Consider the following 46,079-nt stretch of genomic DNA (forward strand, 5'->3'; position numbering starts at 1 on the left):
CTTTCCTTTGCCGGCTCCGCCGGCCGTGGCACGGTCTTGCGATCAAGACGGAAGCCGAGGGCCTTCAGCACATTGGAAAGCTCGTCGGGCGAACAGCCGAGGATCGACATCATCTCCGGCGTGACGACGAAGCCGCCATCGCCCGTCGATCCTTTGGGTTGGGTGGTGGCGCCGTCCGGGCTCGGCCGCCAGGCGAGCAGCGGGCGGATCAGGTCAGCGAGACGCTCCAGAATGTCGAGGCGAATGGCGCGCGGTCCGCAGACGTGGAACCCGTAGACGCGATAGAGCGCTTCCGGCGTCGTTTGCTGAACCGCCGCGGATGTGAGCCCGGCGCGCGGCAGCTCGGGAAGGGCTTCCAGGGCGAGGCCGTTGGCGGCGGCGTTCTTCAACGACCAGAGCGTCGCAGAAAGCTCGGCGGGCGCGGGCTTCAAAAGGGCAGGAAAATAGATGTTGAAGGCGCCGAAGCGGACGCCGTACTTGCGCAGTTGGGCGCGCGCCTCCTGATCGAGGCTCTTCATCATGTCGGTGATCAGCTCGCGCTTCAGCATGCCGAAGCTCTCGGTCAACCGGAACGCGATCCCCCGCGCCAGCCCCGTCACGTCCTCGGCCTTGGCGATGTCGACCAGCGGCTTCAGGCGATCGGCGATGAGTTCGTCGCGCCACGCCTCGAGGCGGGCCTGCACCTTCTCGCGATCGGGGCCGGTCAGATGCTCATCCGCCAGCAGAGCCACTTGCGGCTTCAAGGGATCGTCGGCGGGCTCGAAGGTCGCGATCTCCTCGTCGCGCCAAAGCACCCGACCGGAGCGCGACAGCTTGAAGGCGTCCGCCTTGGCGGCAGCGACACGGCGGGCCCGCATGCCCAGCTCACGCGAGAGGACGTGGGCGGCGGCGCTGCGTGCGGCCTTGCCGTGGATGCCTTCCGCCTGCGTCTCGGGCGAGAATTGAAACCCGCGCAGGCGGCCGACGAAGTGGTTCTCGACATGAATGGCGCCATCTTCGGCAATCTCCGCCGAGAGTTCCTCCTTGTCGCGCAGACCCTTCATCAAGGCACTGGTGCGCCGATCGACGAAGCGTTGCGTCAATTGCTCGTGGAGTGCGTCCGACAAGCTGTCCTCGATGGCGCGGGTGCGGGCCTGCCAGTGGGCCGGGTCCTTCAGCCAATCGGCGCGGTTGGAGACGAAGGTCCAGGTGCGGATGTGGGCGATGCGGTTGGCGAGCGTGTCGATGTCGCCATCGGTGCGATCGGCGAAGGCAACCTGCTTGGCGAACCAGTCCTCCGGCACGCGGCCCTCCGGACCCATCAAGTAGCCGTAGAGCGTGCCGATCATCTCGGCGTGGCTCTGGGAGGAGATCTTGCGATAGTCGGGAAGCTGGCAAACCTCCCACAGGCGCTGCACGGCGCCGGTGCTGGTCGCGAACCCCGCGATCTCGCGATCGTTGGCCAGCGTCTCGAGAGCGATCACGTCGTCAGCCATGCGGGCGCGGGCGAGGCGCGGCTCGTGCGGCAGCTCGCGCAGACTATCGCGGAGGCGATCGAGGGTCGCAAAGTCGAGACGGCGATTGCGCCACTGCAACACGCGCACGTTGTCGAAGGTGTGCGTCTCGAGGCGCTCGACGAGATCGGACTCGAACGGCTCGCAGTTGCCTGTAACTCCGAATGTGCCGTCGTTCATATGACGGCCGGCGCGACCGGCGATCTGGCCTACCTCGTTCGGCGTCAAATTACGAAAGTTCTGGCCATCGAACTTGCGCACGGCGGAAAATGCGACATGGTCGACGTCGAGGTTGAGGCCCATGCCAATGGCATCGGTGGCGACGAGAAAATCGACATCGCCCGACTGATAAAGCGCGACCTGCGCATTGCGGGTGCGGGGCGAAAGGGCGCCGAGCACGACGGCCGTGCCACCGCGTTGCCGGCGGATCAGCTCGGCAATGGCGTAGACCTCGTTGGCGGAGAACGCGACCACGGCCGACCGGCCGGGCAGGCGCGTGATCTTCTTCTCGCCCGCATAGGTGAGGCGCGACAGGCGCGGGCGTGAGATGAAGTTGGCGCCCGGGATCAGATCCTGAATGGCTTCGCGCATCGTCTGCGCACCGAGCAGCAACGTCTCGGCGCGGCCACGAGCGTGCAGCAGGCGATCGGTGAAGACGTGACCGCGCTCCGGATCGGCGCAGAGCTGAATCTCGTCGATGGCGAGAAAGTCCACGTCCACGTCGCGCGGCATGGCTTCCACCGTTGCCACCCAGAAGCGGGCGCGCTCCGGTTTGATCTTCTCCTCACCGGTAATGAGGGCGACCTTGTCAGCGCCGATACGGGCCGCGATCTTGTCGTAGACCTCGCGCGCCAGAAGCCGCAGCGGAAGACCGATCATACCGCTTTCGTGACCGAGCATGCGCTCGATGGCGAGATGCGTCTTTCCGGTGTTGGTGGGGCCGAGAACCGCGGTCACATTGCGGATGCGCGTTTCCAGATCGCTGGCCATACGCGAGATCTCCTACTGAAGAGCCCCTGGCATTGCATTGCGGGGGTTCGAGATCAAGCGTTTCGTTCAAGCGTTCCGCGTCTTTGCGTTGCTTGAGGCCCGGGTGGCACGGGAAAAATGGCCGCTCCGCCCATCCTACACAAACACAACGGGCACCGCGTGCGGCACGCGATGCCCGTTAAAGCAGATTGCTTTTTCGATGATCAGTCGGCCGACGCGACCTGGCCGCGCTCGGGCAGCTCGATATTGACGCGCTCGAGGTCGATACGGGCATTACCCGCCGCGGTCGGTACAGCCACCGATTGCGGAAGCATCAGCTTGGCGGCCGGCACCATGCGGAACGCGATCTCGATATCGTTCGAGTTGGCGAGATCCTGCGTCTCCGAGGTGGGGCGATAGCCGGCGATGGGGGTGTATTTGACGCGGCAGACGACGGCGGTCTCGTTCGGGATGCCGGTGACGGGCTCCTTGCGCGCATATCTCAGGGCCAGATCGAAGCGCTGCTTGCCGTCGAAGATCGCGAACTTGCGCCCGCAGGGGTTCGTCGCGTCGCTATGGGTGATGGCCAGGATGGCGCTCAAGGGGTCGAATACGCCCTTGAGGTGCTCCTGGGTGAGCGGCACCGTGTCGGCGGTTTCGAGGGTGACCGGGACGACCGACACGCGGTCGATGCGGTCGTCATGGAATCCCATCGCCACGGAGCCGTTGCGGATGGAGCTTTCGTAGTCGAAGCGGAAATCCGCGGGTTTCAGCGTTTTTGCTTCCAGCGATCCGGAGGTTTGGGTCACGCCCTTCCACTTGAATACGCCAAGCAGCGCCGAAATCTGGACGTCGGTCACCAACTTATAATGGGTGCGGCCGACGTCCGACTTAAAATGAAAGCTGCCGAGATTGAAACCGTTGAGGCTGATCTTGTAGCTGGCGTCGACCCTGACCGGCACTATTCCGGTCGGCGAGGGCGCGGCCGTGGCGCGGAGCGGGGCCAAAGATATGGCCGCCAGGGCCAAAGCGCCGAAACCGGCAACGCACGCGACAACGCGACGAGACGAGACTTGATACATGGTCACTACCCACCCACCCGTTTCTCGCGCGACTCTCTCGCGAGGAGGGCAAAAGACGATTTACGAAGGAGTTTCGACGCCGTGCATTTTGCCGCCCAACGTTTAACAATTCGCTCCACGATGCGCCGCCCTGGCACGGCCTTTTACCCAGCAAATCCACAAGCATTGTTTCGAGTTCCGCGCCGATTTCGCTGTCCGTGTGACCGCATTCCATCACGACTCGCGACGCGGCCGGCTTGACGCAAAGAACGCGGCTCGCGTATAGAGTGCGTCAACGGTCCCGCCGATCCAGGTCAGCGGGGCCATTCTCATTGATTTTCCTCGCGATTCTGGTCCGCTCCGAAGGCGGACGGTTGGTCGTGAGGCCGACCGAACAAGGATTTTAAGATGACCAGGCGCTGTGAGTTGACGGGCAAGCTGCCGCTTTCGGGCCAGCTCAGAAGCCATGCCGAGAACAAGACGAAGCGCAAGTTCCGTCCGAACCTCGTGAACGTGACGCTGATCAGCGAGACGCTGGACAAGCAGGTGAAGCTGCGCATCACCGCGCACGCGCTGAAGTCGGTCGAGCATCGCGGCGGCCTCGACGCTTTCCTCGCCAAGGCGAGCCTCGAGGATCTCTCGCCCGAGTGCCAGAAGCTCAAGCGCGAGATCGCCAAGGCGAAGGCCGAGAAGGCCGCTTAAAGGACTTTCGAGCCCACGGCTCGTTAAGAACATGCGCCCGCCGGAAACGGCGTGGCGCATGTTTCGTTTTGCGGGCGCTGTCGTGAGGGGGGCGCCTTACGCTGAGGCCAACGCTGCGAGGTCGAGAGGCGCGGTGGTCATGGCAATCGCACCGTCGGCCGTGCGCGGCCATTCGGCCTGCGGGCGGTCGCGATAGAGCTCGATGCCGTTGCCGTCGGGATCGCGCAGGTAGATGGCCTCGCTGACGCCGTGGTCGCTCGCGCCATCAATCGTGATGTGCGCCGCGATGAGGCGGCGGAGCGCATCGGCCAATGCGGCGCGAGAGGGATAGAGGATGGCAACATGGTAGAGCCCGGTCGTGCCGCGTGGGGGCGGGCTACCGCCCCGGCTCTCCCAGGTGTTGAGGCCGATGTGATGATGGTAGCCGCCGGCGGACAGGAATGCCGCCTGGCTGCCATAGCGCTGCGTCACCTCGAAGCCCAGAACGTCGCGATAGAACGCGAGCGCGCGCTCGATGTCGGACACCTTGAGGTGTACGTGTCCGATGCGTGTTCCGGAATCGATGGGCCCATTTGCTGTCATGCTTTCGCTCCAACGGCGGGGGCCGGCAGAAACAGACTTTTGTTTTCGGCGAGGAAATCCCGAAATGCCTGGGGCCGCTTTCCGGTCAGCTTCTCGACGTCGCCCGTCACTTTAGCGAACTTTCCAAACCGCGTAGCGGTATCGAACGATGCCCAGATCCGGGCCATGGGCTCGGGAAGGCCGGCTGCGACCATGCCGGCGACCAACGCCTCGTCCGAAACGTGGACGAGCTCGATCGGCCGGCCGAGGACATCGCTGACCGTGGCTGCGATTTCCGCCGTGGTGAGCGCGGCCGGGCCGGTGATGTCGTAGACCGTGCTTGCAGCCGAAGATGAGGCAAGCGCGGAGGCTGCCGCCCGAGCGCAGTCGTCGCGGGAGAGGTTGGCGATGCGGCCGTCGCCCGCGGATGTGACCCACTTGCCGGTTGCGAGCACGCCCGGAAGGGACATGGCGAGGTTCTCGAAGTACCAGGCGTTTCTCAAAACCGTCCAACCGAGGCCGCTCGCGGCAAGGGTCTCTTCGGTCTGGCGGTGATCGGGCGCGAAGGGGATGGGCGAGTCCGCCGGGTCCGGCATGGACGTGTAGACGATATGCTTCACGCCCGCGGCTTTGGCGGCGGCAATGGCGGAGCGATGCTGGGCGAGCCGTGCCCCGGGACGGTCCAGCGTGTCGGTGGAGATGAGCAGCAGGCGGCTCGCGCCGGCGAACGCGGAGGCAAGGGATGGCGGATCCTCGAAATCTCCGCGCCGAACCTCTACCCCGCGGGGCGACAGACCGGCGAGCTTCGCCGGGTCGCGGGTCACGGCTATGAGGCGTGCGGGGTCAATCCGGAGGGTATCGAGCAAATGGGCGAGCACGCTCCGCCCCAGGTGACCCGAGGCGCCCGTCACCAGCAAACGATCCGTGCTTGGGTTCGAAAATGACATTTGGTTATCTCCTGAGTGGTTGTCTCTTTTCGAGACCACTACTAAGGTGAGCCAGTTGGCCCCGTAAAGACGGCAGCTTTTCGGGAGATAGGCACCTGGAGGTAACCAGCCAATGGATACAAACTTGCTGGCCGAAGCGCGGGGAGACTTGGCGCTGTGCCCCGTGCGCGGCGTGCTCGATCGCATCGGCGACAAGTGGAGCACGCTGATCGTCTGCGTTCTCGGCGAGCGGCCTTACCGGTTTGGCGAGCTGCGCCGCGCGATCCCCGACATCTCGCAACGGATGCTGACGCAGACGCTGCGCGAGCTGCAGCGCGACGGCCTCGCCAGCCGGCATGTCTTTCCGACGCTGCCTCCGAGCGTCGAGTATCGCCTGACGCCGCTCGGCCAGTCACTGCTGGCACCGCTCTCGGAATTGATCCGCTGGGCGGATACGCACCACGGCGATATCAAATCGGCGCGCGAGGCCTACGATCGCCAAGGCCCTGGATCCGTGGATCCCGGCGCGGCGCCGGTGTCCGGCTGACGGTTGCAGAAGCGCGCTACAGGGCAATGGCGCCGCGGAGCTGCGCCAGCTCCGACGACATGCGGCCGGTCACCAGCTCGCCCTGGTCGGCAAGGCTCGTCATCTCCTGGGCGACAACCCCGAAACTGGAGCCATGCTCCGCCGCGCGCGCGGCCTCGATGCGCGCGTTGAGCGCGAGGAGGCGAAGCGTCTTCAACGTGGTGCGTATGTCGCTGGCAGCAACGTCGACCTTGTCGAGCGCGGCCGAGCCCTGGGTCAACCGCTCTGCCAGCCGCGAGAGGGCGCCGGCCTCCAGGATGATGCCGTCCAGATAGGCCGGGGTATTGGTCTCCGGGTTCATGGCCGCCGATGCCCCGCCGGTCTCGTGCACGTAAAGAACGCGCCCGTCGCGATGGCGGATGCGGTAGCTCACCTGCCAGTTGCCGCCCCGCGAGAGCGCATCGGCGACGGCCGCATCCACCTTCTGCAGATCCTCCTTGACGATGAGGGACGCAAAACCGGTGCGGCTGCGGATGAAGCTGTCGCCGTCGTATCCGGTCAGTCGCGCGAAGCCATCCGACAGCCAGATCATGGCGTAGTCGTTGCTGTTGTGGCCACGATACATGAAGCCATCGATGCGGACACCGATGCTCCTCAGAAAATCATCAGCAGAGAAGGCGGCCGTGTCTTGCGTCATGACCAGTGCGCGCTCCGAAGCATAAGTAAACATGCGGTTATTTGAACCGATTCGCCGTCAAATGGAGCGCGGTCGATTGCACAATAATGGTCAGTTTTATGCCTGACAATCAGCCATGCGTCGAAATACGCCGGCGGCGGATCACAGAGATCGCGCGGCCGAGCGGCGCACGGCCCAACCGGCGAGCACAATCGCCGATCCGTAGACGAGGTCGATGAGGAGCGCGGGGGAGGACACCACGTCCCAGCGCCCGTAGGAGGCGGCGTAGAAGACGAGCGCGAGCGTGAGGCAGAGCGCGACGGCGAGATAGACGATGCCGACGATCTTCACGGCATCGCCAAGGATGGCGAGCCACGGCTCGTCGCGGCGGCGGGGACGAGCGAGACGGGAGACGAGGGCCAGGATTCCGACGCCGAGAAATCCGCCCAGGATCGGGCTCAAGTAGTAGAGATCCGCGGCGAGAGAGGAATAGCGGGGTGCGAGGGTATCCAACGGTCCGACGATGCGCGGCAGGATGTGGCGGACGAAGGCGAGCCAAAGCGGCGTACCGACGTATCCACCGGCCGTGCCGGCCGCGATGTCGAGCATTGTCCTAAGCGTATCGTGACGGCGCACCAAAGCGGTGACGATCCCAACGAGAGATCCGCCGAAGACGAGAATGAAGATGAAAGTTGAATCGACCATGGGCGACGGAGTGCGCACTTGGCGCCTGCCGTCAATAGCAACGTCCATCGCCGACACGCCTGGTGCCGGGCATGGCGAAGGGCGCGACGCCATGCCCGCGCTTTGCGGTCGATCGTGACGTCGCCTTAGAGCGACGTCAGCGTGCGACCAATCTCAATATGAATATGACGACCAAAGCACCGATGGTGGCGTTGATGATGTCACCCAGCAAACCGCCTCCGATATAGAGACCGAGCCGAGGCAGCAGCCAGCCGGCCACAACCGCGCCGACGATACCGAGCACAATATTTCCGACCAAGCCGAAGCCGCCGCCCGCAATAATCTGACCAGCCAACCAGCCGGCGATGGCGCCGATAATGAGCCAAATGATGAGACCTTCCAAAGCCATGTTTCTTCCTTCCGTTTAGAGCTGAACGCCAGACGGACGCTTCAGTTGTTCAATCATCCCCGACCCTTCCGCGCTTCGTGACAGCGCGGCAGGCCCAACGACGTTACTTGAGTTCGCGCATGACTGAAACCTGTCCAGTGTGCAGGTGCTCAGTACCGCTTTCGGCCTACGCAGCGGGCGGCACCCTTCCGGCTTCCTCGGGATAAACCTTCAGAATGTCGAGCCGCCGCATCAGGTGCTTCTCGGCCTCCAGGATCACCATCGCGACCATGCCGACGGCGAGGATCAGAAGTCCGTCCGTTATGCTGACAGGCCGCGTTGCGAACAGGTCGTGCATCAGCGGTATGTACGTGAAGGCGAGCTGCGCGGCGACGACGGCCGCGATGGCAAGCAGGACGGGGGCCGTGCCGAGGGCGCCCTGCCAAGTGAACGATGTCATGTGCAGATAGCGCACGTTGAAGAGATAGAAGATCTCGAGAACCACGATCATGTTGACGACCATGGTGCGCGCCATGTCGACGCCGAGACCCTGTCCCAGCGCATAGAAGAAGATCCCGAGGGCAGCGCCGACGAAAATCAACGAGACGAAGGCGACCCGCCAGACGAGGAACGACGACAGCAGCCCGGCGTCGGCTTGGCGCGGCGGGCGGCGCATGACGTCGGCTTCCGGCGGCTCGAACGCCAGCACGAGGCCGAGCGTGATGGTGAGGATCATATTGATCCAAAGGATCTGCGCGGGTGTCATCGGCATGGTGAAGCCGAACAGGATGGCGGCAATGACGGTCAAAGCCTCACCGCCGTTGGTCGGAATGGTCCAGGCCGTAACTTTCTGGATGTTGTCGTAGACGGTGCGCCCCTCGTGCACCGCCGAGACGATGGATGCGAAGTTGTCGTCGAGAAGGACCATCTGCGAGGCTTCCTTGGCCGCCTCGGTGCCCTTGTTCCCCATGGCGATGCCGACGTCCGCCTGCTTCAGGGCCGGGGCATCGTTGACGCCGTCGCCGGTCATGGCGACGATGCCGCCTTTCGCCTGAAGCGCGCGGACGATCCGCAGCTTGTGCTCCGGGCTGGTGCGGGCGAACACGGCCGTTTCTCCCACGGCTTCACCGAGTGCCGCATCGGACAGACGATCGAGATCGGCTCCCGTCAGGACGCGCGGCGCCTCTCCGAGCCCAAGCTGCCGTGCAATGGCCGCGGCCGTCACCGCGTGATCGCCGGTGATCATTTTAACGTCGATACCGGCGGAATGACATTCGGCGATAGCTGCTACAGCCTCCGGGCGCGGCGGATCGATGAACCCCACGATGCCGAGAAAGATCAACCCGCCTTCGACGTCGGCGAAGGAGAGGCGGGTGTGCGTGTCCGGGACGGGTTTAATGGCGAAGCCGAGGACGCGCTCGCCCTTGGATGCGGCTGCCGCGATGCGCTCGGACCAATACGCACGATCGATCGCCTCCTCACGGTGGCCGCAGTCCTGAAGCGCGCACATTTCCAGCACGCGCTCGGGAGCGCCCTTGACGAAAATGGCGTGCTCTTCTCCCGATAGGCGATTGAGCGTGGCCATGAAGCGATGCTGTGCGTCGAAGGGTATCTCCTCCAGCCGCGACCAGTGTGCGCGTGTTTCCCGAACATCGAGCCCCGCCTTCATGGCGAGCGTGACGAGCGCGCCTTCCATAGGATCGCCATTGACGGACCAGCCGCTCTTCGTCTCGTGAAGATCAGCGTCATTGCAGACGAGGGCCGCCCGCGCCAGCTTCAGGGCGGCCTCTCTGCGGGCCTCGCTGCTGCTCCCATCCAACGCCACGAGGTCACCGACCGGGGCATAGCCGGCGCCACCGACCTCGATCTCGCCGCGCGGTACGACCACGCGGCGGGCGGTCATCTCGTTGCAGGTCAGAGTGCCCGTCTTGTCCGAGCAGATCACAGAAACGGCGCCGAGTGTTTCCACCGCCGGAAGGCGGCGGATGACGGCGTTACGCGCAGCCATGCGCTGCACGCCGATTGCGAGCGTGATGGTGATGACAGCCGGCAAGCCCTCGGGCACGACTCCGACGGTCAGGGCGACAACGGCGATCAACGCGTCGTCCCAGCGATAGTCTCGCACGAGAACGGCGAACGCAAATACCAGCGCCGCGGCGCCGAGGCAGATCCAAGTGAACCGGCGCGCAAAAAGGTCGATCTGGCGCAGCAAGGGCGTCGTCAGCTCCTGCACGTCGCCGAGCAGCGTGCTGATGCGTCCGATCTCCGTGGCAGTGCCCGTGGCCACCACCAGGCCGGTTCCTTGTCCGGCCGCGACCATGGTGCCGGAGAACGCCATGGATGCCCGGTCGCCCAACGGTGCATCGGCGGCAACCGGCGTCTCGCTCTTTTCGGAGGCGACGGACTCACCGGTCAGGATCGCTTCGTCGATCAGCATCCCGCGCGCGCGCAGCAGGCGCAGATCGGCCGGCACGCGATCTCCGGCCTCGAGCACGACGACGTCACCCGGCACAAGCTCCGCGACCGGCGCGCTCCGGCGCGTGCCATCGCGCAGCACATGGACATGCGGAGAGATCATGTTGCGTATGGCGTTCAACGCATTCTCGGCCTTGCCTTCCTGGATGAAGCCGACGACGGCATTGACCAGCACGACGGCGACGATCACGCCGGCGTCGAGCATGTGTCCCAAACTCCACGCGGCAACGGCTCCCGCCAGCAGGACATAGATGAGGGCGTTGTGAAATTGAGCCAGGAAGCGCCTCACCGGATGGCGACCGGGCGGAGCGGGCAGCTCGTTGGGGCCGTAATGGGCGAGACGCTGCCGCGCCACGCCGCTGTCGAGCCCTCCCGCGGTCGCTCCAAGTTTCGCGAGAACATCGTCACACGTCAGCGCGTGAACGGGCTCGGCCGGCGTGAACGCTGCTCCGTCCTGCATCCCCGTATGGGCTCCCTGCTTTCCTGACAGACCGATGTCCGTTTTAGAGGGATGCGACCGGTCATCGACTGACCCAGATCAACGGCCGACTACCTAGGGACTTGGCGAACGTCCGCTGTGACGATCCCGATAGCGTCGGCAAACGCACGCGGTGGCGACGATCCCAGCGCCGCTCTGTGGTTGATCCCAATCAACGGCTGCCGACCGCGCGGCCTGCTAGGCTTGTAGACAACCGTAGGTTCGATCGCTGAACGACGTCGACGACCGAGAGATCAAAGCGCTTGTCGCAAACGTCATCCATTCTCATCGGAACATCCCACACGGGGCGCGGCGGCGGCCGCTGAGCGGAGGATAGCTCGCATGAACGTTCACGCTCTCCCATCCGCGGTCCGCGAGGCAGCGGCCCTACAGGGACATGATGAGGACGTGCTCGGCAGCGAAGGCTTCCGCTCCATCGACCGCATGCGCGACGCGCTCATTGCTCAGCTGACGGGCGGCCTGTCACCTGCGTCGCTCGCTCTGGCGATGTTCGACTGGTCGATCCATCTGGCGTCGGCGCCCGGCAAGCAGATGGAGCTCATGCAGAAGGCGATGCGGAAGGCGGCACGCCTCGCGGCACACTGCATGTCCGCGGGAGCGCAAGGTCAGGCGACGCCGTGCATCGAGCCGCTCGCGGGCGATAACCGCTTCCGGTCGGATGGCTGGCAAAAGCCACCGTTCAGCCTCCTGGCGCAGGCGTTCCTGCTCAATCAGCAATGGTGGCACAACGTGACGCACGAGGTGCCGGGCGTCATGCCGCATCATCAAGATGTGGTCTCGTTCGCGACCCGGCAGCTCCTGGATATGGTTTCACCCTCGAACAATCCCTTTGCCAATCCGGAGGTGATCGAGAAGACCATCGCCGAGGGCGGCGCGAACTTCTTCAGGGGATTCCAGAACTGGCTCGATGACGTGAACCGGCTCGTCTTGGGGCAACTGCCTGCCGGGGCGGACGCCTTCAAAGTCGGGGAGAATGTCGCCGTGACGCCCGGCCGCGTCGTCTACCGGAACCATCTGATCGAGCTGATCCAATATTCTCCGGCGACCGAAACGGTGCTTGCCGAACCGGTGCTCATCGTGCCGGCGTGGATCATGAAATACTACATTCTCGATCTTTCGCCGCAGAACTCCCTCGTTCGCTATCTGGTCGGGCAGGGACATACGGTGTTCTGCATTTCCTGGCGCAACCCGGGCGCCGAGGACCGCGACCTTTCCATGGACGACTACCGGCGCTCGGGCATCATGGCGTCGCTCGATGCCGTCAGCGCCATCGTGCCAGGGAGGAAAGTCCACGCAACCGGCTACTGCCTCGGCGGAACGCTGCTCTCGATTGCGGCCGCCGCGATGGCACGGAGCGACGACGACAGGCTCGCCTCCCTCACATTGCTCGCGGCGCAAACGGACTTCACAGAGCCCGGCGAGCTGGCGCTGTTCATCGACCACAGCCAGCAGCACTTCCTCGAGAGCATGATGTGGAACAAGGGTTACCTCTCGGCCGACCAGATGGCGGGTGCCTTCCAACTCCTGCGTTCGAACGATCTCATCTGGTCACGCCTCGTGCATGACTATCTCATGGGCGAGCGCACGCCGATGATCGATCTCATGGCGTGGAACGCCGATACCACGCGCATGCCGTCCCGCATGCACGCCGAGTACCTCAAACGCCTTTATCTCGACAACGATCTCGCGGCGGGACGCTTGATGGTCGATGGCCGTCCGGTGGCGCTGCAGAACATTCGCGTGCCGATGTTCGTCGTCGGCACCGAGCGCGACCACGTCGCACCCTGGAAATCCGTATTCAAGGTGCACCAGATCACAGACACCGACGTCACGTTCGTGCTGACGAGCGGTGGACACAATGCCGGCATCGTGAGCGAGCCCGGTCATTCCCATCGCAGCTTCCGGATTTCTCTGAAGCGCACGGCCGATCCCTACCTCGCCCCGGCGGAGTGGCTCGACTCCGTTCCAGCGCAGCCTGGGTCGTGGTGGGTGGACTGGACCCATTGGCTGCACGCGCATTCGACGCCCGAACGGGTAGCGCCGCCGGAAATGGGGCATCGCGAGAAGGGCTATGCGCCGCTCGGCCATGCGCCCGGCACCTACGTATTTCAGCGTTGAATGGAGCCGCCATGGCAGCCCTCGTCGATCTTTCAGGCAAGCGGGGTCTCGTGGTCGGCATCGCCAACGAGAGCAGCATCGCCGCCGGCTGCGCTTCCGCATTCCGGGAGGCCGGTGCCGAGCTGGCGATCACCTATCTCAACGAGAAGGCGGAGCGCGCTCCGGGTGCAGGACCGTTTACTGCGGATATGCGTACGGGCCAACGGGGATCATCTGAGGCGCTTGAGGCTGACCGTAGCCGCTCGACTGCTGACCCATGAACTCGTTGGTCCAAGCGAACGGATCTTCCTTGTTCTCGATCTTCCGCTCCGGAGTCTTGCGATCCTTGATCTCGTGCCAGCGGGACGCAACAGTGGCGCCGCCGACATGGATGTCGTCCAGCAGCCCGTAGGGATCGTAAGCGGAGGGAAGCTGCGTGCAGGCATCGAGATAGACGAAGCGGTTGTCGTAGAGCGTGGCCAGGTTTTCGTCCTTCATGCACGTCGCGCGGCGCGAGCGATGCGTGTCGATGGCGGCCTGCTCGAAGACATCGCGCAGGTTGCCGCTCTTGGCGCTCTCGAGGCCCTTGGAGAAGAGCTCGGTGAAGAGGGCCAGCGAGCCTTCCTCGTTGAATGTCGCTGCCTGGTCGCCGCGCGAGGTGAAGATCACCGCTTCGCGGCCGACCCAATCGCGCTGTTGGCGGCGGGCGAAGTTGTAGCGGAAGTTCTTGAGCCCCGAGGACACCTCGCACACCTCGAAGATGAGCACGATCTCTTCGGCGTCGATCTCGTTTACCAGGTCGCGAACGGATTTCATGGTCATCCAGTCGCCGCTCATGGTGGCGTGCTTGAAGTCCTCCGGCTCCTTGGCCGTGTACATGGCCAGGATCTCGTCCTCGATGTCGTAGCCGTTGTAGTTGGCGTCGACGTTGCCGCCGTGGAAGTTGAAATAAATGACGACGCGGTCCTCACGCTTGGCGCGCTTGTCGAGCGTCTGCAGCGCCTCCCTCACACCCTTCGAGGTGGCATCCGGATCGAGGCGGATGGTGATGTTCGCCGGATCGACGGCGAGCGACGTCTTCACGGCGCTGACGATGGCGTTGACGTCGTTCTTGCAGGATTCCGCCATCTGCCGCGTCGCGTCGGGATCACCTTCGATCACCTTCCAGGGCGGGCAGGCGCCCATGGCGAGAAGGTGCGTGGTCTTGGGCGAAGCGGGCACCGACGTCGCCGATGCGAAAGCAACGACGCATGCCGCAGCGAGCGCGACGGCGGACGAACGAAGGGCAGACATGCTTTTTTTCCTGTGGCTTGGCACGCGGGGCGTGCCTGCGTCTGACTGTTTCCGGAAAGTTCGCGGCGGGTCGGCCGCTGCATGACGTGCGGGGCGCGCGCGCAATTCGGCGCAAGCAGAGTGCGCGGCGCGCAAAGAGCGAGGCGCCGGTTCGATTGAGCCGGCGCCTCGTTCTAACTATTCCTTCTTGGCTTCCTGGACCGCGGAGGTGCGGGTGGGCGGAACATCGCCACCGGCCTTCTCGCAGTCATCGACGCTCTTGGTCAGCGCCGGCACGGAATTGATCATGCACTGGACGGGCTGAGCGCCGCCCTGAGCGGGAGCACCCTGCATCGGAACCGGAACGGGAACCATGACGGGAACAACCTGCGGGTATCCGCCGCCCTGCTGACCGTTCAGGCCCCAGCCGCCGAAGTTGGCGCCGCCGCCGGGGAACGAGATGCCGAAGCCCGGACCGTAGAAGCCGCCAAACGGCGTCGAGACACCGAAGCCGCCCATGTTGGCGCCACCGAAGGGCGTCGAGAAGCCGACGTTCTGCGCGGCGTTGAGACCGAAGCCGCCGAAGTTGCCGCCGAACGGACCGAAGTTGATGCCGAAGCCGGGGCCAAACGCGCCGCCCCACGGCGTCTTGATGTTGAGGGCCTGCTGCTCGTTGAGGCCGAAGAAGGGCACTACGCCGGGCGGATAGCCAGGTCCGCCGAGACCGAAGCCGCCGAAGTTGGCGCCGCCGCCGGGGAACGAGATGCCGAAGCCCGGACCATAAGCACCGCCCCACGGCGTGCCAATGGAGAGGGCCTGCTGATTGCCGATGCCGAAGCCCGGACCATAAAAGCCACCGAACGGCGTGGAGAGACCGAAGCCACCGGCGTTAATGCCGCCGAAGGGCGTCGAGATGCCGAAACCCGGACCCCAAGCGCCACCGAACGGCGTGGAGATGCCGAAGCCGCCGGCGCTGACGCCGCCGAAGGGCGTCGAGATGGTTGCGTTGGCGGGTGCAGAAAGCGCACCGAAGGCAAGCGCCATCGCTGCAATGCTCGTGTGGAGATGAGTCTTTACGAATGTCACTGGAAAATCCTCGATCCAAGAGCGCTCGGCGTCAAAGCCGCGAGCCATTGCTTTGAACCCAGGTACGCGTCCACATAGTTATCCTCGGCTCCGCCACAATTTCTGCAGCGGAGTGGTAAATATCCTCCTAACCCTGATTATCTGCATGATTCCGTAAAACTACGGAGTGGCCGGATGCCCTCCCGCTGTCGTGCACGCGTCGGCTGATTGCGTGAGCGCCTGCACACCTTTGATGTTGCAAAGAGTGGCGGTCATCTGCGCACCCGACGGAGGCGATACGCTCATGCCCTGCGGCACGCTGGGCTCGACCGGCGGCATCGCCGAGGTCTGTGAGCGGCTCTCTGCGCCCATGACCGCGGACGGCGCCGCGCCGAGGCTTGCTTGACCCGAAGCGGCGAAGGCCGCCGGCTGCAGCTGGACAACTTGGAAGATGGGCATCGCCGCGGGACGGCCAAAGCCACCCGTGGCATCGAGCTGAGCCACGCCGACGACGCCGGTTTGAATGAGTCCGTACTGCGCTTGATAGGGGCCCTGCCCCATGACGCCCGGCGCATGTCCGCCCGACATGCCGGGCGCGCTTTCATAGGCGCCAGGTGCTGCAACTTCTGCAGACGCGCGGCCCAGGTAGCCGATCATCGCAAGGCCCGCGAGCATGATCATGAACGCGTAGGCTGTGGACTTCGTGCTTTCCATGGCTTCCCCTCTGAGCGCGTACCAACGCGCGTCAATCTTCCGCTCAAGGAGAGTCCAAACCTATTCGGTTTATGGATGATTAATTTCTGCGGTTTCTCAATGCACTAATTGCCTATGCTTATACACTATATCATCCTTGCGCCGGCTTACTCGCCGGGGATCAGCGCAGGCTCCGGAGCGGCTTCTTTCCTGGCGGCGGGCCGGACGTGCTCGCGCAGGCGCTGGACGGCCACGTACATCACCGGAATGAAGAAGATGCCGATCACCGACGCGGCCAGCATGCCGGCGAAGACCGGAAGCGCGACCGCGTACATGCTCGCTTCTCCCGGCCCCTTGGCGATCAGCAAAGGAACGAGGGCGGCGATGAAGGCGACGCTCGTCATCATGACGGGGCGGATTCTCTGCCGGGCGCCGGCAATCGCCGCCTCGACGATGGACTTTCCCGCCTGGCGCTGGTCGATGAAGAACTGAGTCATGAGGATGGAGTTCTTCGCTGCCAGCGCAATCAGAACGATGATGCCGATCTCGGTGTAGATCAGGAGGCTCGACTGCGTCACGAACAAGCCGAGCAGTGCGCCGAGCACGGCGATGGTGACGGGCAGCAGCGCCACGAGCGGCATCGACCAACTCTCGTAGAGGCCGACGAGAAGGAAGAAAGCGAAGAGCAGCGCCAGAGAAATGACGAGCGGCGTCTGCGCGGCCGATACTTTTTCTTCGAGTGCCTGGCCGGTCCATTCGAACTTGAAGCCCTTGGGGAGGACTTCGTCGGAGAGCTCCTCCATGGCTTCGATGGCGCGGCTGTCGCCGATATTGGGAGCGGCGGAGCCGCGGACGGTCACGGACGGATAGTTGTTGTAACGCGCCAGCGAACTCGGGCCGACACCGAGCGTCGCCTTGGCGACAAGCGAGATCGGCACCATGTGTCCGTCGCGGTTCTTGACGTGGATGCGCGAGAGATCGTCGAGATCGGCGCGGTGGCCGGCGTCGGCCTGGATCTGCACCGTCCATGTGCGCCCGAACTTGTTGAAGTCCGTGACGTAGCGCCCGCCGAGCATGGACTGCAGCTCGTTGTAGATGTCGCCGGGATCGAGCCCGAGCAGGCGGGCGCGCTCGCGGTCGATCTCGAGGTTGATCTGCGGCACTTGCGCTTCCGCGCCGGAGAACACCTGCGACAGCTCGGGCTTCTTCTGCGCTGCAACGCTGAGTGCGCGTGCAGCGGCCGCAAGATCGGACGGGTTCTGCCCCTCGAGGCCTTCGAGGATGTACTCGAATCCACCGACCGAGCCCGCGCCCGGCAGCGAGGGCGGGTTCAACGCAACGAACGTGCCCTCGGGAAGGGTCGAGAGCGCCATGAACAACCGCATGGCCGTATCGTCGGCTTGGAGCTCGGGGCTCTTGCGCTGCTCATAGGGTTTGAGGCGCACGAACATGATGCCCGAGTTCGACGCGGAGCCGCCGGTCAAAAAGTCGAGACCGACGATGGACAGCGTGCTTTCGACGGCCGGATCCTTCTTGACGATGTCCGTCACTTTGGCCACCGCCGCCTCGGTGCGATTGAGCGAGGCCGCGGGGGGGAGCGTCGAGACGACAAGCAGGTAGCCCTTGTCCTCCTGCGGAAGGAAGCCCTTGGGCGTATCCCAGAAGATGTAGCCGGCGAAGAGGCCGACCATCGCAACCGCGGCGATGCCGGCGATGGAGCGTCCCGCGACCTTTTCGATGACGCCCGCGTAGCGGTCGGACCACCTTTCGATGACAGCCTGCAGCGCGTTGGGCGCGTGCGTTCCGGTTTGCGGCTTCAAGAGCAGCGCACATAGCGCCGGCGTCAACGTCACGGCATTGATGGCCGAGAAGACCATGGCCGCCGAGATGGTGGCGGCGAACTGCTGGAACAGGATGCCCGTGCTGCCCGGCAGGAAAGCGACGGGAACGAACACCGACAGCAGCACCAGCGTCACAGCCACGATAGGGCCGATGATCTGGCCCATCGCCTTGCGCGTGGCATCGGCGGCGGACAGGCCGGGATTCTCCTCCATCTCGCGTTCGACGTTCTCGACGACGATGATCGAGTCGTCGACGACGATGCCGATGGCGAGCACGAGAGCCAGCAGCGAAATCGTGTTCGCCGAGTAGCCGAGCGGCACAAGGATGAGAAAGGCGCCGATGATCGAGACCGGCACAGCGATGAGCGGGATGAGCGACGGGCGCAGGCGACCCAGAAACACGTAGACGACGATGGCGACGAGGATGAACGCCTCGAACAACGTCTCGATAGCGCGGTCGATCATCGCGGAAACGAAGTCCGACGTGTCGTAGATGAAGGCGAAATGCACGCCTTGAGGCAGGCGCGAGCGCATGGCGTCCAGCTTCTCCGCGACCGCATCGGCGACGCTGACGGCGTTGGCGCCGGCCGCAAGATTGATCGCGACGGGTGCTGCCGGCCGACCATCGAACTGGGCGACGGCGTTATAGGAGGCGGCCTTGACCTCGATGCGCGCCACATCCTTGAGCCGCGTCGTCGATCCATTGTCGTGGCTGCGCAAGACGATGTTGCCGAACTCCTCCGGCGTCGAGAGGAGCCCCTTGGACGAGATCGCAAGCTCGAGGCGCTGATCGCTCGACACGATGGGTGCGGCGCCGATGCGTCCGGCCGGAGCCTGGATGTTCTGCGCGCGCACGGCATCGACGATATCGTTGGTCGAGAGATTATAGTCGATGAGCTTCTGCGGATCGATCCAGATGCGCATCGCGTAGTCGCGTGCGCCCATGATCGCCGCCTCGCCGACGCCGGGGATGCGTTTCAAATCGTCGAGAATATTGAGCGTGACGAAGGTGGAGAGGAAGAGCTGATCGTGCTCCGGGTTGTCGGAATAGAACGACATGATCTGGAGCAGGTCCGATGAGCCCGTGCCGACGGTCAGTCCGGCGTTGCGAACCTCCTGCGGCATCCGGCCCAGCACCATGTTCACACGGTTCGAGACGTTCATCGACGCCGTGTCCGGATCGACGCCCTGCTCGAAGGTGATGGACAGCGAGTAGCCGCCGTCGTTGGTGGACGTGGACTGCATGTAGCGCATGCCCGGCACGCCATTGACGGCGTTCTCGATCGGCTGGGCGATGGCTGTGGCGACGGTCGCGGCATCGGCGCCCGGATAGGTCGTGCTCACGTGCACGGTCGGCGGGGCGATGTTCGGATACTGTGCCACGGGGATGCCCACGGCCGCCATTCCACCGGCGAGCGCGATGATGATCGAGATCACCATCGCCAGCCGCGGGCGGTCGATGAAGGCGTTGAAGATCATGGCGTGGGGTTATCCGACGAGTTGCTCACCTGAATCGGCGACGTTTCGGGCGCGACGATCATGCCCGGCTGGGCCTTGAGATGGCCGCTGACGATGACCCGGTCACCTTCCGCGAGCCCCGACTTCACCGTGACCAACGAGCCGCGATAGGTCCCCGTCTCGAAGCGGCGGATCTCGACCTTGTTGCTGGCATCGACGGTCAGGACATAGCTTCCGAGCTGATCGAGCAGCAGCGCCGATTGGGAGATGACGAGCGTCTTGGTTGCGCGCTTGTCCACGAGCGTGACGTCGACAAGCTCCTGGGGCAGAAGCGAGCGCTCGGGGTTGGGAACCGACGCGCGGACCACCACCGTGTTGGTGGCGGCATTGGCCTCGACATCGACGAAGGTGATCTTGCCGGTGTGGGCGTAAGTTTCGCCGCCGCCGAGCCCGAGCTCGACCTCCGCATCGAACGAGCCGTCCTTGCTCCGCGAGAGCCCGACGAGCGCGGGACGCGGGACGGAGAAGGTGACGTAGACGGTGTCCTGCGAGATCAAGGTAGCGAGGGGGGTGCTCGCCTCGTTGACATAGTCGCCGACGGCGTGCGCGGCGCGGCCGACCCGTCCCGAGATGCCGGCGCGGATCTGCGTGTAGTCGAGATTGAGCTTCGCCTGATCGACCTGCGCCTGGTCGTAGTCGACCTTGGCCTTGGCCTGCTCGAGCTGCGATTTGGCGTTGCTTAGGGTGGCGCCCGACGAGACCTGTCGCGAGACCAGCTCCTGGGTTCGGTTGTAGGCGTCGGTGGCGCCGTCGAGAGCGGCGCGCGAGCTTGCGAGATTGGCATTCGCCTGAGCGAGCGCGATTTCATATGGCCGCCGATCGATCTCGAAAAGCAGCTGGTCTTTTTGGACCTCCGCACCTTCCTCAAACTCGCGTTTGGTGATGAGGCCCGCGACGCGGGTCTTCAGCTCGATCTTGTCGACGGCCTCGATGCGGCCGCTGAACGTGGTCGCGCCTTTGAAATCCGTATACTGGACCGTCTCGACCATGACCGCTGGAGGCGGGGGTGCACCGGCACCCTGGGCCGCAACGCGCTGTGTGGCGATCGGCTGCGATGCGGCCACGAGCGTCACGACGCCAAGCGGCAGCATCAGCCGCGCCAGGCCCGGTTTCGAGATGTATCGCGAAGTGACCATGTTCGACCCCTGCCCCATGCGTGGTGTTCGAGCGAGGGTGTTCGATGAGTCTTACGCCGAGCATATGTGAGACGAATACGGAAGGTTTTATCTGAGCGCGGGTGGAAGCCGATTGTATCGGCCTCGCGCGGACGGCCCGGCGGTTGCCAGCTCAAATACTCATGTTGTGTGGAACTGGCATAGAAGTTGCGCCGCAAAGTGCAGGGGTTGGGGACGCAAATTCCGAAATACTCAGTTATCTGCTGGACTTGCTGTGATCCCTGACATTCCGGGTACGCGTTCGCTCACAGTTTTTGGGCAGCCGATGAGTAAGTTTTGGGCGCTCGGGGCTTGGACATGAAGATGGCGTTCTGGAAGAGAGCTGAGGTCGAGGAGCCGCCGCGGAGCATGACCAGCCTGTTTGAAGATCGCACTGCGTCTCCGTCAGCCGAGCAAGCGCCAGCGGGATCCGCCGAGGTTTCGTCGCCGGGTTCGACGCCCGCAAACGGTGCGCCGGCTGCCGTGTCCCACATCGACCAAATGCTGGCCGACGTCTACGGGCGGGCGCTACCCCTCGAAGAGGGCGCGCTTGCGGACTACATCCCCGAGCTGGCGAAGGTTCCGCCCAACTCGTTCGGCGTTGCGCTCGCCACGACGAAAGGCAAAGTTCACAAAATCGGCGATGCGGACTTCGAGTTCACGATCCAGTCGACGTCCAAAGCGCTGACGTACTGCATGGCGCTCGAACTTTGCGGGCGAGACCAGGTCCTGGCCTGCGTCGGCGTAGAGCCGAGCGGCGATCCGTTCAACGCGATCGAGTTCAGCCCCGTTACGCGGCGGCCGTACAATCCGATGGTGAATGCGGGCGCCATCGCCATATCGGGCATGATCCGGGATGCGCTCGGAGCGGAGGTTGCGTTCGAGCGCGTGCTCGAGCGGTTTTCCCAGGCCGCGGGGCGACAACTGAAGCTGAACGAGGACGTCTATCGCTCGGAAGCGCTGACGGGGCACCGCAACCGCGCCATCGCCCATCTGCTGCTCAGCGCCGGCGCTTTGAAAGAGCCGGTCGAGCCGGCGCTCGATCTCTACTTCAAGCAATGCTCGATCATGGTGTCGGCGACCGATCTGGCCATGATCGGCGCGACGGTTGCCAATCTCGGCGTGCATCCGCTTTCGGGCCAGCAGGTGTTCGACATCGATGCCGTGCGCGATACGCAATCCGTCATGTTCTCATGCGGCATGTACGACTTCTCGGGCGGCTGGACGTACGAGGTGGGGATCCCCGCGAAAAGCGGCGTCGGGGGCGGAATTCTCGGCGTGGTGAACCGCCAGCTCGGTGTCGGCAGCTATTCGCCGCGCCTCGATCGCAACGGGAACTCCGTACGCGGAATCGAGACTTTCAAGATCATGTCCAGCGTGCTCGGGCTGCACGCGTTCGACCTGACCAACACGGGATCGGCCTTCGTCAGCTCGTTCTTCCAGGATGGGGGAACGTGAGCTTCGGCTGACCAGCGGCTGACCTTGACGGCCGCACGCCACGTCGCGCTAACACGCCGGCACTAACGGCGACAATGAAACTCCGGGAGGAATGAATGCGGTTGGAACAGGTTGAGCTGCCTGGCGACGTCTTGAAGGTCAAACTCAACGGGGCGCTCGACATCGCGGGGGCGGGCGAAATCGAGACGCCGCTCGGCGCCATCGCCGACAAATACAACAAGGTCATCATCAATTTTGCGGACGTGACGTTTCTGGCCTCGATCGGCATCCGGCTGCTGGTCAAGGCGGCGCGGGCCATCACAAAAAGAAGCGGACGCCTCGTCGTCTACAATCCCACGGACGACGCGCGCAAGGTTCTGCGGTCCACCGGCATCGACAGCATCGTTCCCGTGGTTGCGGACGAAAATTCCGCGATCGCCGAATGCAGTAAGTAAGCTTGCGAGATCAGACCGACAGATGAGCTCGCGAGACCAGATCGGACTCAGTCCCAGCGGCTCGGAGGTCTCGCGGCTCAATGCCTGGTTCGACCATCGGTGCATCGCGAGCGGCATCGAGCGCGACCTTTGTACCGATCTCAAGCTGTGCATCAACGAGGTCATGGCCAATCTGATCAGCTATGGCTTCAAGGATACGCCAGAGCCGTGGACCATCGTGGAGATCGACCTTGCGCCCGGCTGCGCAAGCGCGACCATCACCGACAACGGCGCCTATTTCGACATGCGCGCGTGGCAGGTTCCAAAAGACCGGGATCTCATGATGGGCGAGCCCGGTGGCTTCGGGATTGCGCTTGTCCGGGAGCGCGCTTCGGAGATCGCCTATAGCCGAAACGGCGAATGGAACCAGCTCAGGATCGCCTGCCGCGGAGCGTAAGACGCCGCGGCCTAGCCGTTAAACCGCATGGCGACGCAGGTGATGTCGTCGGACTGATCGGTGCCCTCCGAGAAGCGCACCACCTCGCCGAAGAGCGATTGCACGAGATCGTCGGCACCGCCGTATTCCCGCCGTGTCACGGCCTTCCTGACGCGATCCGCGTTGAAGACACGGCCATCGATGTTGAATGCCTCCGTAATGCCGTCCGTCAGCAAGACCATGGTATCGCCTTGCGCGAGGTCGCGCGTCGCCGTCGGATAGTCGGCGGTGTCAAAGAGGCCGATGGCGGGACCCATGTAGTGGAGCGGCTCGAATGCTCCAGCGCGCGACAACAACAGCGCATCGTCATGCCCCGCGCTCGAAAAGGCCAAGCGACCCGTCTCAAGATCGAGCGTGGCGTAGAATATGGTGACGAACATGCCCTCGGTGTTGTCGCGTGCCAGGATCGCGTTGACCTTCGAGAGGGTGGAGCCCGGCTCCTCTCCCTCGAACGCGACGGTGCGCAGGACCGTTCGAGAGACGCTCATGAAGAGGGCGGCCGGAACGCCCTTGCCGGAGACGTCGCCGACGGCGACGCCGAGGGTCTTATCGTCGATGAGGAAATAGTCGTAGAAATCGCCGCCGATGGACTTGGCGGGCCGCATGACGGCGGATACCTCGAACTTGCCTTCGAGGGGACCGGCCGGACTTTCCTTGGGCAGGAACGTGCGTTGAATCTGGGCGGCGGCTTCCATCTCGCGTGCGATGCGCTGCAGGGCGTCGCGTCCCCGGTTTCGCTCGCTTTCCGTCTCGTAATAGAGATACCCGGTGCCAAAGATGTAGGCGGCGGTGGTGGTCATGATGGGGAACACGGCGTCGAGAAGAACGCCCTGCGAAAAGGCCCAGAGGCTGCCGAAGGCAAACACGCAAACGCTGGCAAAGCCAACGGCTGCCGAGACGCGCGCGCCCCACCGGTAGACCATCAGGCCCAGCAGGAGCGCGGCTGCGACGGTCAGAACGATCTCCATTCCGGTCGCGTAGTCGGGGCGGACGAGAAGGCGATTGGAGAGAAGCTGCTCCAGACCTTGAGCGTTGATCTCGACGCCGGAAATGACCGGATCGAGCGGCGTCGCGCGCAGGTCGAGGAGCCCCGGTGCGCTGGTACCGATGATGGCAATGCGTCCCCGGAGTGCGTCCGGTGGGGTTTTATCCTCGAGGACGTCGGCGGCCGAGATCGTTCGCTTGGGATCGTGCCCGGAAAAGGAGAGCCAGAGCTGACCGTCGCGGTCGGTCGGGATGACGGTCTCGCCAACGGCCACCGTCGTAATGCCGCGATTGCCGGTAAAGCCGCCGTCGCCAGCCGAGCGAATGCGCAGCGTCTTGGCGCCGTTGAAGACGCGCAGTGCCTCCGTGGTGAGGGATGGATAGAGCTTGCCCGACAGTCCGACCACGATCGGAATGCGTCGCAGAATCTGATCGTGATCGGGCAACCAGTTCAAGGCGCCGACGCCGGTGGCTGCGGCTTCGAAGGCGGGGAAGTTGATGGACGCGCCAGGGAATCCCGGCACGAAATCGATGACGTTCTCGCCGATGGTCGCAAAAGACGCCTTGGGCCCCGGCGGGGCGCCTGCTGCTTTCGACGTGCCGATAACACCGAGCACAGAGGCCTGCCGGGCAATCGCATCGGCAAAGACCTGATCCGGAGATTCCGTCTTCCCGAGCCGGTCCAGCGCGGCCTTGACCTCCGGCGATTGGCGGACCGGGGCCGGCAATTGGTCGAGGAGATCGGGTGTCGGCTCGGGAAACACCATGTCGAACACGACGACGCGAACGCCCGACGCAAAAAGCTTGTCCACCAGCCGCGCGAGGAGGTCTCGGCGCCAAGGCCAATTGCCGAACGCCTTGATCGATGGCTCGTCGATATCGATGATCTTCACCGGGTAGTTCGGATCCGGCGTACGGGGCAACGTTTGCTGCAGGATATCGAAGCCCAGCAATCGCAGACGGGCCATGAAGCCCGGATCGACCTGCCGGACGACCACACATGCCGCAACAACGCTCAAAATGATCAACCAATAGGCAGTCCGGATGCTGAGCCAGCGTTCGCGGTGCCGTGCGTGATGCAGCATGTCGATTGAATCGCCCGTGTCCAAATTCCTCCGTTATGATACTTTCTGCTCACGGCGAGTGAAAGGCAACCTTCTGAAAATTGCCATTGGGGGGACACGTGGTGAGTGGCGTGCTGCGTCGGCGGCTGGGTCTCATCTTGATTTCAATTGCGTTGAGCGCATCGGCCGCGGATCGCGCATCGGCCGATGACGGGAAGCCGGAAATCGGCACCGCGGTCGTGATCAAACACGACGTCGTCGCGACGCTGGGCGAGGACAAGCGCGATCTCCAAGAGGGAGGGCGCGTGCATCGCACCGAGCTGCTCGAGACCGGCGACAAAGCCGAAGCGGAACTCAAGCTCGACGATCAAACGAAACTCGCGCTCGGTCCCAATGCGGGTCTCAAGCTCGACGAGTTCGTCATCGGAAAATCGGAAGGCGTCACCAACATCGGCGTGAACTTCCTCAAAGGAACGTTCCGCTTCATCACGGGCGCCGAGAAGAAAGACGCGTACCGCATCGAGACGCCGTCGGCGACGATCGGCGTGCGCGGAACGGTGTTCGACGTCTACGTCGACGGCAAGGGCGATACGCTCGTGCTGCTGCACGAAGGCGAGGTCGATATCTGCACGCGGACCAATTCCTGCCGCCGCCACAACACGGTGGGACGCATCATCCACGCAACAGTCGGCGGTGTGCTGTCGGCGCCGATCAAATTCACGGCGGGTCTCATTCCCGGGCTGGCTGCCGGCACAGCGTTTCCCTTCGTCGGACGCGCGCTCAGCATCGATCCGATCAAACGGACAGCGGGGATCGTCACGCAACCGGTGACCAAGGCCGGCCGCACCGTGGCGAAGGGCGCTCGCAGATTGGGGCGCTCCCTCAGGCGGGCCGTTCCGTTCTAGGGCCGTTCGACGTGACGCCGCCTACGTCGGCTGGAGCTCGCCGAGGACCGTGGGAATGAGCTCGGACACCGTCGGGTGGATCAGAACGGAGCGCTGCAATGTGGTGTAGGGGGCACCGGCATACATCGTCGCCGTGATGCACTGCACGGCCTCGTCGCCTCCGGTGCCAAGTATAGCCGCACCCAAGATTTGGCGGCTATCGGCATCGACGACGATCTTCATCAAACCCAACGTCTCACCTTTTTCCACGGCGCGTCCGACGCGCGACATCGGCCGTTTGCCGACGAGGATCGTGTGCCCAGCGGCGATGGCCTCGCGCTCCGTCATGCCAACGCGACCGAGCGGCGGATCCGTGAAAAGACCGTATGTCGTGATGCGGTCGCTGGCGCGGCGCGGATCGTGGTCGAGAAGGTCTGCGGCCACGATCTCAAAGTCGTTGTAGGCGGTGTGCGTGAAGGCGCCCCGGCCGTTGCAATCGCCGAGAGCCCAAACATTCGGAACGCTGGTTCGCAGGGCATCGTCCGTGCGGATGAAGCCGCGGGCGTCGGTTTCGATGCCGGCTGCGGAGAGGCCAAGATCGTCAGTATTGGGCGTGCGCCCGATGGCAACGAGCACGTGCGTTCCCGCGACTGCGATCCGTCCGGCCGGCGTCTCCAGCGTCGCGAGGATCCCCGTGCCTGACCTGGCAAGGCCCGAGCACGTGGTTCTGAGGTGAATTGCGATCCCCTCGATCTCCAGGATTTCCCTGATGGCCGCCGAGATGTCGTCGTCCTCACGCGCGACGAGGCGGGGGGCCGCCTCGACGACCGTTACCTGGCTGCCGAAGCGACGAAAGATCTGCGCGAATTCGAGACCGATGTAGCTACCGCCGAGCACGATCAAATGGCTGGGCACCTCATCGAGGCTCATCATTGTCTCGTTGGTCAGGTAGCTGACGTCGTCGATGCCGGCAATCGGCGGAACGGTCGCCCTGCCACCGACGTTGATAAAGATGCGATCCGCCGTCAGTCGCGCTCCAGACACGTCGACCTCACGGGGGGACAGGAAGCGCGCATGCCCGCGCATCACCGTGCATCCGGGCATCGATCCGAGCCAATTCTCTATATTTTTCGAGGCGGTATCCGAGACTTTGTCCTTGCGCGCCTTGACGGCCTTCATATCGATACCGATCTGCCCTTCGACGATGACGCCATATGTGGCGGCGCGGCGGGCCAAGTGTGCCGCATAGGCGCTGGCGACCAGGGTCTTCGTCGGCATGCATCCGGTGTTGACGCAGGTGCCGCCGAAACGGGCACGCTCAATGACCGCGATCTTTTGACCGGCCTCAGACAATCGGTTGGCGAGTGCGGGGCCTGCCTGTCCGGTCCCGATGATGATGGCGTCGAAATGCGAGGACACGGCTGCCCTCCTTGGATCAGCAGAGGTCTAAGAAGCGAAATCGCAGTCTTGCTGGCGCAGTTCCAATAGCTTTCGGGCATGGATTCGAGAGCCGACCGATAGCTTTGTCGTGCCGGGATTTTCTGTACCTTTTCAGCGTCTCGCGCGTTGAAGACGTCAATGGTCGAAGAGGAGCCGCCGATGACCCCCAGAGGATCCGCTCTCGCGTCGCAAACCGAAACAACGCCGCCCGCCCTCAGTGCCCGGCTGTTCGAGACCCGGCGTCTCAGCATCGAGCTGACGGACGGCTTGACTCCCGAGGATATGGTCGTCCAGGCCATGGACGATGCCAGTCCGACCAAGTGGCATCTCGCGCACGTGACGTGGTTTTTCGAGACCTTCGTTCTTGCCAAGCATCTCCCGGGCTATCGCGTCTTCGACGAGCGCTTCAACTTCTGCTTCAACTCCTATTACGAGAGCCAGGGCACGCGGCATCCACGGGCGAAACGCGGACTCTTGACGCGTCCCGGCATCTCGGAGGTCTTCTCCTACCGCGCCCATGTGGATGACGCCCTGGCACGCCTGTTCGCCAAGACGGGCGAGCCGGACGGAGACCTGGCGCGCCTCGTCGAAATTGGCATCAACCACGAGCAGCAGCACCAGGAACTGTTCCTGACCGATATCCTCGCATTATTCGCTGCCGGCCCGCTGCGTTCCGCGTACCGCTCCCCGAAACCCGCAACCGTTCGCCGGAGCGACTCCGCTCACTTAAACTGGATCGCGTATGCGGGCGGCATCCATCCGATCGGTCATTCGGGGCCAGGTTTCGCCTGGGACAACGAAGGACCGCGACACGAGACCCTGATCCATCCTTTTGCGCTTGCCGATCGCCTCGTCACCAATGGCGAGTGGCTCGACTTCATCTCGGACGGCGGTTACCGAACGGCAGCCCTGTGGCTCGCCGACGGATGGTCCACCGTGAATCGTGAGAGTTGGCAAGCGCCGCTCTATTGGGAGACCCACGACGGCCAATGGCTCGCCATGTCGCTCGAAGGCCGGCGGCCACCGGATCCCAATGCGCCTGTCTCTCACATCAGCTACTTCGAGGCCGACGCCTTCGCGCGCTGGAGCGGCAAGCGGCTGCCGACCGAATTCGAATGGGAGGTCGCTGCGGCGCCGCTGGCCGTCGCCGGCAACGATCTCGGAACGAGGGCCTTGCGGCCGCTTGCTGCCGAAACACCCGCGCCGGGCGTTCCGCGACAGATGTTCGGCGACGTGTGGGAATGGACGCAGAGCGCCTACCTTCCCTATCCCGGCTATCGACCGCCGGAGGGCGCGATCGGCGAATACAACGGCAAGTTCATGGTGAGCCAGCAGGTGCTGCGGGGCGCATCCTGCGCCACGCCGCGCGGCCACTCGCGGCCGACCTACCGCAATTTCTTCTATCCCCAACAACGCTGGCAGTTCGTCGGCCTGCGTCTCGCATCGGACATCGTGTAATGCTTGCAAATGCCCACGTCTCAGAACTTTCTCGCGACCAGGACGACCTGTTCGCCCATGTGGTGATCGACGGTTTGTCGCGACCGCAGAAGACGCTGCCGTGCCGATATTTCTACGACGCGCGCGGCAGCGATCTATTCGAGCGGATCACCGAGCTCCCCGAATACTATCCGACACGCACCGAGGCCGGCCTGCTGGCTCGGCATGCGCGACAGATGACGGATTCCTTGTCCGACGGCGGCGTTCTCGTCGAGTTCGGTTCCGGCTCGAGCCGGAAAACGGAGCTCTTGCTCGATGAGCTTCCCGAACGCGCGGCGTATATCGCCATCGACGTCTCACCCGATGCGCTGGTCCATGCGCATGCGCGTCTTGCCCGACGCTATCCCAATCTCGACATTCGACCGATCGTCGGCGACTTCTCCGAGCTTTCGCACTTGCCGAGCGCCTTTACGGGACAACCCAAGCTGGGCTTCTTTCCGGGTTCCACGATCGGCAATCTTACGCCAGCCGAAGCCTCGCGCCTGTTGCAGCGTTTCAAATCGCTGCTATCCGGAGACGGACGCCTGATCATCGGCATCGACCTCAAGAAGGACAAGCCGACGTTGGAACGCGCTTATAACGACAGCGCCGGCGTCACGGCCGATTTCAATCTCAATCTGCTGACGCGGATCAACCGCGAGATCGAGCCGGTGTTCGACATCGACCGTTTCGCTCATGTGGCCCGCTACAACGACCGCGAGGGCCGGATCGAGATGCATCTCGTGAGCCGATGCGACCAGAGCTTCGCGGTGCGCGGGCACCGGTTCACGATGCGCACCGGCGAGACCATCCACACCGAGAACTCTTACAAGTACTCCATTGCGCAGTTTCAGGCGCTCGCCCGCTGCTCGGGCTGGAGACCGGTGCGAGTTTGGACGGACGCCAACTCCCTCTTCAGCGTTCACGAGCTGGCCTGACCGCGGCGTGGATGCGGCTTGCCTTCTCGCCGCAAAAGGGGCCGTTCCACGCTCCGATAGAATGGTGCATAGAACGGCCCGGCTCCTACCGCGTCACGTACTGCGCGACAAAGTTCGAGATCCACCCGAACGGCGGGCGGAGTGCAGCGGAGAAATTCCACCGGCTCTGCTCGAAGATGCCCTTGGCGTGGCTCAACGATTTGAACCCCTCTACACCGTGGTAGGCACCCATGCCGCTTGCGCCGACGCCGCCGAACGGCAGGTCCTCCTGGGCGTAGTGCAGCAACGTGTCGTTGATAGTGACATTGCCGGATGTCGTGCGCTCGAGCACTTTGCGCCGGTCCTCTCCGTTTCCGCCGAAGTAGTAGAGTGCGAGCGGCCGCGGAGCAGCATTGATGCGCGCGATCGCCTCGTCGATGTCACGATAGGGGACGATCGGCAGCACCGGCCCGAAAAGCTCCTCGGTGAGGACGCCCATGCCGTCCGTCGCGCCGAGCACGACAGTCGGCGCCAGGGTGTGGGGACGCGAACGCGCCGCTTCGGGATTGTTTCCAACCTCGATGACCTTGGCGCCGCCGGCACGGGCCTCGTCGAGAAGCGTGCGCAACCTGGCGTAATGGCGCCCGTTGATGATGGACGTGAAATCGCCGCTCGCGGGGCCTTCGGGATAGAGTGCGCGCACGGCCTTGTCGTACGCGGCGACGAAGGCTTCCACCTCGTTCTCCGGCACGAGTGCATAATCCGGCGCGACGCAGATCTGGCCGCCGTTCGCGAGCTTGCCGGCAGCGATGCTGGCGGCGGCGCTCTCGATCGAGGAGTCGTTCCCGACCACGGCGGGCGACTTGCCGCCAAGCTCAAGCGTCACCGGCACGAGATTGGCGCTTGCCGCCTTCATGACAGCCTTGCCGACCGGCGTGCTGCCGGTGAAGACGAGGTGGTCGAACGGCAGCGCCGAGAACGCGGCGCCGACCTCTGGCCCACCGGTGACGACAGCCACCTGCTCCTCCGGGAATATTTCGCCCAGCATGGTGGCCAGGAGCGCGCTCGTTGCGGGCGTGAACTCCGACGGCTTGATCATGGCCCGGTTGCCGGCCGCGATCGCGGTTGCGAGCGGCATCAGCGAGAGGCCGACGGTGAAATTCCACGGTGACATGATGCCGACAACGCCCAGGGGCTGATAGACGACGCGCGCGCTGCCCGGGAGGAAGTGCAGGCCGACGTGACGCTTTTCAGGGCGCATCCAGCGACCGACGTTGCGGCGCAGATAGTTGATGCCCTGTACGAGGGGCACGCCCTCGAGAATTGTGCTTTCGCTGACGGAGCGGCCTTCGAAATCGGCGTCGAGGGCCTTCGCGAACTCGGGGAGGCGCGTCCGCACGGCGTTCTTCAGTTTGAGCAGGTCGGCCTTGCGAGAGGCGAGCGTGGGTGCGCCGTCGCGCAGGAACGCGGCGCGTTGACGAGCCAGAATGTCGGACAGGTTTGTGGTGACCGCATCGGCCGGGATGATGACGTGGGCGTTCATGGTAGATCTCCAATGTTGACAATGGTAACTTTTGGGTGTGAAAAATAGACGGAGGTCGTGAGCTGCTAGGCGAGTGCGAGTGCCGTGAGCCAGATGGAGCCGAGCGCGATGATCGCGCCCGCCGTGCCGACAAGCAGCACGTATGGGAAGCTCTGATCGACGTGCTGCACGATGACGGGGCGTTTCATGCTTCCGGCGGAGGTAACGACGGGGGTGTTCATGGCTGATCTCCAATGTTGACAGCGGAAACTTGTGGAGCTTATATAGCCACGCATGTTGACACTGTCAACACATGTTTTCGATGTCTACATTTGGGGTTGAAAATGCAGGAAAAAAGCCCGCGCCCGTATCACCATGGCGATCTGAAGCGCGTCGTGATCGAGACCGCACAGGCTATGCTGCAAGAGGAAAAGGGTTGGCAGTTCACGCTGCGCGAGGTGGCGCGGCGGGCGGGCGTCAGCCATGCGGCGCCCTACAAGCACTTTCCGGACAAGAGCGCTCTTCTGGCGGAGCTGGCGACGCTTGGGTTCGACCAACTTCACCGGGAAGTGGACGGCACGTCAGGACGTCACGCTCGCGCGTCACGGACCGAGTTCGTGGCTGCGGCCAAGGCTTACATCCAATTCGGAACCGCCAATCCATCTCTCTACAGGCTGATGTTCAGCGCGGATGTGGACAAGAAAGCGTTTCGAACACTGGACGAGGCAGCCGCCGGCGCATTCGCGGTGCTGACCGGCATTCTGGAGCGCGGCCAGGACAGCGGCGCGCTCAAGAAACAACCTGTACGCGCTCAGGCCGCGGCCACCTGGGCACTCCTGCACGGGTTCACGCTGCTCGCGATCGATGGGCAGCTTTTGCCGGACAAGGTCGGCGCGAAGCCGATCGATGCGGTGCTCACATCGCTCCTCGAAGGGCTCGCATCCTGACGAAGAGACGCCGGGCTCAAGGCCGTTCTGGCCACAGCAGCCGCGTACGGACTCGACCTGAAATCGCCTGAAGCTCTTTATTTTGTTCGAGAGTGGCGCACCCGACAGGATTCGAACCTGTGACCTCTGCCTTCGGAGGGCAGCACTCTATCCAGCTGAGCTACGGGTGCAGTCTTTTCCGTTGCGGCGCCTCGAAGCGCCGGGACGCCCCTGATAGCGCATTCCGGGATCTGGGGCAAACACCTCCCGCCGCGACTTTCCGCAGCCTTCCCAGGGCCTACCCGGCGTCGGCCGTCCGCCCGCTGCCGCCGGCTTAGCCCATCATCTTGCTCTTGGCGCAAAGAGCCCGCACAGTCGGGACGTTTTATCGCTATTCATTTTCAGGAAAGGTGCCCGATGGACGCGTTCAGCGCGAAGTCCACGGTCGTTGTCTTGGTGCTGGTGATGCTTGCCGTGGCGCTCGGCGCAGGCCGGGCTCATGCCGAGGACGATATCGCGGCTCTCAAAAGCCAGTATGAAAAGCTCTATGAACAGGGCCGGTATGCCGACGCGGTGCCGCTCGCAACGCGGGCGCTGGCGCTCACGGAAGCGAAATTCGGCTCAGAGCACGAAAAGGTCGCCGAGGCTTTGAACGATCTCGGGATCCTCTACTTCAAAGCCGGCATCTATGCGGAAGCCGAGTCCTACGGCAAGCGTGCCGTCGATCTCTATCTGCGCACACTCGGCGATCACCACGCGAATACCGCGGATGCCATCCTCAATCTCGGCATGATCGCCCGGGAGCGGGGCCAGTTCGTGGAGGCCGAAAGAGAGTACCAGCGCGCCATCGCAATGCACGAGAAGGCAAATGGCCCCGATAGCCCGAACCTGGGCCGCGCTTTCGCGGCTCTTGCCGAACTCTATTCCGCGCAGGGGCGCTACGCGGATTCGGTGCAACTCTTCAAGCGGGGGCTCGCCATCGACGAGAAGGTGCTCGGGCCCGAGCATCCCACCGTCGGCATCGCGTTCAACAACCTCGGCACGCTCTACAAGCAGCAGGGACGCCTCGCCGAGGCGGAGCCACTCCTTCGCCGCAGCATCGATATTCAGGAAAAGGCACTCGGGCCCGACCATCCGAGTGTTGCCGTCGCCATCAATAACCTTGCCGAAATCGCACGTGCGCAGGGGCGATTCGTCGAGGCGGAGCAGCTCTACAAGCGTGCGCTCAGAATCCGGGAATCCACGCTGGGGCCGGAGCATCCCGACGTCGCTACGGCGCTCAACGACCTCGCCGTACTCTACAAGACGCTCGAGCGCTTTGCGGAGGCCGAGGCTCTCTACGAACGCGCGCTGGCGATCTACCGCAAGACCTTGGGACCGGAGCATCCCTCCGTGGCCAATGTCTTGAACAGCCTGGCGCAGCTCGACAACAGCCGGTTGGACGGTCAAAAACACGGCAAAAAGGATTTGGAAGCGCTCTACAAACAAGCGCTCGAAATTCGCGAGAAAGCATTGGGACCCGATCACCCGGACGTCTCGCAGTCGCTCAACAATCTGGCTGTGACCTATGCCGCGGACGGGCGCCTGGATGAGGCCGAGACGCTCTATCGCCGCAGCATCGCGATCGTCGAAAAAACCGTCGGCAAAGATCATCCCGACTACGCAAACCGGCTCAATAATCTTGCGTTCGTCTACAGCGAGCGCGGGCAGCTTGCCGAGGCCGCGAAGCTCTATGAGGAGAGCCTGGCGATCACCGAGAGACTCCTGGGCGCGGATCACCCCGATGTGGCGTCCCGGCTGCACAATCTCGCTGCCGTCTATTTCAAGCAGGGCGACGCAAAGAAAGCCGCCGACACGTGGCGGCGCAGCACCGGGCTCCTGATCGCGCGCGCGCGCCGTGGGGGCGAGGGTGGCGACAACGGACCGGATCTCTCGGCGGAAACCGAAACCGAGGCGCAGCGCTCCGGCTACCAGTTCTGGGCTCTCGTGAAGTCGGTCTACCGCAGCAGCGAGCCGACGGATCCGGCCGTCATCAACGAAATGTTCGAAGCGGTACAGTGGGCGAAAGCTTCGGATGCCGGAAGCTCGATCTCGAAAATGGCAGTGCGCGGATCGGCCGTGGACGGCGCGCTCGCCGCGCTGGTGCGCGAGAAGCAGGACCTCGTTTCTGAGTGGAAGGCGCGCGACAAGCAATCGACGGCGAGCGCCAGCACGGCTCCCGAGGCCCGGGACACGGCTACGGAAACCGCCAACCGCAAACGTCTTACCGAGATCGAAGCCCGTATTGGCGAGATCGATCAGCGGCTGGCAAAGGAGTTTCCGGATTACGCGGCGCTTGCGAGCCCGGCGCCGGTTTCCATTGCCGACGTACAGCGGCTTTTGCGCGACGACGAGGCGCTCGTCTTGATCTACGACACCATGAACCTCGACGACATTCCCGAGGAAACGTTCGTCTGGGCGGTAACGAAAAACAACGTGAAGTGGGTGAGAAGCGACACCGGGGCCCGCGAGATCAAAGGGGAGGTCGGGTCGTTGCGCTGCGAGCTCGATCCGCCGTCGTACACTCAAGGGACCAAGTCGACGTGCCTCATGTTCTACGCCACGAATTACGCCGAGGCCGCCAAAGCCGGCAAGCCGCCGCCGTTCAGCGTGCATAGGGCCCACCGGCTCTACAAAGGCTTGCTCGGCGGGGTCGAGGACGTGATCCGCAACGCGGACGGCTCGGGCAAGCATCTGCTCGTCGTCGCACACGGCGCTTTGCAACAGCTTCCACTGCACGTCCTCGTCACCGAGGAAGCCTCGGAAAATGCGCCGACGCCCTGGCTGATGCGCCGGCATGCGATCACGACGCTGCCGTCGGTCGGCTCCCTAGCCGCGCTTCGAACGACCGCGCACACCGCAATACGGGCACGCAAATCCTATGTCGCTTTCGCAAATCCGCTGCTTCTGGGCAGGGCCGGCTCAGCAGTGGACAAGACGCGCGCGACACTGGCGGAAGCTAAAAGCGACTGCGCCAAGGTGGCGGCGCTCAGCGAGATCGCAGCCATGCAGGCGGAGTTTGCCGCCGACACGGCCGGTCTGGCGACTCTCCTCGGCGGTGTCGCCGATACGACGGAGCTGCGACGGTTCGCGCCCGTTCCGCAGACGGCGGACCTCGCGTGCTCGGTGGCTGAAAAGCTGGGTGCCACCGAGGAGGATGTCTACCTCGGCGCGCGTGCGACCGAGACGAACCTCAAAGCGATCAACGCGTCGGGCGCTCTCGCCACCTATGCCGTCGTCAACTTTGCGACCCATGGAACGGTCGGGGGCGGAATCAAGCTCGGCGCCGAACCGGGCCTCGTGCTGACTCCGCCCGCCGAGGGAAGCGAAGCCGATGACGGTTATCTCTCCGCCTCCGAGGTTGCGGCCCTCAAGCTCGACGCGGATTGGGTGACGCTTTCGGCCTGCAACACGGCCGCGGGCGATACCAAGACAGCCGAAGCGCTGTCCGGGCTGGCGCAGGCGTTCTTCTTTGCCGGCGCGCGGTCATTGCTGGTGTCGCATTGGTCGGTGCGCGAAGAAGCGGCCGTTTCGCTCGTCACCAATACGCTCGCGACAGCCGCAGCCGCGGACAAATCGCTCGGCCGGGCGGAAGCGCTGCGCCGGGCCATGGTGGCGCTCGCAGATTCGAGCCGACCCGAGATCGCGCATCCCAGCTATTGGGCGCCTTTCGTGGTGGTCGGCGAGGGCGGCGCGGCAAACTGATTGGGGCGCGGGAACCACAGGTTTTCGACCTTCGCAACACTCGGGGGCTGACCTGGCGGTCCGGCTTCCCTATATTGCGCGGCCATGAGCGAACCCTCCTCGAAAATGACGTCGCGACCCGCCCCGCAATGCTCCGTTCCCGAGGGCGAGCCGGTGCCGATCGTCAAAGGCAGCCACGTCTATCTCGTCGATGGATCGGGCTATATCTTCCGCGCCTTCCACGCGCTCCCGCCGCTGACACGGCCGTCGGACGGCCTTCCCGTCGGGGCCGTGCACGGCTTCTGCGCCATGCTTTGGAAGCTCCTCATTGAAACCAAGGCTTCCGAGGCGCCGACGCACCTCGCCGTCGTCTTCGACGCATCCGAAAAAACGTTTCGCAACGAGATCTACCAGGATTACAAGGCGCACCGGCCACCGGCGCCGGAAGAGCTCGTGCCGCAGTTTCCGCTGATCCGGGATGCCGTGCGCGCATTCAACGTGGCGTGCCTCGAGCAGTTGGGCTACGAGGCCGACGACCTGATCGCGACCTATGCCAAGCATGTGGTCGATCAGGGCGGCGATGTCACCATCGTCTCGTCCGACAAGGACCTGATGCAGCTCGTGCGCCCGGGTGTCGTCATGTGGGACGGCATGAAGAACAAGAAGATCGGCCGCGACGAGGTGTTCGAGAAGTTCGGCGTCGCACCGGAAAAGGTGATCGACGTGCAGGCGCTCGCCGGCGACTCGACCGACAACGTGCCGGGCGTGCCGGGCATCGGCATCAAGACGGCGGCGGAGCTGATCACGGAGTATGGCGATCTCGATTCGCTGCTGGCGGCGGCGGGAGCAATCAAACAGCCGAAGCGACGCGAGAAGCTGATCCAGTTCGCCGACCAGGCGCGCATCTCGCGCGATCTCGTCACGCTCAAGGACGACGTGCCGGTCGAGATCCCGGCCGACGCGTTCGGGGTGCAGGATCCGCAAGCCGACACGCTGCTCGGCTTCCTGCGCAAGATGGAATTCACGACGCTGACCAAGCGCATCTCGGAAAAGCTGGGCGTGGAGGCACCGTCGGGGCCGCCTCCGTCCTCGGAAAGGCTGCCGGAGCGCACGTCTGCGCCTGTCGCTTTCGGGTCGTCTGCGGCACCTGAGGCCCAAGCGAACGCCGATACGCACGGCCCAGGCACGCCTGCGGCTGGTGCAGCTATACTCGCGGCGAAGACCGCGAGCGCGCCGTTCGACCGCACGGCCTATGAGACCGTCATCACCCTCGAGCGGCTTCAGTGGTGGATCGCGGCGGCGCGCGAGGCCGGGCGTTTCGCGTTCGACACCGAGACCACGTCGCTCGACTGCATGACGTGCGATCTCGTGGGCTTCTCGCTCGCCATACAGCCTGGGAAAGCCTGCTACGTGCCGATGGGGCACCGACCGCCGGACGGCGGCTTCGACTTCGGCGACGGCACGGGGCTGCCGCAGGCGCCGCTGCGCGAGACGCTGGCGCTCATGAAGCCACTGCTGGAAGACGGCTCGCTCGTGAAAATCGGCCACAACATCAAGTTCGACGCGCTGGTGCTCGAGCGCTACGGGATCAGGATCGCGCCGATCGACGACACGCTGCTCATCTCCTACGTGCTCGACGGCGGGCGATGGGCGCATGGCATGGATGCCCTCTCCGAGCGCCACCTGGGTCATCTGCCCATTCCGTTCGAGCGCGTGCTGGAGCTGGCGCCCGGAAAGAAGGGCGAGAAGAACTTCGCTCAAGTCCCGATCGAGAAAGCCGCCGAGTATGCCGCCGAGGACGCGGACGTGACGCTGCGGCTCTGGATGAAGCTCAAGCCGCGGCTCGTGGCGGAGCGGCTCAGCACGGTCTACGAGACGCTCGAACGGCCGCTGCTGCCGGTGATCGTCGGCATGGAGCATGCCGGCATCCTGGTCGACAAGAGCGTGCTGGCGAAGCTGTCCTCGACGTTCGCGCAGTCGCTGACGCGGCTCGAAGAAGAGATCAACGGGCTTGTCGGGCACAAGTTCAACCTCGGCTCGCCGAAGCAGCTCGGCGAGCTCTTGTTCGACCGGCTGCAGCTCCCCGGTGGCAAGCGCACCAAGAGCGGGCAGTGGGAGACACGCGCGGGCCTGCTGGACGATCTCGCGGCCAACGAGGACGTTCCGGAAAGCGCGCGCGGACTGATCAACAAAATGCTCGAATGGCGGCAACTCTCAAAGCTGCTCTCGACCTACACGGATGCGCTGCCGGCGTTCATCCATGGCGAGACGGGGCGCATCCATACGAGCTATGCGCTCGCCTCGACGACGACCGGGCGGCTGGCGTCCTACGATCCCAACCTGCAGAACATCCCGATCCGCACCAAGGAGGGGCGCGCGATCCGCACCGCCTTCATTGCCGACAAGGGGAACGTGCTAGTCTCGGCGGACTACTCCCAGATCGAGCTGCGCGTGCTGGCGCACATCGCCGACATCCCGCAACTCAAGAAAGCCTTCGCGGACGGGCTCGACATCCATGCCATGACGGCCTCCGAAATGTTCGGCGTGCCGGTGCGCGACATGCCGCCCGACGTGCGGCGGCGGGCGAAGGCGATCAACTTCGGCATCATCTACGGCATCTCGGCCTTCGGGCTCGCCAATCAGCTCGGCATCTCACGCGAGGAGGCGGGCGCGTATATCAAGACCTACTTCGAGCGCTTCCCGGGCATCCGCGACTATATGGAGACGACCAAGAAGGGCGCGCACGACAAGGGCTACGTGGAGACGATCTTCGGCCGGCGCATCCATTACCCTGAGATCAACACCAAGAACCCCGGCGTGCGCGGCAACCTGGAGCGGGCGGCGATCAACGCGCCGATCCAGGGCAGTGCGGCGGACATCCTGCGTCGCGCCATGGTGCGCATGGGGCCGGCGCTCGCGGACGCCAAGCTCGAGGCGGCGCGCATGCTCTTACAGGTGCACGACGAGCTCGTGTTCGAGGTGCCGAAGGGCGAGGCCGAGGCGCTAATCAAAGTTGCGAAGGCCGTGATGGAAGGCGCCGCGGCGCCGGCCGTGCAACTCGCGGTGCCGATCCACGTCGACGCCAAGGCAGCGGCCAACTGGGAAGCGGCGCATTAGGCAAGGCTACAACGTCTGACTAGCGGGACCTTCGAGGATCTTGGTCAGGCGGTCCTTGATGGCGTCCTGACGGGTTTCGCTCTCGATCTTCTTGTTGGTGAGGTCGGTGACATAGAAGACGTCCACCGCCTTCTCGCCGAAGGTCGTGATGTGGGCGGAGGCGATGTCGAGGGAGAGATCCGAAAGCCCGGTGGTCAGCTCGTAGAGCAGGCCGGTGCGGTCGCGGCCCGCGACCTCGATGACCGTGAACACGTCCGACAGCGCGTTGTTGACGAACACCTCCGGCGGCACGGTGAAGGCCTCGACGCGGGGCGGCACCGGGCGGCGGTTGGCAAGCAGCTGCGCCACCCAGGTCTCGCCGCGCAATAACCGCTCGATGGTCTCCTCGATGCGGCGCGCGCGACGCAGCTCGTCCTCATCCTCGCCCTGACCACGCGCCAAGAGGAAGGTGTCGAGCGCGAAGCCATCGCGCGTGGTCGTGATGTGGGCGCCGGCGATGTTAGCGCCATTGGCGGCGCAGGCGCCGGCGAAGTGGGCGAGCAGGCGCGGATGGTTGGGCGCGAACACCGTCAGCTCGGTGATGGCGGTAAATGCATTCGTGGTGTGGGAGGCGGCGAAAGTCTTGCCCTCCTGCTCGGCACGCCGCAACAGGCGCGCATGATCGAGCTGCCGCTTGGGCTCGGTGCGCAGCCAGTACTCCGGATAATGCCGGTCGATGAAGCGATCGACATCGGCCTGGGGCCAATCGCTAAGCGCGGCGCGCAAGGCGGCTTGCGCATCCGCCACGAGCGTGCCGCGCGGCGCCTGCGTATGACCGCCAGACAGCAACGGCTCGGTCTCGGCGTAGAGGGTGCGCAGGAGCTGGCCTTTCCAGCCGTTCCACACGCCCGGACCGACGGCACGGATGTCGGCGACGGTGAGGAGGAGCAGGAGCTTCAGACGCTCGGGGCTCTGCACGATGTCGGCGAAGTCGCGCACGGTCTTGGGATCGGTGATGTCGCGGCTCTGGGCGATGTTGCTCATCGTCAGGTGCTGCTCGATGAGCCAGACGACGGTGTCGGTTTCGGCGGGCGTCAGTCCAAGGCGCGGGCAGAGCTTCTTTGCGATCTCGGCACCGATGATCGAGTGATCCTCGATACGGCCTTTGCCGATGTCGTGCAGGAATGCGGCGACGAACAGCACGCGGCGGTTCTGGATGGTCTTGATCAGCTCGGTGGAGAGCGGCAGGTCGCCGGACGAACCGCCGCGCTCGATGTCGGTCAACATGCCAACGGTGCGGATCAGGTGCTCATCGACGGTGTAGTGATGGTACATGTTGAACTGCATCATCGCCACGACGCGGCCGAACTCCGGGATGAAGCGGCCGAGCACGCCGGCGTCGTTCATGCGCCGCAGTGTCGCCTCGGGGTTCACGTGGCCTGTCAGAAGCTTCAGGAAGATGCGGTTGGCTTCGGGATCCTGGCGCAGCTTGTCGTCGATCAGGCGGTGCGAGTGGCGAAGCTGGCGGATGGCGTTGGGGTGCAGGAAGGTGTTCGTGTTCTCGGCCTGCGCAAAGAAACGGATGAGGTTGACCGGATCGCGCTTGAACACATCCGGATCGGCGATGTTCATGCGTCCGTTGTCGATGCGGAAGTCGGTCTTCTCGCGGATCTGACGACGCGTCATCCAGGACAGCGGGTTGAAGATGCCGTCGAACACCGGCGAGCTCTTCATCTGCTGGATCTCGAGCGCCGAGCAGAGAATGGTCGTGAGGTCGCCCACGTCCTTGGCGACGAGGAAATAATGCTTCATGAAGCGCTCGACGCCGCGCAAGCCGGCCTTGTCCCTGTAGCCGAGCTTCTGCGCCAGCACGGGCTGGATCTCGAACGACAGAAGTTCCTCGGGACGACCGGTGTAGAAGTGGAGGAAGCAGCGCACCGTCCATAGGAAGTCCTCGCACTTCCGGAACGTGGCGGCCTCTTCCTTGGTGAAGATGCCCTTGGCTACCGTCTGCGGCCCGACCTCGTGTCCGAGGAGGTATTTCGAGAGCCAGTGCAGCGTGTGCAGGTCGCGGAGGCCGCCCTTGCCGTCCTTGATGTTCGGCTCGACGCGGTAGCGGCTCTCACCGGCGCGGCGGTGGCGCTCGCTGCGCTCGGCCATCTTGGCGTCGATGAAAGCGCGCTCGGAGCCGCGGATCACCTCGTCGCGGAAGCGCTGCTCGAGCTCGGCGTAAAGCTGAGCGTCGCCGTGGATGAGCCACATGTCGAGAAGCGACGTGCGGATGGTCGTGTCGGCTAACGCGAGTTTCAGGCATTGATCGACAGTGCGCGTCGCGTGGCCGACCTTGAAGCCGAGGTCCCATAGCAAATAAAGCATGTACTCGGCGACGCTCTCGCCCCAAGGAGTCTGCTTGTAGGGAAGCAGGAACAGGAGATCGATGTCGGAACCCGGCGCCAACATCTCGCGGCCGTAGCCACCGGTGGCGATGACCGCCATGCGTTCGGCGTCGGAGGGATTGGTGGCGCGGTAGACGTGCGTGACGGTGTAGTCGTAGAGCAGGCGCACCAACTCGTCCTGGAAGCGGGCTAATCCGGTGGCGCATCGGCGGCCGTTGCCGTCCGCCTCGAGCTGAAGGCGCGCGGTGCCGCGGGCCGCCTTGACGAGGAACTTCAGCCGCTCAATGACGGCGGGGCGCGCCTCGGCCGCATTCCCGTGCGTGTTGAAGAGAGCCGTCAGCGTGTGGCGCAGCTCCTGCGTATCGAAATACGGCGGCGGCGGGAATCGGGATGTGTCCGTACGACTGTCTTGGGCCATCCGCACTCTTGGGGTCTTTCCGATTGAGTTTGAAACACGACAGGGCAGGCGGCGGCCGTGCTTCCGTTAAAAGCCGCAAGGACCCTAGAACATCGGCATTTGGCGGTAAACGCCGGCGGTCTCATTTGTCCGGGCCGGCGCGAAGCTGCTTCAGGCGATAGAGGGCATCGAGCGCCGCCCGGGGCGACAACTCGTCGGGATTAACGGCGTCGAGGGCGACCTCAAGCGGCGAAGGACCGGCAGGCTCGGGATGGCTTGCCGGGCGCGCGGCCGCGAAAAGCGGTAGCTCCTCGAGCGGGCCATTGGCCGCCTGGCCGCGCCGCCGATCGGCCTTCTCGAGCAGGCTCAGAACCTCGCGGGCGCGGGCAATGACGGGCGCCGGCAAGCCGGCGAGCTTGGCCACCTGGATGCCGTAGGAACGGTCGGCGGCCCCGGCTTTGACACGGTGCAGGAAGACGATGTCCTCGTGCCACTCCTTGACGTCCATGGTGACATTGGCGACCGAGGCGAGGCGTCCAGCAAGCGCCGTCAGCTCGTGGTAGTGTGTGGCGAAGAGCACGCGCGCGCCGCTCTTCTCGTGCAGATACTCTACGGCCGCCCAGGCAATGGATAGCCCGTCGAAGGTCGCGGTGCCGCGTCCGATCTCGTCGAGGATGACGAGCGATCGCTCCGTGGCCTGATTCAGGATCGCAGCCGTCTCGACCATTTCGACCATGAACGTGGATCGCCCGCGCGCGAGATCGTCAGCGGCGCCGACGCGGCTGAAGAGCCGATCGACGACGCCAATGTGCGCTTCGGCAGCCGGCACGAAGGAGCCGATCTGCGCCAGGATAGCGATGAGGGCGTTCTGGCGCAGGAAGGTGGACTTGCCCGCCATGTTCGGGCCCGTCACCAACCAGATGCGAGCGTCGGGCATCTCGTCGAAGCCGGGCGGGCGCTCGGCGTGGAGGCGACCAAGGATGCAATCGTTGGCCACGAACGGACCGCCGCGGGCGCGATGCAGGGCCTGCTCGACCACGGGATGGCGGCCACCCTTGATCTCGAAAGTCTGGCTGCCATCGACGACGGGCCGCACGTAGCGTTCATGGTGGGCGAGATGAGCGAGGGCCGCGGTGTGGTCCAGCTCGGCCAGCGCCGCGGCGATATCGGAGAGCGTGCGCTCGTCGCGGGAGACAGCCGCGGCCAGCTCGTTGAAGATCTCCTGCTCGATCGCGAGCGCGCGGTCGGCAGCAGAGGCAATGCGGCCTTCGATCTCGGCGAGCTCGGGGGTTGTGAAGCGCATGGCGCTGGCCATGGTCTGACGATGGCGGAACGTGTCGGCGAGCGGCGGCTCGGTGAGCGGCTTAGCGTTGGCCTGGGTCACCTCGATGAAGTAGCCGAGGATGTTGTTGTGACGAACCTTGAGCGACCTGACGCCCGTCAACTCGATGTAGCGGGCTTCCAGCTCCGCCATGACGCGGCGGCTGTCGTCACGCAGGTGGAGCGCCTCATCGAGGCCAGCGCGGAAACCGCGACGAACAAATCCGCCATCGCGTTTCAGATGCGGCGGCTCATCAACGAGGGCAGCCGCGAGCAGCGCCTGAAGCTCGGCTCCCTTCCCGTCGATGCGTTGCGAGATGCGGCGCATTTCTTCGGGCAAGCCGGGATCCCGTTTCGCGCTGCGCAGGCGCCGTGCGGCATCGGCGGCGGCGGCGAGCCCTTGCGCGATGCTTTGCAGATCGCGCGGTCCGCCACGACCGAATGCGAGCCGGGAGACGGCGCGGGCGATGTCGGGGGCGCCTTTCAGGGTGGCTCGCAGCGCTTCGCGCAACGGTTCGTCATCGAGCAGCATGGCGATGGCGTCGAGGCGGTCTTCGATAGCGTGCGGATCGGTGAGGGGAGTCGCGAGACGTGCTGCCAGCTCCCGCGCGCCGGGGCCCGTTACGGTGCAGTCGATGGCATCGAGCAGACTGCCGGCCTTCTCGCCCGAGGTGGAGCGCACCAGCTCGAGGCTGGCACGGCTCGCGGCATCGATGACGAGCGTTGCCTCGGTGCCGACGCGGCGCGGGGCGCGCACGACGGGCTTCTTGCCGATCTGGGTGAGGTCCACGTAGCGCAAAAGTGCACCGATCGCGGCTAGCTCGGCGCGCGTGAAGGCGCCGAAGGCCCCGAGGTCCGCCACGCCAAGGCGCGCCTTCAATTCGCGCTCACCGGCGAGGCTGTCAAACGATGCGGCCGGCACGGGTGTGGCGGCGGCGCCCGTGCGTGCGATCCAAGCCTCGAGCTCAGGCTCGGCGAGGAGCGTGTCGGCAACGATGACCTCACCCGGGGCAAGGCGCACCAGCTCGCCCGGAAGGTCCTTGCCACGCACCTCGCCGACCTCGAACTCTCCGGTCGAGATGTCGAGAGAGGCGAGCGCCGCGACGGCATCGCTGCCGATGATCGGGCCCTCCGAGCCTGGGGCACGAAAGAGAGCGGTCAGATAGTTCCGGCTGCCGGCATCGAGCAGGGTCTCCTCGGTCAGCGTGCCGGGCGTGACAAGCCGAACCACGTCGCGGCGAACAACGGCTTTGGAGCCGCGCTTCCTCGCCTCGGCCGGATCCTCGAGCTGCTCGCAGACGGCGACGCGATAGCCCTTCTTGATCAGGCGCTGCAGGTACTCGTCGGCGCGGTGGATGGGGACGCCGCACATGGGGATGTCCTGGCCCAGGTGCTTGCCGCGCTTGGTCAGCACGATGCCGAGGGCTTGCGAGGCGACGACCGCGTCGTCGAAGAACAGCTCGTAGAAGTCGCCCATCCGGTACCAGAGGATGCTGTCCGGGTTGGCGGTCTTGATCTCGAGGAACTGCGCCATGGAGGGCGTCGCCTCGCCGATGGCCGGCGGCGGCACAGCTGCGGTAGCGGCTGGCGCTGCTTCCTCCGATGGGGGCGTGTTGGTGTGCGGCGTCTCGGCGGCTGCGTCGTCATCGCGACGCGCCGTGTCCTCGTTTCGCTGCCGCTTCGGCTTCGCCATGCTCCGCACCATTCCCCGTTTCCGGCTCACGGATACCCGGTCGGAGACGGGATTGGAAACCCTGCTCGAGCGGCGTCGGCGATAAAATCGGCGGAATGCGTCCGGAAAGCCGGTCCGGGTCGCCAGCTTGTAAAAGCGGCGTACAGATTACTTTTTCGGCCTTCGAAGGTTATTGTGGCCCCTCGGCATTCATATCCACAGTAGATCGGGCGATCCACCCCCAATGGGTTCGTTCCAGCTTGCCGAATTTCTTGATGGCCCGCACATTGGAATTGATGCGGGAGACGAGATGCTTTGTCGAAATTGACTGTCGGAGCATATGGATTAGGCGCGATCTTACTCGCGGCCGTAATGGGCGCAGTTTTTGCGTTGCTGTCCAACTCTCTCACGGGCGGGCAAGCGCGAGCACCTGAGCTCACCTTCTGCAATGTCCCGGATACGATGGAGCGGTACGCGTGTCTTTCCGAAGCGGCAGCGCGGGGAGCCAGTGCGCCCGACTTCACCTTTCTGCCGGCCTACAAGGCGCTCGCCGTCATGCAAACGGTGCGAGCCGTTGCCAACTCGGCTCGCTATTCGTTCTGGTCGCAGGAGGTGAACTTTCGCGTTCCCGACAGCCAGATGCAACATGTCTGCCTCGATGAAGGGTTCGGTATCTGCGGCAACCACATGCTGCTTTTCGTCGACCTCATGGGGCGACTTGGCGTGCCGGCGCGTACTGTCGAAATGTACTACGTGGATCCGGAGACGGGCGGCCGGGTCAGTCATGCTGCGGCCGAGTTCGAATTCGACGGCAAGTGGCGCTTCATCGACATCACGTGGGGATCGATCTGGCTCATCGATCGAAAATTGGAGGCATGGCTCGGTCTGGATGACGTGCTCGCCGGTCGCGGCCAGCGAAAAACCTCGTCCCTGGATCCGTGGTACTTCTCGAGATCCACTTTGTTTCAGCCGTTCAGCTATATCGAAGCAAAGCCGGATGTCGTACGGGGCGGCGTGGGGAGCGTGGGCGTGCCTTTCAACGACGTGTCCGGGTTTCCCGTCGCAGACCTTGCCAACGTCCCGAAGTACTTCGGCGACAACCGATCCGATGGACGCCAGGACAAACTCGAGCTGCGACTGCCCGCGGCCGGCACTCAGGTTGCCGTGACGATCGGCGGTGTCGGCGGCCGCTGCACCCGGAGCCGCGTTGCATTCGAAGGACAGACGGCGCCCGTCTCGAAGGGCGTCGTGACGTTCGACTCTTCGGGCGGCGGCACACTTGCCATCCAAGGCGA

The 46,079-nt window shown here is 64.4% G+C and carries 32 protein-coding genes, 1 tRNA gene and 1 pseudogene; 14 read left to right on the plus strand and 20 right to left on the minus strand.

The features are described 5' to 3' along the window. The coding region (locus QZV93_RS09210) for a helicase-related protein (protein ID WP_295557832.1) at positions 1 to 2,483 on the minus strand (2,483 nt) is incomplete at its 3' end. A 203-nt stretch (positions 2,484 to 2,686) separates the two neighbouring features. Beyond that, positions 2,687 to 3,544 (minus strand): DUF3108 domain-containing protein, encoded by an 858-nt coding sequence (locus QZV93_RS09215; RefSeq protein WP_295557834.1) that lies wholly within the window; start codon positions 3,542 to 3,544, stop codon positions 2,687 to 2,689. Positions 3,545 to 3,931: 387 nt separating this feature from the next. Here QZV93_RS09215 and rpmB point away from each other — a divergent pair, with 387 nt between their 5' ends. Beyond that, complete coding sequence (gene rpmB, locus QZV93_RS09220) at positions 3,932 to 4,225, plus strand: 50S ribosomal protein L28 (protein ID WP_295557836.1); 294 nt, start codon at positions 3,932 to 3,934, stop codon at positions 4,223 to 4,225. A gap of 96 nt (positions 4,226 to 4,321) precedes the next feature. Here the strand turns inward: rpmB and QZV93_RS09225 are convergent, their stop codons facing one another. Both QZV93_RS09225 and QZV93_RS09230 read right to left on the minus strand, forming a co-directional pair. Next, the gene (locus QZV93_RS09225) at positions 4,322 to 4,807 is read right to left on the minus strand and encodes a VOC family protein (RefSeq protein ID WP_295557838.1); all 486 of its coding nucleotides are present in this window, start codon (positions 4,805 to 4,807) and stop codon (positions 4,322 to 4,324) included. After that, the gene (locus QZV93_RS09230; protein ID WP_295557839.1) at positions 4,804 to 5,733 is read right to left on the minus strand and encodes an SDR family oxidoreductase; all 930 of its coding nucleotides are present in this window, start codon (positions 5,731 to 5,733) and stop codon (positions 4,804 to 4,806) included. The genes QZV93_RS09225 and QZV93_RS09230 overlap by 4 nt, the downstream gene beginning before the upstream one ends. 112 nt (positions 5,734 to 5,845) lie before the next feature. Between QZV93_RS09230 and QZV93_RS09235 the strand changes: the two genes are divergently transcribed. Beyond that, positions 5,846 to 6,259, plus strand: a complete 414-nt coding sequence (locus QZV93_RS09235) for a helix-turn-helix domain-containing protein (RefSeq protein WP_295557841.1) — start codon at positions 5,846 to 5,848, stop codon at positions 6,257 to 6,259. Positions 6,260 to 6,275: 16 nt separating this feature from the next. On the opposite strand, the gene QZV93_RS09240 is transcribed toward QZV93_RS09235, so the two are convergent. From QZV93_RS09240 to QZV93_RS09255, 4 genes are all read right to left on the minus strand, one after another. Further along, a complete protein-coding gene (locus QZV93_RS09240) occupies positions 6,276 to 6,935 on the minus strand; it encodes a PAS domain-containing protein (protein ID WP_295557843.1) in 660 nt (219 codons plus the stop codon). 141 nt (positions 6,936 to 7,076) lie between these two features. Then, positions 7,077 to 7,667, minus strand: a complete 591-nt coding sequence (locus QZV93_RS09245; RefSeq protein WP_295557845.1) for a hypothetical protein — start codon at positions 7,665 to 7,667, stop codon at positions 7,077 to 7,079. Between the two features lie 88 nt (positions 7,668 to 7,755). After that, on the minus strand, positions 7,756 to 8,007 hold the full coding sequence (locus QZV93_RS09250; protein WP_295557847.1) for a GlsB/YeaQ/YmgE family stress response membrane protein: 252 nt from the start codon (positions 8,005 to 8,007) through the stop codon (positions 7,756 to 7,758). Positions 8,008 to 8,173: 166 nt separating this feature from the next. Next, a complete protein-coding gene (locus QZV93_RS09255) occupies positions 8,174 to 10,921 on the minus strand; it encodes a cation-transporting P-type ATPase (RefSeq protein ID WP_295557849.1) in 2,748 nt (915 codons plus the stop codon). A 360-nt stretch (positions 10,922 to 11,281) separates the two neighbouring features. Between QZV93_RS09255 and QZV93_RS09260 the strand changes: the two genes are divergently transcribed. Both QZV93_RS09260 and QZV93_RS09265 read left to right on the plus strand, forming a co-directional pair. Next, positions 11,282 to 13,078, plus strand: coding sequence for an alpha/beta fold hydrolase (locus tag QZV93_RS09260; RefSeq protein ID WP_295557851.1), 1,797 nt, complete (start codon positions 11,282 to 11,284; stop codon positions 13,076 to 13,078). 11 nt (positions 13,079 to 13,089) lie between these two features. After that, a pseudogene (locus QZV93_RS09265) lies at positions 13,090 to 13,233 on the plus strand (SDR family oxidoreductase); the annotation flags it as partial. Positions 13,234 to 13,255: 22 nt separating this feature from the next. Here QZV93_RS09265 and QZV93_RS09270 read toward each other — a convergent pair. The 5 genes from QZV93_RS09270 to QZV93_RS09290 all read right to left on the minus strand — a co-directional run bounded on the left by QZV93_RS09270 (position 13,256) and on the right by QZV93_RS09290 (position 20,582). Further along, positions 13,256 to 14,350, minus strand: coding sequence for a caspase family protein (locus tag QZV93_RS09270; protein ID WP_295557853.1), 1,095 nt, complete (start codon positions 14,348 to 14,350; stop codon positions 13,256 to 13,258). 177 nt (positions 14,351 to 14,527) lie between these two features. Continuing rightward, positions 14,528 to 15,415, minus strand: a complete 888-nt coding sequence (locus QZV93_RS09275) for a hypothetical protein (RefSeq protein WP_295557854.1) — start codon at positions 15,413 to 15,415, stop codon at positions 14,528 to 14,530. 159 nt (positions 15,416 to 15,574) lie between these two features. Further along, a complete protein-coding gene (locus QZV93_RS09280; RefSeq protein WP_295557855.1) occupies positions 15,575 to 16,108 on the minus strand; it encodes a hypothetical protein in 534 nt (177 codons plus the stop codon). Between the two features lie 146 nt (positions 16,109 to 16,254). Beyond that, positions 16,255 to 19,407: an efflux RND transporter permease subunit gene (locus QZV93_RS09285; protein WP_295557857.1), complete on the minus strand. Its 3,153-nt coding sequence runs from the start codon at positions 19,405 to 19,407 to the stop codon at positions 16,255 to 16,257. Next, positions 19,404 to 20,582 carry an efflux RND transporter periplasmic adaptor subunit gene (locus QZV93_RS09290; protein ID WP_295557860.1) on the minus strand — a complete coding sequence of 393 codons (1,179 nt, stop codon included), beginning with the start codon at positions 20,580 to 20,582 and terminating at the stop codon, positions 19,404 to 19,406. Before QZV93_RS09290 ends, QZV93_RS09285 begins: the two co-directional genes overlap by 4 nt. Before the next feature lie 342 nt (positions 20,583 to 20,924). On the opposite strand from QZV93_RS09290, the gene glsA reads away from it, so the two are divergent. The 3 genes from glsA to QZV93_RS09305 all read left to right on the plus strand — a co-directional run bounded on the left by glsA (position 20,925) and on the right by QZV93_RS09305 (position 22,928). After that, entirely contained in the window at positions 20,925 to 22,058 is a 1,134-nt protein-coding gene (gene glsA / locus QZV93_RS09295) for a glutaminase A (RefSeq protein ID WP_295557861.1), read from the plus strand. A gap of 95 nt (positions 22,059 to 22,153) precedes the next feature. Beyond that, on the plus strand, positions 22,154 to 22,492 hold the full coding sequence (locus QZV93_RS09300) for an STAS domain-containing protein (protein ID WP_295557863.1): 339 nt from the start codon (positions 22,154 to 22,156) through the stop codon (positions 22,490 to 22,492). A gap of 22 nt (positions 22,493 to 22,514) precedes the next feature. After that, a complete protein-coding gene (locus tag QZV93_RS09305) occupies positions 22,515 to 22,928 on the plus strand; it encodes an ATP-binding protein (RefSeq protein WP_295557864.1) in 414 nt (137 codons plus the stop codon). Positions 22,929 to 22,939: 11 nt separating this feature from the next. Here the strand turns inward: QZV93_RS09305 and QZV93_RS09310 are convergent, their stop codons facing one another. Continuing rightward, on the minus strand, positions 22,940 to 25,036 hold the full coding sequence (locus QZV93_RS09310) for a CHASE2 domain-containing protein (protein WP_295557866.1): 2,097 nt from the start codon (positions 25,034 to 25,036) through the stop codon (positions 22,940 to 22,942). 218 nt (positions 25,037 to 25,254) lie between these two features. Here QZV93_RS09310 and QZV93_RS09315 point away from each other — a divergent pair, with 218 nt between their 5' ends. Next, on the plus strand, positions 25,255 to 25,920 hold the full coding sequence (locus QZV93_RS09315) for a FecR domain-containing protein (RefSeq protein WP_295557868.1): 666 nt from the start codon (positions 25,255 to 25,257) through the stop codon (positions 25,918 to 25,920). Between the two features lie 21 nt (positions 25,921 to 25,941). On the opposite strand, the gene QZV93_RS09320 is transcribed toward QZV93_RS09315, so the two are convergent. Next, positions 25,942 to 27,318, minus strand: coding sequence for an FAD-containing oxidoreductase (locus QZV93_RS09320; protein ID WP_295557869.1), 1,377 nt, complete (start codon positions 27,316 to 27,318; stop codon positions 25,942 to 25,944). 180 nt (positions 27,319 to 27,498) lie between these two features. Between QZV93_RS09320 and egtB the strand changes: the two genes are divergently transcribed. Together egtB and egtD are read left to right on the plus strand one after the other, a co-directional pair. Further along, positions 27,499 to 28,797: an ergothioneine biosynthesis protein EgtB gene (gene egtB / locus QZV93_RS09325; RefSeq protein WP_295557871.1), complete on the plus strand. Its 1,299-nt coding sequence runs from the start codon at positions 27,499 to 27,501 to the stop codon at positions 28,795 to 28,797. Next, positions 28,797 to 29,753 (plus strand): L-histidine N(alpha)-methyltransferase, encoded by a 957-nt coding sequence (gene egtD, locus QZV93_RS09330; RefSeq protein ID WP_295557873.1) that lies wholly within the window; start codon positions 28,797 to 28,799, stop codon positions 29,751 to 29,753. The genes egtB and egtD overlap by 1 nt, the downstream gene beginning before the upstream one ends. Positions 29,754 to 29,838: 85 nt before the next feature. Here egtD and QZV93_RS09335 read toward each other — a convergent pair whose 3' ends face one another. Next, positions 29,839 to 31,275, minus strand: coding sequence for a coniferyl aldehyde dehydrogenase (locus tag QZV93_RS09335; RefSeq protein WP_295557875.1), 1,437 nt, complete (start codon positions 31,273 to 31,275; stop codon positions 29,839 to 29,841). Positions 31,276 to 31,340: 65 nt separating this feature from the next. Next, a complete protein-coding gene (locus QZV93_RS09340) occupies positions 31,341 to 31,496 on the minus strand; it encodes a hypothetical protein (protein WP_295557877.1) in 156 nt (51 codons plus the stop codon). Between the two features lie 102 nt (positions 31,497 to 31,598). Here QZV93_RS09340 and QZV93_RS09345 point away from each other — a divergent pair, with 102 nt between their 5' ends. After that, a complete protein-coding gene (locus tag QZV93_RS09345; RefSeq protein ID WP_295557878.1) occupies positions 31,599 to 32,201 on the plus strand; it encodes a TetR/AcrR family transcriptional regulator in 603 nt (200 codons plus the stop codon). A 93-nt stretch (positions 32,202 to 32,294) separates the two neighbouring features. On the opposite strand, the gene QZV93_RS09350 is transcribed toward QZV93_RS09345, so the two are convergent. Then, positions 32,295 to 32,371 (minus strand) — tRNA-Arg (locus tag QZV93_RS09350). Between the two features lie 226 nt (positions 32,372 to 32,597). On the opposite strand from QZV93_RS09350, the gene QZV93_RS09355 reads away from it, so the two are divergent. Both QZV93_RS09355 and polA read left to right on the plus strand, forming a co-directional pair. Continuing rightward, positions 32,598 to 35,924 (plus strand): CHAT domain-containing protein, encoded by a 3,327-nt coding sequence (locus tag QZV93_RS09355; protein WP_295557880.1) that lies wholly within the window; start codon positions 32,598 to 32,600, stop codon positions 35,922 to 35,924. 105 nt (positions 35,925 to 36,029) lie between these two features. Continuing rightward, positions 36,030 to 39,020: a DNA polymerase I gene (gene polA, locus QZV93_RS09360; protein ID WP_295557882.1), complete on the plus strand. Its 2,991-nt coding sequence runs from the start codon at positions 36,030 to 36,032 to the stop codon at positions 39,018 to 39,020. Positions 39,021 to 39,026: 6 nt separating this feature from the next. Here polA and QZV93_RS09365 read toward each other — a convergent pair whose 3' ends face one another. Together QZV93_RS09365 and mutS are read right to left on the minus strand one after the other, a co-directional pair. Continuing rightward, positions 39,027 to 41,813 carry a [protein-PII] uridylyltransferase gene (locus QZV93_RS09365; protein ID WP_295557883.1) on the minus strand — a complete coding sequence of 929 codons (2,787 nt, stop codon included), beginning with the start codon at positions 41,811 to 41,813 and terminating at the stop codon, positions 39,027 to 39,029. Between the two features lie 121 nt (positions 41,814 to 41,934). After that, positions 41,935 to 44,646: a DNA mismatch repair protein MutS gene (mutS, locus tag QZV93_RS09370; protein WP_295557913.1), complete on the minus strand. Its 2,712-nt coding sequence runs from the start codon at positions 44,644 to 44,646 to the stop codon at positions 41,935 to 41,937. Positions 44,647 to 45,246: 600 nt separating this feature from the next. Between mutS and QZV93_RS09375 the strand changes: the two genes are divergently transcribed. Further along, positions 45,247 to 46,079, plus strand: an 833-nt coding sequence (locus QZV93_RS09375; RefSeq protein WP_295557884.1) for a transglutaminase domain-containing protein, incomplete at its 3' end; no start/stop codon positions are given.

Origin of the sequence: uncultured Hyphomicrobium sp. (assembly GCF_902826555.1) — a bacterium.
Lineage (GTDB): Bacteria > Pseudomonadota > Alphaproteobacteria > Rhizobiales > Hyphomicrobiaceae > Hyphomicrobium_C.

Coding starts and splice junctions, on each gene's coding strand:
- QZV93_RS09225 (WP_295557838.1), bottom strand. CDS start 4,807: ATGACAGCAAATGGGCCCATCGATTCCGGAACACGCATCGGACACGTA.
- mutS (WP_295557913.1), bottom strand. CDS start 44,646: ATGGCGCAGTTCCTCGAGATCAAGACCGCCAACCCGGACAGCATCCTC.
- QZV93_RS09230 (WP_295557839.1), bottom strand. CDS start 5,733: ATGTCATTTTCGAACCCAAGCACGGATCGTTTGCTGGTGACGGGCGCC.
- QZV93_RS09215 (WP_295557834.1), bottom strand. CDS start 3,544: ATGTATCAAGTCTCGTCTCGTCGCGTTGTCGCGTGCGTTGCCGGTTTC.
- QZV93_RS09235 (WP_295557841.1), top strand. CDS start 5,846: ATGGATACAAACTTGCTGGCCGAAGCGCGGGGAGACTTGGCGCTGTGC.
- egtD (WP_295557873.1), top strand. CDS start 28,797: ATGCTTGCAAATGCCCACGTCTCAGAACTTTCTCGCGACCAGGACGAC.
- QZV93_RS09280 (WP_295557855.1), bottom strand. CDS start 16,108: ATGGAAAGCACGAAGTCCACAGCCTACGCGTTCATGATCATGCTCGCG.
- QZV93_RS09250 (WP_295557847.1), bottom strand. CDS start 8,007: ATGGCTTTGGAAGGTCTCATCATTTGGCTCATTATCGGCGCCATCGCC.
- QZV93_RS09310 (WP_295557866.1), bottom strand. CDS start 25,036: ATGCTGCATCACGCACGGCACCGCGAACGCTGGCTCAGCATCCGGACT.
- polA (WP_295557882.1), top strand. CDS start 36,030: ATGACGTCGCGACCCGCCCCGCAATGCTCCGTTCCCGAGGGCGAGCCG.
- rpmB (WP_295557836.1), top strand. CDS start 3,932: ATGACCAGGCGCTGTGAGTTGACGGGCAAGCTGCCGCTTTCGGGCCAG.
- QZV93_RS09335 (WP_295557875.1), bottom strand. CDS start 31,275: ATGAACGCCCACGTCATCATCCCGGCCGATGCGGTCACCACAAACCTG.
- QZV93_RS09340 (WP_295557877.1), bottom strand. CDS start 31,496: ATGAACACCCCCGTCGTTACCTCCGCCGGAAGCATGAAACGCCCCGTC.
- glsA (WP_295557861.1), top strand. CDS start 20,925: ATGGCGTTCTGGAAGAGAGCTGAGGTCGAGGAGCCGCCGCGGAGCATG.
- QZV93_RS09300 (WP_295557863.1), top strand. CDS start 22,154: ATGCGGTTGGAACAGGTTGAGCTGCCTGGCGACGTCTTGAAGGTCAAA.
- QZV93_RS09290 (WP_295557860.1), bottom strand. CDS start 20,582: ATGGTCACTTCGCGATACATCTCGAAACCGGGCCTGGCGCGGCTGATG.
- QZV93_RS09245 (WP_295557845.1), bottom strand. CDS start 7,667: ATGGACGTTGCTATTGACGGCAGGCGCCAAGTGCGCACTCCGTCGCCC.
- QZV93_RS09240 (WP_295557843.1), bottom strand. CDS start 6,935: ATGACGCAAGACACGGCCGCCTTCTCTGCTGATGATTTTCTGAGGAGC.
- QZV93_RS09260 (WP_295557851.1), top strand. CDS start 11,282: ATGAACGTTCACGCTCTCCCATCCGCGGTCCGCGAGGCAGCGGCCCTA.
- QZV93_RS09345 (WP_295557878.1), top strand. CDS start 31,599: ATGCAGGAAAAAAGCCCGCGCCCGTATCACCATGGCGATCTGAAGCGC.
- QZV93_RS09270 (WP_295557853.1), bottom strand. CDS start 14,350: ATGTCTGCCCTTCGTTCGTCCGCCGTCGCGCTCGCTGCGGCATGCGTC.
- egtB (WP_295557871.1), top strand. CDS start 27,499: ATGACCCCCAGAGGATCCGCTCTCGCGTCGCAAACCGAAACAACGCCG.
- QZV93_RS09365 (WP_295557883.1), bottom strand. CDS start 41,813: ATGGCCCAAGACAGTCGTACGGACACATCCCGATTCCCGCCGCCGCCG.
- QZV93_RS09305 (WP_295557864.1), top strand. CDS start 22,515: ATGAGCTCGCGAGACCAGATCGGACTCAGTCCCAGCGGCTCGGAGGTC.
- QZV93_RS09285 (WP_295557857.1), bottom strand. CDS start 19,407: ATGATCTTCAACGCCTTCATCGACCGCCCGCGGCTGGCGATGGTGATC.
- QZV93_RS09355 (WP_295557880.1), top strand. CDS start 32,598: ATGGACGCGTTCAGCGCGAAGTCCACGGTCGTTGTCTTGGTGCTGGTG.
- QZV93_RS09255 (WP_295557849.1), bottom strand. CDS start 10,921: ATGCAGGACGGAGCAGCGTTCACGCCGGCCGAGCCCGTTCACGCGCTG.